Origin of the sequence: Citrobacter rodentium NBRC 105723 = DSM 16636 (assembly GCF_021278985.1) — a bacterium.
Lineage (GTDB): Bacteria > Pseudomonadota > Gammaproteobacteria > Enterobacterales > Enterobacteriaceae > Citrobacter_A > Citrobacter_A rodentium.
Genome location: NZ_CP082833.1, coordinates 3,964,612 through 4,020,200, shown reverse-complemented (window position 1 = coordinate 4,020,200; position 55,589 = coordinate 3,964,612). Strand labels below are relative to the sequence as shown.

Annotated in this window: 59 protein-coding genes and 2 pseudogenes (1 of these 61 running past the window's edge); 30 read left to right on the top strand and 31 right to left on the bottom strand. The window is 53.5% G+C overall.

The window, feature by feature from the left end; all coding sequences use genetic code 11:
* Positions 1-216: 216 nt before the first annotated feature.
* The 4 genes from dmsD to K7R23_RS19055 form a co-directional block, all read right to left on the bottom strand.
* Positions 217-831 carry a Tat proofreading chaperone DmsD gene (gene dmsD, locus K7R23_RS19070; protein ID WP_012905739.1) on the bottom strand — a complete coding sequence of 205 codons (615 nt, stop codon included), beginning with the start codon at positions 829-831 and terminating at the stop codon, positions 217-219.
* Between the two features lie 136 nt (positions 832-967).
* Positions 968-1,273 (bottom strand): DUF1161 domain-containing protein, encoded by a 306-nt coding sequence (locus K7R23_RS19065; RefSeq protein WP_024132651.1) that lies wholly within the window; start codon positions 1,271-1,273, stop codon positions 968-970.
* Between the two features lie 119 nt (positions 1,274-1,392).
* On the bottom strand, positions 1,393-1,953 hold the full coding sequence (speG, locus tag K7R23_RS19060; protein ID WP_012905741.1) for a spermidine N1-acetyltransferase: 561 nt from the start codon (positions 1,951-1,953) through the stop codon (positions 1,393-1,395).
* Positions 1,954-1,985: 32 nt separating this feature from the next.
* Positions 1,986-2,327 (bottom strand): DUF1283 family protein, encoded by a 342-nt coding sequence (locus K7R23_RS19055; RefSeq protein ID WP_012905742.1) that lies wholly within the window; start codon positions 2,325-2,327, stop codon positions 1,986-1,988.
* Between the two features lie 319 nt (positions 2,328-2,646).
* Here K7R23_RS19055 and K7R23_RS19050 point away from each other — a divergent pair.
* The 5 genes and pseudogenes from K7R23_RS19050 to K7R23_RS19030 all read left to right on the top strand — a co-directional run.
* A pseudogene (locus K7R23_RS19050) lies at positions 2,647-2,910 on the top strand (Zn-dependent oxidoreductase); the annotation flags it as partial.
* Positions 2,911-2,985: 75 nt separating this feature from the next.
* Entirely contained in the window at positions 2,986-4,359 is a 1,374-nt protein-coding gene (locus K7R23_RS19045) for an MFS transporter (RefSeq protein ID WP_042623362.1), read from the top strand.
* 182 nt (positions 4,360-4,541) lie between these two features.
* Positions 4,542-5,948 carry a glucuronate isomerase gene (uxaC, locus tag K7R23_RS19040; RefSeq protein WP_012905744.1) on the top strand — a complete coding sequence of 469 codons (1,407 nt, stop codon included), beginning with the start codon at positions 4,542-4,544 and terminating at the stop codon, positions 5,946-5,948.
* Positions 5,949-5,970: 22 nt separating this feature from the next.
* Positions 5,971-7,515, top strand: a complete 1,545-nt coding sequence (locus tag K7R23_RS19035) for an MFS transporter (protein WP_012905745.1) — start codon at positions 5,971-5,973, stop codon at positions 7,513-7,515.
* Between the two features lie 160 nt (positions 7,516-7,675).
* The gene (locus K7R23_RS19030) at positions 7,676-9,142 is read left to right on the top strand and encodes a mannitol dehydrogenase family protein (protein ID WP_012905746.1); all 1,467 of its coding nucleotides are present in this window, start codon (positions 7,676-7,678) and stop codon (positions 9,140-9,142) included.
* A 91-nt stretch (positions 9,143-9,233) separates the two neighbouring features.
* Here K7R23_RS19030 and ydfZ read toward each other — a convergent pair whose 3' ends face one another.
* The 3 genes from ydfZ to ydfG form a co-directional block, all read right to left on the bottom strand.
* Positions 9,234-9,437, bottom strand: a complete 204-nt coding sequence (gene ydfZ, locus K7R23_RS19025) for a putative selenium delivery protein YdfZ (protein ID WP_024132653.1) — start codon at positions 9,435-9,437, stop codon at positions 9,234-9,236.
* A gap of 191 nt (positions 9,438-9,628) precedes the next feature.
* Positions 9,629-10,315 carry a GntR family transcriptional regulator gene (locus tag K7R23_RS19020; RefSeq protein WP_012905748.1) on the bottom strand — a complete coding sequence of 229 codons (687 nt, stop codon included), beginning with the start codon at positions 10,313-10,315 and terminating at the stop codon, positions 9,629-9,631.
* An 87-nt stretch (positions 10,316-10,402) separates the two neighbouring features.
* The gene (gene ydfG / locus K7R23_RS19015) at positions 10,403-11,149 is read right to left on the bottom strand and encodes a bifunctional NADP-dependent 3-hydroxy acid dehydrogenase/3-hydroxypropionate dehydrogenase YdfG (RefSeq protein ID WP_012905749.1); all 747 of its coding nucleotides are present in this window, start codon (positions 11,147-11,149) and stop codon (positions 10,403-10,405) included.
* 136 nt (positions 11,150-11,285) lie between these two features.
* Between ydfG and dcp the strand changes: the two genes are divergently transcribed.
* Positions 11,286-13,331 (top strand): peptidyl-dipeptidase Dcp, encoded by a 2,046-nt coding sequence (dcp, locus tag K7R23_RS19010; RefSeq protein ID WP_012905750.1) that lies wholly within the window; start codon positions 11,286-11,288, stop codon positions 13,329-13,331.
* Positions 13,332-13,351: 20 nt separating this feature from the next.
* Here dcp and K7R23_RS19005 read toward each other — a convergent pair whose 3' ends face one another.
* The 6 genes from K7R23_RS19005 to K7R23_RS18980 form a co-directional block, all read right to left on the bottom strand.
* On the bottom strand, positions 13,352-13,465 hold the full coding sequence (locus tag K7R23_RS19005) for a phage integrase Arm DNA-binding domain-containing protein (RefSeq protein ID WP_374952014.1): 114 nt from the start codon (positions 13,463-13,465) through the stop codon (positions 13,352-13,354).
* 19 nt (positions 13,466-13,484) lie between these two features.
* Entirely contained in the window at positions 13,485-13,781 is a 297-nt protein-coding gene (locus tag K7R23_RS19000; RefSeq protein WP_012905751.1) for a hypothetical protein, read from the bottom strand.
* Positions 13,782-13,867: 86 nt separating this feature from the next.
* Positions 13,868-14,260, bottom strand: a complete 393-nt coding sequence (locus K7R23_RS18995) for a hypothetical protein (protein ID WP_012905752.1) — start codon at positions 14,258-14,260, stop codon at positions 13,868-13,870.
* A gap of 251 nt (positions 14,261-14,511) precedes the next feature.
* Positions 14,512-15,039 carry a 2-oxo-tetronate isomerase gene (locus tag K7R23_RS18990; protein WP_012905753.1) on the bottom strand — a complete coding sequence of 176 codons (528 nt, stop codon included), beginning with the start codon at positions 15,037-15,039 and terminating at the stop codon, positions 14,512-14,514.
* Positions 15,039-15,491, bottom strand: coding sequence for a DUF421 domain-containing protein (locus K7R23_RS18985; protein ID WP_012905754.1), 453 nt, complete (start codon positions 15,489-15,491; stop codon positions 15,039-15,041). The genes K7R23_RS18990 and K7R23_RS18985 overlap by 1 nt, the downstream gene beginning before the upstream one ends.
* Before the next feature lie 9 nt (positions 15,492-15,500).
* Entirely contained in the window at positions 15,501-16,010 is a 510-nt protein-coding gene (locus K7R23_RS18980) for a hypothetical protein (protein WP_012905755.1), read from the bottom strand.
* 140 nt (positions 16,011-16,150) lie between these two features.
* Between K7R23_RS18980 and K7R23_RS18975 the strand changes: the two genes are divergently transcribed.
* Positions 16,151-16,543, top strand: a complete 393-nt coding sequence (locus K7R23_RS18975) for a YdeI family stress tolerance OB fold protein (protein WP_012905756.1) — start codon at positions 16,151-16,153, stop codon at positions 16,541-16,543.
* Between the two features lie 189 nt (positions 16,544-16,732).
* The gene (locus tag K7R23_RS18970) at positions 16,733-16,906 is read left to right on the top strand and encodes a hypothetical protein (protein ID WP_158304842.1); all 174 of its coding nucleotides are present in this window, start codon (positions 16,733-16,735) and stop codon (positions 16,904-16,906) included.
* A 210-nt stretch (positions 16,907-17,116) separates the two neighbouring features.
* Here K7R23_RS18970 and mgtS read toward each other — a convergent pair whose 3' ends face one another.
* Positions 17,117-17,212, bottom strand: a complete 96-nt coding sequence (gene mgtS / locus K7R23_RS18965) for a protein MgtS (protein ID WP_024132656.1) — start codon at positions 17,210-17,212, stop codon at positions 17,117-17,119.
* A 325-nt stretch (positions 17,213-17,537) separates the two neighbouring features.
* Between mgtS and K7R23_RS18960 the strand changes: the two genes are divergently transcribed.
* Genes K7R23_RS18960 through urtE form a run of 7 tightly spaced genes read left to right on the top strand, consistent with a single transcriptional unit; the run spans position 17,538 to position 24,329 of the window.
* Positions 17,538-18,641 (top strand): cobalamin-independent methionine synthase II family protein, encoded by a 1,104-nt coding sequence (locus K7R23_RS18960; RefSeq protein ID WP_012905759.1) that lies wholly within the window; start codon positions 17,538-17,540, stop codon positions 18,639-18,641.
* An 18-nt stretch (positions 18,642-18,659) separates the two neighbouring features.
* On the top strand, positions 18,660-18,854 hold the full coding sequence (locus tag K7R23_RS18955; RefSeq protein ID WP_232796082.1) for a hypothetical protein: 195 nt from the start codon (positions 18,660-18,662) through the stop codon (positions 18,852-18,854).
* A gap of 4 nt (positions 18,855-18,858) precedes the next feature.
* The gene (gene urtA / locus K7R23_RS18950) at positions 18,859-20,130 is read left to right on the top strand and encodes an urea ABC transporter substrate-binding protein (RefSeq protein WP_012905760.1); all 1,272 of its coding nucleotides are present in this window, start codon (positions 18,859-18,861) and stop codon (positions 20,128-20,130) included.
* Positions 20,131-20,176: 46 nt separating this feature from the next.
* Positions 20,177-21,751, top strand: coding sequence for an urea ABC transporter permease subunit UrtB (gene urtB / locus K7R23_RS18945; RefSeq protein WP_012905761.1), 1,575 nt, complete (start codon positions 20,177-20,179; stop codon positions 21,749-21,751).
* Positions 21,751-22,824: an urea ABC transporter permease subunit UrtC gene (gene urtC / locus K7R23_RS18940; RefSeq protein WP_012905762.1), complete on the top strand. Its 1,074-nt coding sequence runs from the start codon at positions 21,751-21,753 to the stop codon at positions 22,822-22,824. The genes urtB and urtC overlap by 1 nt, the downstream gene beginning before the upstream one ends.
* A complete protein-coding gene (gene urtD / locus K7R23_RS18935) occupies positions 22,824-23,621 on the top strand; it encodes an urea ABC transporter ATP-binding protein UrtD (RefSeq protein ID WP_012905763.1) in 798 nt (265 codons plus the stop codon). The genes urtC and urtD overlap by 1 nt, the downstream gene beginning before the upstream one ends.
* A 9-nt stretch (positions 23,622-23,630) precedes the next feature.
* On the top strand, positions 23,631-24,329 hold the full coding sequence (urtE, locus tag K7R23_RS18930) for an urea ABC transporter ATP-binding subunit UrtE (RefSeq protein WP_012905764.1): 699 nt from the start codon (positions 23,631-23,633) through the stop codon (positions 24,327-24,329).
* A 6-nt stretch (positions 24,330-24,335) separates the two neighbouring features.
* Here urtE and ydeE read toward each other — a convergent pair whose 3' ends face one another.
* Positions 24,336-25,523: an efflux MFS transporter YdeE gene (gene ydeE, locus K7R23_RS18925; protein ID WP_012905765.1), complete on the bottom strand. Its 1,188-nt coding sequence runs from the start codon at positions 25,521-25,523 to the stop codon at positions 24,336-24,338.
* Between the two features lie 202 nt (positions 25,524-25,725).
* Between ydeE and eamA the strand changes: the two genes are divergently transcribed.
* Positions 25,726-26,625 (top strand): O-acetylserine/cysteine exporter, encoded by a 900-nt coding sequence (gene eamA / locus K7R23_RS18920; protein WP_012905766.1) that lies wholly within the window; start codon positions 25,726-25,728, stop codon positions 26,623-26,625.
* A gap of 65 nt (positions 26,626-26,690) precedes the next feature.
* Here the strand turns inward: eamA and marB are convergent, their stop codons facing one another.
* Genes marB through marR form a run of 3 tightly spaced genes read right to left on the bottom strand, consistent with a single transcriptional unit; the run spans position 26,691 to position 27,780 of the window.
* Positions 26,691-26,909, bottom strand: coding sequence for a multiple antibiotic resistance protein MarB (gene marB / locus K7R23_RS18915; protein ID WP_012905767.1), 219 nt, complete (start codon positions 26,907-26,909; stop codon positions 26,691-26,693).
* A 34-nt stretch (positions 26,910-26,943) separates the two neighbouring features.
* Positions 26,944-27,324 (bottom strand): MDR efflux pump AcrAB transcriptional activator MarA, encoded by a 381-nt coding sequence (gene marA / locus K7R23_RS18910; RefSeq protein WP_012905768.1) that lies wholly within the window; start codon positions 27,322-27,324, stop codon positions 26,944-26,946.
* Positions 27,325-27,345: 21 nt separating this feature from the next.
* Positions 27,346-27,780 carry a multiple antibiotic resistance transcriptional regulator MarR gene (marR, locus tag K7R23_RS18905; RefSeq protein WP_012905769.1) on the bottom strand — a complete coding sequence of 145 codons (435 nt, stop codon included), beginning with the start codon at positions 27,778-27,780 and terminating at the stop codon, positions 27,346-27,348.
* Between the two features lie 256 nt (positions 27,781-28,036).
* Between marR and K7R23_RS18900 the strand changes: the two genes are divergently transcribed.
* Positions 28,037-28,702: a MarC family NAAT transporter gene (locus tag K7R23_RS18900; protein WP_012905770.1), complete on the top strand. Its 666-nt coding sequence runs from the start codon at positions 28,037-28,039 to the stop codon at positions 28,700-28,702.
* Between the two features lie 51 nt (positions 28,703-28,753).
* On the opposite strand, the gene K7R23_RS18895 is transcribed toward K7R23_RS18900, so the two are convergent.
* On the bottom strand, positions 28,754-29,950 hold the full coding sequence (locus K7R23_RS18895; RefSeq protein WP_012905771.1) for a sugar transporter: 1,197 nt from the start codon (positions 29,948-29,950) through the stop codon (positions 28,754-28,756).
* A 197-nt stretch (positions 29,951-30,147) separates the two neighbouring features.
* On the opposite strand from K7R23_RS18895, the gene K7R23_RS18890 reads away from it, so the two are divergent.
* A complete protein-coding gene (locus K7R23_RS18890) occupies positions 30,148-30,936 on the top strand; it encodes a PhzF family phenazine biosynthesis protein (RefSeq protein ID WP_012905772.1) in 789 nt (262 codons plus the stop codon).
* Positions 30,937-31,005: 69 nt separating this feature from the next.
* Here K7R23_RS18890 and K7R23_RS18885 read toward each other — a convergent pair whose 3' ends face one another.
* The 6 genes from K7R23_RS18885 to ptrR form a co-directional block, all read right to left on the bottom strand.
* On the bottom strand, positions 31,006-32,286 hold the full coding sequence (locus K7R23_RS18885) for an SLC13 family permease (RefSeq protein ID WP_012905773.1): 1,281 nt from the start codon (positions 32,284-32,286) through the stop codon (positions 31,006-31,008).
* A gap of 24 nt (positions 32,287-32,310) precedes the next feature.
* Positions 32,311-33,483, bottom strand: a complete 1,173-nt coding sequence (locus tag K7R23_RS18880) for a sialidase family protein (protein WP_012905774.1) — start codon at positions 33,481-33,483, stop codon at positions 32,311-32,313.
* Between the two features lie 27 nt (positions 33,484-33,510).
* A complete protein-coding gene (locus K7R23_RS18875) occupies positions 33,511-34,272 on the bottom strand; it encodes a TerC family protein (RefSeq protein WP_012905775.1) in 762 nt (253 codons plus the stop codon).
* Between the two features lie 109 nt (positions 34,273-34,381).
* On the bottom strand, positions 34,382-35,266 hold the full coding sequence (locus K7R23_RS18870; protein WP_012905776.1) for a dihydrodipicolinate synthase family protein: 885 nt from the start codon (positions 35,264-35,266) through the stop codon (positions 34,382-34,384).
* A 19-nt stretch (positions 35,267-35,285) separates the two neighbouring features.
* The gene (locus K7R23_RS18865; protein WP_012905777.1) at positions 35,286-36,416 is read right to left on the bottom strand and encodes an iron-containing alcohol dehydrogenase; all 1,131 of its coding nucleotides are present in this window, start codon (positions 36,414-36,416) and stop codon (positions 35,286-35,288) included.
* Between the two features lie 163 nt (positions 36,417-36,579).
* Positions 36,580-37,461: a putrescine utilization regulator PtrR gene (gene ptrR, locus K7R23_RS18860; protein WP_012905778.1), complete on the bottom strand. Its 882-nt coding sequence runs from the start codon at positions 37,459-37,461 to the stop codon at positions 36,580-36,582.
* 98 nt (positions 37,462-37,559) lie between these two features.
* Between ptrR and sad the strand changes: the two genes are divergently transcribed.
* The 6 genes from sad to K7R23_RS18830 all read left to right on the top strand — a co-directional run bounded on the left by sad (position 37,560) and on the right by K7R23_RS18830 (position 44,773).
* Complete coding sequence (gene sad / locus K7R23_RS18855; RefSeq protein ID WP_012905779.1) at positions 37,560-38,948, top strand: succinate-semialdehyde dehydrogenase; 1,389 nt, start codon at positions 37,560-37,562, stop codon at positions 38,946-38,948.
* Between the two features lie 100 nt (positions 38,949-39,048).
* Positions 39,049-39,975: a glutaminase B gene (gene glsB / locus K7R23_RS18850; RefSeq protein ID WP_012905780.1), complete on the top strand. Its 927-nt coding sequence runs from the start codon at positions 39,049-39,051 to the stop codon at positions 39,973-39,975.
* Entirely contained in the window at positions 39,975-40,337 is a 363-nt protein-coding gene (locus tag K7R23_RS18845) for a DUF4186 domain-containing protein (RefSeq protein ID WP_012905781.1), read from the top strand. The genes glsB and K7R23_RS18845 overlap by 1 nt, the downstream gene beginning before the upstream one ends.
* Before the next feature lie 179 nt (positions 40,338-40,516).
* Complete coding sequence (locus K7R23_RS18840; protein ID WP_024132657.1) at positions 40,517-41,956, top strand: GGDEF domain-containing protein; 1,440 nt, start codon at positions 40,517-40,519, stop codon at positions 41,954-41,956.
* Positions 41,957-42,189: 233 nt separating this feature from the next.
* Positions 42,190-43,641: a tagaturonate reductase gene (locus K7R23_RS18835; RefSeq protein WP_012905783.1), complete on the top strand. Its 1,452-nt coding sequence runs from the start codon at positions 42,190-42,192 to the stop codon at positions 43,639-43,641.
* A 211-nt stretch (positions 43,642-43,852) separates the two neighbouring features.
* Positions 43,853-44,773 (top strand): bestrophin family protein, encoded by a 921-nt coding sequence (locus K7R23_RS18830; RefSeq protein ID WP_012905784.1) that lies wholly within the window; start codon positions 43,853-43,855, stop codon positions 44,771-44,773.
* Between the two features lie 4 nt (positions 44,774-44,777).
* On the opposite strand, the gene tam is transcribed toward K7R23_RS18830, so the two are convergent.
* Complete coding sequence (tam, locus tag K7R23_RS18825; RefSeq protein ID WP_012905785.1) at positions 44,778-45,539, bottom strand: trans-aconitate 2-methyltransferase; 762 nt, start codon at positions 45,537-45,539, stop codon at positions 44,778-44,780.
* A 148-nt stretch (positions 45,540-45,687) separates the two neighbouring features.
* The gene (locus K7R23_RS18820) at positions 45,688-46,845 is read right to left on the bottom strand and encodes a DegT/DnrJ/EryC1/StrS family aminotransferase (RefSeq protein WP_012905786.1); all 1,158 of its coding nucleotides are present in this window, start codon (positions 46,843-46,845) and stop codon (positions 45,688-45,690) included.
* Positions 46,846-46,979: 134 nt separating this feature from the next.
* On the opposite strand from K7R23_RS18820, the gene K7R23_RS18815 reads away from it, so the two are divergent.
* The 5 genes from K7R23_RS18815 (at position 46,980) to K7R23_RS18795 (ending at position 51,745) form a co-directional block, all read left to right on the top strand.
* Positions 46,980-47,222, top strand: coding sequence for a hypothetical protein (locus tag K7R23_RS18815; RefSeq protein ID WP_012905787.1), 243 nt, complete (start codon positions 46,980-46,982; stop codon positions 47,220-47,222).
* Positions 47,219-48,724 (top strand): sodium:solute symporter family protein, encoded by a 1,506-nt coding sequence (locus K7R23_RS18810; protein ID WP_024132658.1) that lies wholly within the window; start codon positions 47,219-47,221, stop codon positions 48,722-48,724. Before K7R23_RS18815 ends, K7R23_RS18810 begins: the two co-directional genes overlap by 4 nt.
* Positions 48,725-48,771: 47 nt before the next feature.
* Positions 48,772-49,728, top strand: coding sequence for a GntR family transcriptional regulator (locus tag K7R23_RS18805; RefSeq protein ID WP_012905789.1), 957 nt, complete (start codon positions 48,772-48,774; stop codon positions 49,726-49,728).
* A gap of 4 nt (positions 49,729-49,732) precedes the next feature.
* Positions 49,733-50,434: a creatininase family protein gene (locus K7R23_RS18800; RefSeq protein ID WP_012905790.1), complete on the top strand. Its 702-nt coding sequence runs from the start codon at positions 49,733-49,735 to the stop codon at positions 50,432-50,434.
* Positions 50,435-50,710: 276 nt separating this feature from the next.
* A complete protein-coding gene (locus K7R23_RS18795; protein ID WP_012905791.1) occupies positions 50,711-51,745 on the top strand; it encodes a hypothetical protein in 1,035 nt (344 codons plus the stop codon).
* A gap of 109 nt (positions 51,746-51,854) precedes the next feature.
* On the opposite strand, the pseudogene K7R23_RS18790 reads toward K7R23_RS18795, so the two are convergent.
* The 4 genes and pseudogenes from K7R23_RS18790 to K7R23_RS18770 form a co-directional block, all read right to left on the bottom strand.
* Positions 51,855-52,173: pseudogene (locus K7R23_RS18790) on the bottom strand (helix-turn-helix domain-containing protein); the annotation flags it as partial.
* 329 nt (positions 52,174-52,502) lie between these two features.
* Positions 52,503-53,807 (bottom strand): type II toxin-antitoxin system HipA family toxin YjjJ, encoded by a 1,305-nt coding sequence (gene yjjJ / locus K7R23_RS18780; RefSeq protein WP_012905793.1) that lies wholly within the window; start codon positions 53,805-53,807, stop codon positions 52,503-52,505.
* A gap of 201 nt (positions 53,808-54,008) precedes the next feature.
* On the bottom strand, positions 54,009-54,344 hold the full coding sequence (locus K7R23_RS18775) for a NirD/YgiW/YdeI family stress tolerance protein (protein ID WP_012905794.1): 336 nt from the start codon (positions 54,342-54,344) through the stop codon (positions 54,009-54,011).
* Positions 54,345-54,475: 131 nt separating this feature from the next.
* Entirely contained in the window at positions 54,476-54,784 is a 309-nt protein-coding gene (locus K7R23_RS18770) for a hypothetical protein (RefSeq protein ID WP_012905795.1), read from the bottom strand.
* 229 nt (positions 54,785-55,013) lie between these two features.
* On the opposite strand from K7R23_RS18770, the gene K7R23_RS18765 reads away from it, so the two are divergent.
* On the top strand, positions 55,014-55,589 hold the 5' end (the start) of the coding sequence (locus tag K7R23_RS18765) for a glycoside hydrolase family 10-like protein (RefSeq protein ID WP_024132659.1). Its footprint extends 795 nt past the window's final position; the window shows 576 of its 1,371 coding nt (coding positions 1-576); its start codon is at positions 55,014-55,016; its stop codon lies beyond the right edge, outside the window.

The window sequence follows — 55,589 nt, the reverse complement described above, 5'->3', positions numbered from 1 at the left end:
TGTTTTGAGCTATAGCAACAGGTGGGGAAGGATTCCAGCGAAGCCGAAATTTAGATAAGCGGGGCGTTGCTAACGGCTGCGGGGAAGGCCTTACGGCGCTAAGGCTGGTTATCAGCGTAAGGAATTATCTTAAAAACGAAGCGGGTAAGTGACGTTGTCACTTATAGTGTGACGCCAGAGAGTGAATTTTTATCCGCTCTCCAGCTTCTGAGAGAGTTAACGGTACAGCTTTTTAACCGGCACCGGAATCAGCAGTTCTGACTGCCAGCGGGCAAGCGTCCGGCGGGCCAGCTCACCCGCGGCCTGATAAAATGGATGCCCGGCATTGTCGATAAACACCGCAAGAAAACGCCCCGACCACGGAAACAGATGCCATGCCAGCAGTTCCGCGCACTGCGTGTGACGACCGTTTTCCGCCAGCCATGCGGCAAGCAGCAGCAGAGCGCCGAAGTGATCTTCGGGTTCGTTTTGCCGCATCTCAAAGTGAATGCCGTTATCGCGCAGCCACTGACGCAGCACCAGCGTGGATTCGCCAAACAGCACGTTTTCGCGATCCAGCCAGACCGAACCCCAGGGCGGTGAAGGAAGCGCCCACGGGCCGACAAACAGCCGCTGCCAGGCCTGCGCCAGCGTCTCTTCGCTTTCGCTGCGAAATAAAGGAGCCAGCGGCGCCAGTTGTTCTTGCGCCAGCGGCCACTGTGTCAGCCAGTCATCGGTCTGTAACGACGTGACTATCTGAGCGGCTTCGTTACTGTCGGGCGCAAAGTAAAATAGCGCGCCCAGCACCCGCGCCGTCATGGCAAAATCGTCACGTTGGGTAAAATCAGTCATTAACGTTATCCAGCAATGCAGTGAGTTGCACGATATGTGCGTAAGCAGGCGTGAGTTTACCCGTTCGCGCGCGGCGGGTATTAATCCAAATCAAAAGGAGGCTACCCGCCGGAGAGGGCGGGCAGCCGTAACGGGCTTACTGCGGTTCGGCGCTGGCGCCGTCCTGAGACGGCGCGGCGTAAGAGGAGGCATTGCCGCTGCTGGTGCGGGTATAGAGAATCTTATGGGTGTCATTGGCGCAGTGGCCGACAACCTGCGAATCCGGCTGATCGGCCTGATCGTTAGGCACGATGCTCAGCGAGAAACCGTCCTCGGGCACGCCGTTATTGATGATCCGCTGCTCGATATCGCTTTTCACCCGTTCGCAGGAGGTCGGGGCCGCGAACGCCAGTGGGGTGGCGATCAACAGTAAGCAAGTCACAATTCCTCGGGATAGTTTCATCATCAGCTCCTTGTATGAGATGCGCTAAATAAGCATAGCACCGTGAGTGTAAATAACTGTCTACACGCCGTGTCAGGGGAACGGCATCAGCAAAAGGGGTATAAACCGCCGCGCAGCGGCTACTGCGCGGTCGGCTTTAACAGGGAGGGGCCGGAGGTTTTATGCTCCGCCAGATACTGGTGCTGGAAGATGCACATCCGGATGGTGTTGCGGTATTCGCCGTTAATAAAAAATTCATGAATCAGCTCGCCTTCAACCATAAAACCCAGCTTACGGTAGATGTGGATCGCCTTTTCATTCTCTTTATCGACAATCAGGTACAGCTTATAGAGGTTAAGTACGGTAAAGCCGTAGTCCATCGCCAGCCTGGCCGCGCGCGAAGCAAGACCTTTTCCCTGATATTCCGGCGAGATAATAATCTGAAACTCCGCCCGGCGGTGAACGTGGTTAATTTCCACCAGCTCAACCAGACCCGCTTTTTCACCGTCACACTCCACGACAAAGCGACGTTCGCTCTGATCGTGAATATGTTTATCGTAAAGATCGGATAACTCAACGAAGGCTTCGTAAGGCTCTTCAAACCAGTAGCGCATCACGCTGGCGTTGTTATCGAGCTGATGGACGAAACGTAAATCTTCACGCTCGAGCGGTCGCAGCTTAACATTGAGGGCGCTTGCCATAGCAAATTCTTAGCGTCTGTATTTATCCACGATTAAGGGGCGATAACGCGACCGGTGCGGCGGTCGAGGCAGCGCAGGGTGTTCGGCTCCCAGTACGCATTGATATTGGCGCTTTGCTCGCAGCTGTCGCGATTATCAAAAGCCGCGTCCGCTTTATCCCACTCTTTTTCCGCGCGCTTGTTCACCTTCTGACGCAGGCTGCGCGTATCATTCCATTGTTCTTTTTGCATTTCCGCCTGCTGACGACTCAGGGCGTTGTCGCCGGATTCAATCACCAGCCTGCTGGTTTCAGCCTGAGCAGACGCGGTGTAAACGACAGCGCCAAGCAGCAGCATTGCCGTCAGGCACAGGCGTTTGCTGAATGTAATGTTCATGGCAAATTCCTTTCATGAGTGGGGTAAAAATTCATCACTTGCCGGCAAATTCTACACTATTCGCGGCGTCTGGCATACCCATCTGAAAATCAGGGATAAGCCGCATTAAGGAAGATAGACCCTGAATTAAGCAGGGTTAAATTGTGATCTCCCGATGATTTTTTGATCATCATACTTGTATGGTAGTAATGAAGTGCCTAAATTTCCTGTATCACTAATTGGATGTAAGGAAAGCGCATGGAAAGTATAGTGATTCATCAGCCAGATCGTCTGGCGATTGAGCAGCGTGAAATACCGGTTCCGGCGAAGGGAGGGCGTGGCGCGCATTGTGCTGATGGGATTCTCCAGCGAACCCTGTCAGATTACGCAGCAGGGCATTCTCGGAAAAGAACGGTCCCTTTTTTCATCACGACTGAATGCGCGCAAATTCCCGACGGTTATTGCGTGGATGGCGCAGGGATTAATCGATCCAGAGAAATTGATTACCCATCAATTTGATTACCACCGCGTTACTGACGCACTCGATATATTTGAGAAAGATCAGCGTAAGTGCTGCAAAGTGTTAATTACTTTTACTGCATAACAATAATCTAATGCGTTAAATTCCCGCTTGCCGGGTTTTTTTGCGGTACGCATCGACTCTGTAGAGATAGCTTATATGAATACAGCAAAACACGAAAGAAGTACTCAGGATCTGGTGCGCGCGGCCGTTTCCGGCTGGTTAGGCACCGCGCTTGAATTTATGGATTTCCAGTTATATTCCCTCGGCGCCGCGCTGGTGTTCCACGAGATATTTTTCCCGGAGCAGTCGGCGGCTATGGCGCTTATTCTGGCGATGGGTACCTACGGCGCGGGCTATATTGCCCGTATCGTCGGCGCGTTTATATTTGGCAAAATGGGCGACAGCATCGGGCGTAAAAAAGTGCTGTTTATTACCATTACCATGATGGGGATCTGCACTACATTAATCGGGGTGCTGCCTACCTATGCGCAGATTGGTATTTTTGCGCCGGTACTGCTGGTGACCTTGCGTATTATTCAGGGGCTGGGAGCAGGGGCCGAAATATCCGGCGCTGGCACTATGCTGGCGGAATATGCGCCAAAAGGAAAGCGCGGCATTATCTCTTCGCTGGTAGCGATGGGCACCAACTGCGGTACGCTCAGCGCAACGGCTATCTGGGCGGTGATGTTTTTCGCCCTTGACCGCGAGGAGCTGGTGGCATGGGGATGGCGCGTTCCGTTCCTGGCAAGCGTGGTGGTGATGATCTTTGCGATCTGGCTGCGTATGAACCTGAAAGAAAGCCCGGTGTTTGAGCAGGTCAACGAAAATGACGCGCCTGCCGCCGCCGCGCCGGCTGACGCTTCACTGGGGGCGATGTTCACCAGCAAATCTTTCTGGCTGGCGACCGGCTTACGTTTTGGTCAGGCGGGTAATTCAGGGCTTATCCAGACCTTCCTGGCGGGCTATCTGGTCCAGACGCTGATGTTCAATAAGTCCATCCCGACGGATGCGCTGATGATAAGCTCCGTTATCGGCTTCATTACCATCCCATTGTTAGGCTGGCTGTCGGATAAATACGGGCGTCGCTTGCCTTATATTATCCTCAATATTTCAGCGATCGTACTCGCTTACCCGATGCTGTCGATTGTGGTCGATAAAACCTACAGTCCGGGAGTCATCATGACCGCCCTGATTGTTATCCATAACTTTGCGGTGCTGGGGCTGTTCGCGCTGGAAAATATCACCATGGCGGAAATCTTTGGCTCGCGCAATCGCTTTACCCGCATGGCGATCGCCAAAGAAGCAGGTGGGCTGGTGGCTGTGGGTTTTGGCCCGGTGCTGGCAGGGATCTTCTGTAACATGACCGGCAACTGGCTGCCGATCCTGGCGATGATTATCGTTTACTCTCTGATTGGCCTGATCTCAGCGCTGCTGATGCCGGAAGTGTGCGACCGCGATCTGCGTATTGCTGAAGATGCGGCGGAAGAGAGTGGCAGTAAGCAAAATCTGGCTAACGTCAGCCGTATTTAATCCCTTTTCAATGAGGCGGTTCCGCGCTGGCGGAGCCGCCTTTTTTTTCATCATCTGCTTAAACACCTGTCGTGAGAAAGGTCATTTTTGTGATCTGAATGGAAAAACATACTGCTTATACATGTATGGTAGTATGCGCCAGGCGTAGATTCTCACTCTCACCATTAAGAGGTACGAATCACATGGGATTCATTAACGATCGTTTTATGATCGACAATGAGGCTGGCGTCCGGCTCTATCGGGAGGTCGCGAAAGATCTGCCGATCATCGATTATCACTGTCATCTTGAAGCAAAAGCTATTTTCGAAAACGACGCTTTCGAGGATATTACCCAGCTCTGGCTGGCGGGCGACCACTATAAATGGCGCGCCATGCGCGCTAACGGCATTGATGAACGCTTTATTACCGGTGACGCCAGCCCGGAAGAGAAATTCCAGGCATGGGCGCAAACCGTCGAAGCCGCGTTTGGCAACCCGCTTTATCACTGGACCCATCTTGAACTCAGTCACTATTTTGACTGCCATCAGACTCTCGACAGCCATAACTGGCGTGAAGTAATGGAGCACTGCAACCGCCTTCTTAAGCAGCCGGATTTTACACCGCGTCACTTAATGGCGCGCTCGAACGTTGAGGTTATTTGCACCACCGATGCGCCTCTCGATTCACTGGAATATCATCGTCTGCTCCAGCAGGACGAGACTTTCGCTATTAAGGTGCTGCCTACCTTCCGCCCCGATGAGGTATTCAGCGACGATCCCCGGGCGTTTGCCGGGTTCACAACGCAGCTTGCCCAGGCGACGGGCGAAGAGATGACCTCTTTCGATCGCTTTTCCGCGGCGCTGAAAAAACGCATTGCCTGGTTTCATGACGTGGGGTGCCGTATTTCCGATCACGGTCCGGTCAGCATTGAATATCTGCCTGCGACAGCCGGGCAGGTAAATGACCTGTTTTGCCGTAAAGCGTCAGGGGAAGCGCTGACCACCACTGAAGAATGTCAGCTTAACAGCGCCATTTTCGTGATGCTCGCCGGGCACTACAAAGCGTTTGGCTGGGCAATGCAAATTCACTTTGGCGCCATCCGCAACAATAACAGCCGTATGTACCAGCAGGTGGGGATCAACGCTGGCTTTGATTCAGTGAACGATCAGTCTGCTCTGGCCGCATCCCTTAACCGACTGCTGGACGCAATGGCGCAGGCAAACGCGCTGCCGAAAACCATCCTGTATAACCTCAACGCTATCTATAACGACGTAGTGGCGACCACCATCGCCAATTTCCAGAGCGCTGAGTTCGGGGTGAAATCGCCGATGCAGTTTGGTTCCGGATGGTGGTTTAACGACACCCGACGCGGTATGGAAAATCAGCTTAACAGCCTGGCCGATCAGGGGCTGCTGATGCATTTCGTCGGCATGTTGACCGATTCCCGCAGTTTTGTTTCTTACACCCGCCACGATTATTTCCGCCGGATCCTCTGCAATCTTATTGGCGGCTGGGTGGAGAAAGGTGAAGTCCCCGATAATCAGGAAATACTGACGCGAATGATTAGAAATATTTGTCACGATAACGCGAGTAATTATTTCAACTTTTAATCCGGTCTGACGAGGATAGCTCATGGCTCGTACCAACAGAAAAATAACGATTCCGGTCAGTATCGGTTATGGTCTGACGGATATTATGGGAGGAGGCGCGTTTACCGTTATCGGCGCCTGGCTGCTTTATTTCTATACTACCTTTGTCGGCCTGTCGCCGGTAGAAGCCGCCTCAATTGTGGCGATCGCAAGGATTGTCGATGCGATTGTCAGCCTGTTTATGGGCTCGTTTACGGACCATTTCTATAAAAACGCGTTGGGGAAAAAATTTGGCAGACGGCGCTTCTTTCTGCTGATTGGCGCGCCGTTAATGCTGGTCTACATTCTGCTGTGGGTGACCGGAATGAATTTCTGGTTCTACCTGGCGGTTTATCTGGCGTTTGAAATTATCGCTGCGATGGTGCTTATTCCGTGGGAAACCTTACCGTCAGAAATGACCAAAGATTTTAATTCCCGGACGAAGCTCTCTACCTGTCGCATGTTCCTTTCTGCATCCGGTACGTTCCTCGCAACGTTTATTCCGGGCCTGCTGATCGGCTATTTTGGCGAGCACGATCCAAACGCCTATTTCATTAACGGCGTGGTCTTCGCCGTTATGTTTATGCTGTGCGTGTTTATCTCCTGGAAAGTCACCTGGGAGCGCGAGCTGACGCCTGAAATGTTGCAGGAACTGGAGCGCAGCCATCAGCCGTCGACCTTTGGCGAGAAAGTGGCGAAAGTGGGGCAGCTGTTTAAAGAGTATGCCTCAACGCTGAAAGTGCGCGCCTTCCGTAAACACCTGGCGATCTACCTGTTCTCGTTTACGGCTAAGGATGTGTATAACACCGTATTCGTTTTCTTTTGCGTCTACTGCCTGAACGTGTCGTCGTCGCTGGCGGGTACGCTGCTGTCAATGAGTATTGTCGGGCTGCCGGTGACGCTGCTTGCCGGCGTCGCCATCATCAAATACGGGCCGTCACGCCTCTATGTGTTTGCCTATACCCTGATGATGCTGTGTCTGGTCGGTCTGTTTATGGTTTACCAGTTCCCGACGGACAGCAAAGTGACGCTGCTGGTGATCCTCGCCGGGCTGTATCAGGTCGGGCGCTGCGTACTGGAGTTTACGCCGTGGAACGTCTTTCCGTTCATCCCGGATATCGATGAGATGATCACCCGCCAGCGTCGGGAAGGTTTATTCGCCGCAGTGATGACCTTCTCACGCAAAACCACCGTCGCCATCGCCACCTTTATCGTCGGGCTGATGCTGCAAAGCGGGGGCTTTGTGAAAGGCAGCCAGGCCCAGCCGGAACAGGCGATTAACACCATTGCGACGCTTCTGTTTGCCGGAACCGCAGGTCTGTTACTGCTGGCGCTGTGGCAGGCGGTCACTTTCCATCTCAACAAGCGCACGCACAAAATCTTTGTTGATGAAGTGGATCGGTTAAAAGCACACGGCGCGAAGCAGGATGTGGATCCTGAAACCCGGCGGATTGTCGAAGACCTGACCGGGTACAACTATGACGCGTTATGGTGCGAAAACGCGCCGCAGACCGCGGAACCGGTTAAATCCGCGGTCACGCTGGGCTGACTGACGTGGCAGCGCTGATCCGCAGGCTAAAGGTCAGTGCTGTCACATAACTTTAAAATGATGTTATACCAATTGGCGAAAGCTTAATTCAAATCAAAACATACAACCATACAGGCGTTACTCTGAAACCGTCCTGATTTAATACAAAGTAGGTCATACAATGCAAAACACGCTCTTAACGGCAAAGGCTACTCTGCCTGGCTACGATCGCAACAAGCTGGTTCCACGTATTGTTCATCTGGGTTTTGGCGCGTTCCATCGCGCGCACCAGGGAGTCTATACCGACATTCTGGCGGCTGAACATAACAGCGACTGGGGCTACTGCGAAGTCAACCTGATCGGCGGCGAGCAGCAAATTGCCGACCTGAAACAGCAGGATAACCTCTACACCGTGGCGGAAATGTCAGCGGATGCCTGGACCGCGAGAGTGGTCGGCGTGGTTAAAAACGCGCTGCATGCTCAGGTTGATGGTCTGGAAGCGGTGCTGGCAGCCATGTGTGAGCCGCAGGTGGCTATCGTCTCGCTGACCATCACCGAGAAGGGATACTGCCATTCGCCGGCAACCGGCGAGCTGATGCTGGATCATCCGATGATCGTCGCCGATCTGCAGAATCCTCAGCAGCCGAAAACCGCGCCGGGCGTGGTGGTGGAAGCGCTGGCACGCCGTAAAGCGGCGGGTTTACCGGCCTTTACCGTAATGTCCTGCGATAATATGCCGGAAAACGGTCATGTTATGCGTAACGTGGTCACTGCCTATGCCCGCGCGGTTGATGCGGATCTGGCCGCGTGGATCGAACAGCACGTCTCGTTCCCGTCCACCATGGTTGACCGTATCGTACCGGCCGTCACCGCTGACACGCTGGATAAAATTGAACAGCTGACCGGCGTGCGCGATCCGGCTGGCGTGGCGTGCGAGCCATTCCGGCAGTGGGTCATTGAGGATAATTTCGTTGCCGGTCGTCCGGAGTGGGAAAAAGCGGGCGCTGAGCTGGTGGCCGACGTGATCCCGTTTGAAGAGATGAAGCTGCGTATGCTGAACGGCAGCCACTCCTTCCTTGCCTATCTGGGTTATCTGGCGGGCTATCAGCACATCAATGACTGCATGGGTGATGAAAACTACCGTGTTGCCGCCCGTGCGCTGATGCTTAAAGAGCAGGCGCCAACGCTGAAGGTGCAGGGCGTGGATTTAACCCGCTATGCCGATCTGCTGATTGAGCGCTATAGCAACCCGGCGCTGCGTCACCGCACCTGGCAGATTGCGATGGACGGCAGCCAGAAACTGCCTCAGCGTATGCTCGACTCTGTGCGCTGGCATCTGGCGCACAACAGCAGTTTCGACCTGCTGGCGCTGGGCGTGGCGGGCTGGATGCGCTATGTCGGCGGCGTGGATGAGCAGGGCAATGCCATTGAAGTCAACGATCCGCTGCTGCCGGTAATTCAGAAAGCGGTGGAATCCAGTGCGGAAGGCGAAAGCCGCGTTGAGGCGCTGCTGGGTATTGAGGCTATTTTCGGCAATGAGCTGCCGCGTGTCGAACTGTTCACCAGTAAAGTAAAAGCAGCCTATCAGGCTCTGCTGGCGGATGGGGCGAAAGCGACCGTGGCGAAATATGCCGCGAATCTGAAGTAACGCTTTATCTGTTGCCGGATGGCGCTTTTTTATCCGGCCTGTTCTGAACGGACAGGCCGGAGAAGGGAAACGCCATCTGGCAGTCACACCATTAGTTCATGCCGAGACGAATCAGTTCGACCGGCGCAAACTTACCTTCACAACCTTCCACTTCCACGGTTTTCTCGCGGCGGATTTGCGCGGCGTCCAGACCGTCGGTCATGATCGCGGTGATTCGCCCGGTATGCCCGGTGCCGCTAATCATGACGCGGCTGCCAGTGGTGATTGCGTTACGGTTACGATCGTATGTCATCATGGTGTCTTCTCCTTTCCAACTTACCGTCAAAGCCCGTGGGCTCTGGTCCCACGTAACGGGCGCTATATAAATACGCTCATCAGTACGGACTTTTTTTGTTTTTGATCAAGCTCACATCTTTTTTGCGGCAGATATGATGGGGGAGAGAAGATTGTTGCCTCACCCACGGCGGGGTGAGGTTGGGGAGGGAATTACTCTTCGGTAAACCAGTCGCTGTTTTCCTGACGGATCAGCTGAACCGACTCGCCAATTTCCTGCAGGTGCTGCGTCATGGCTGTCTCGACGGCATCGGCGTCATGCTTTTCCAGCGCCGAAAAAATGTCCTGATGCTGGCGCAGCAGCATCTCTGGCGGCGAGACGTGATCGAGACTCATATAGCGCACCCGGTCGATGGTGGCCTTAATATTTTCGATGGTGTCCCAGGCCAGCTGGCAGTCGGCGATAAGCGCCAGCTTCTGGTGAAAATCGTCATCCAGCTCAAAAAAATCATTCAGCTGCTTACGTTCAATGGCAATGCGCTGCTGATTAAGATTCTGCTCAAGCTGATAGCACTGGCTGTCCGTTATCATCGCCGCCGCCCGGCGCGCCACCGCGCACTCAATAGCCTGGCGCACAAAGCAGCCGTTTCGTACCTGTGATAATGAGATTTTATTGACGTAACTGCCGCGCTGGGGACGGATCTGAATTAAGCCGTTCTCCGCAAGCTTAATAAAGGCTTCCCGCACCGGCTGGCGTGACACCTCAAAGCGCACGGAGATCTCTTTTTCGGACAGGGGGGTGCCCGGCGCAATAAGGCAGTGAACGATATCACGACGAAGGATGCGATAAATCTGCTGATTTACGGGCTGTGTGGGATTGAGTTGCGTTTCGACGGTCATTCGCTCTTACTTATTAGAAAGTTAACGTCTGGATTCTACCACTTTTTTGCCGCGAGCTATACCCGGCCCGCAGGCCGGGATGAAAATTTAACCACGATGAACGCTCAGTCCGGCGAAAGATTGCGTGACGGGCATCATTTCGACGGTGTTAATGTTCACATGGGCAGGCAGCGTGGCGACCCACCAGACCGCTTCCGTAACGTCTTCCGGGGTCAGCGCGACGGTATTTTCGTAGGTTTTACCGGCTTTGGCGTCATCGCCTTTAAACCGCACGTTTGAAAATTCCGTTCCGCCCACCAGGCCGGGCTCGATATCGGTGACGCGAACGGCGGTGCCGTGCAGATCGGTACGCAGATTCAGACTGAACTGGCGGACAAAGGCCTTTGTCGCGCCATACACATTGCCGCCGGCATAAGGCCAGCTTCCGGCGGTGGAGCCGATATTGATGATATGTCCGCGGTTGCGTTCGACCATGCCGGGAAGAACGGCGCGGGTCATATACACCAGACCTTTGTTGTTGGTGTCGATCATGGTTTCCCAGTCTTCAACGCTGGCTTTATGCGCAGGTTCCAGCCCCAGCGCCAGACCGGCATTGTTTACCAGCAGATCGATCTCGCGCCAGCCGTCAGGCAACGACGCCAGCATCTCTTCAATGGCGGCGCGGTTGCGGACATCCAGCTGCGCCGTAAGCACATTGTCGCCGAGCGACGCTTTAAGCGCCTGCAGGCGGTCATGGCGACGGCCGGTGGCAATGACTTTATGCCCATTTTCAACAAAACGACGTGTAATGCATTCACCAAAACCTGCGGTTGCTCCGGTTACTAAAACGATCATCTCACTGTTCCTCAACGCTTTTTACGTTCTACTACCATAGCACGCCATTGACGCGGATCGGTAATGCTGGTTGACAGGATTGCGGTCTTTTCCGCGGAAGCCTACTCTAATGACAAATCGTTTACAGGAGTGAAAGATGTCGTCGACGAATCCGTTTTTCAGTACCAGCTCGCTACCGTACCATGCCCCGCGCTTTGATCTGCTTGAAGTCGGTCATTATCGTCCCGCGTTTGATGAAGGCGTGCGGCAGAAGCGGGCGGAGATAGACGCCATTATTCATAATGCCGATGCGCCTGATTTTGTAAATACGGTGCTGGCGCTTGAGCAGAGCGGCGAATTGCTGACGCGGGTTACCAGCGTCTTTTTCGCCATGACGTCGGCGCACACCAGTGATGAATTACAGCGGCTCGACGAGGCATTTTCCGCTGAACTTGCCGGGCTGGCTAATGATATCTGGCTCAATGGGAAGCTGTTTGCCCGCGTGGACAGCGTCTGGCGACAGCGCGAGACACTGGGGCTGGACGAGGAGTCTCTGCGTCTGCTGGAGGTGTTGCACCAGCGTTTTGTGCTTTCCGGCGCACGGCTCAGCGATGACGACAAGGCGCAGCTTCGGGCGCTTAATACCGAGGCGGCCACTCTGACCAGCCAGTTTAACCAGCGGCTCCTGGCGGCGAATAAATCCGGCGGCCTGCTGGTCAATGAGGTTAGTCAGCTTGCGGGGCTCAGCGAAGATGAGATTGCGGCGGCGCGAGAAGCGGCCCGTGAAAAAGGCCAGCAGGACGGCTGGCTTATCCCGTTACTCAACACCACGCAGCAACCGGCGCTCAGCGCGCTGCGTGACCGACAGACCCGTGAAGCATTATTTACTGCTGGCTGGCGTCGGGCTGAAAAGGGCGATGAGAACGATACCCGCACGATTATCCAGCGGCTGGTCGCGATTCGCGCCAGTCAGGCGCAATTGCTGGGCTTCCCGGATTACGCGTCGTGGAAAATCGCCGACCAGATGGCAAAAACGCCGCAAGCGGCGCTGGCCTTTATGCGCGCCATCGTGCCTGCGGCGCGTCAGCGTGCGTTGAGTGAACTGGCGGACATTCAGCGGGTAATTGACGATGAAGAGGGGGGCTTTAGCGCCGAGGCATGGGACTGGGCGTTTTATGCTGAGCAGGTGCGTCGCGAAAAATACGATCTCGATGAGTCCCGGCTTAAACCCTACTTTGCCCTTGATACGGTATTGCAGGAGGGGGTGTTCTGGACCGCCAGCCAGCTGTTCGGCATTAAGCTGGTTGAGCGATTTGATATTCCGGTCTACCACCCGGATGTCCGCGTCTGGGAGATTTTCGACCATGATGGCAGCGGGCTGGCGCTTTTTTACGGTGATTTTTTTGCCCGGGATTCGAAAAGCGGCGGCGCATGGATGGGGAATTTCATTGAGCAATCAACTCTGAATCAGAGCCGTCCGGTTATCTATAACGTCTGTAATTATCAAAAACCGGCGCCAGGACAACCAGCGCTGTTACTCTGGGATGATGTCGTGACGTTATTCCATGAGTTCGGTCATACCCTGCATGGACTGTTCGCCACCCAGCGTTACGCCACGCTTTCCGGCACCAATACCCCGCGTGATTTCGTTGAATTCCCTTCGCAGATCAATGAGCACTGGGCCAGTCATCCCGTCGTGTTTGACCGCTTTGCCCGTCATTACGCCACCGGCGAGAGAATGCCAGCGGCATTGCAGGAGAAGATGCGCAAGGCCAGCCTGTTCAACAAGGGCTACGATATGACTGAACTGCTCAGTGCGGCGCTGCTCGATATGGGCTGGCACAGCCTCAGCGTGGCGCAGGCGCAGCAGGAGGTGGAAGCGTTTGAAAAGCAGCTGCTGGCGGCGGAAAACCTCGATCTTCCGCCAGTACCGCCGCGCTACCGCAGCAGCTACTTCGCCCATATCTTCGGCGGCGGCTATGCGGCGGGCTATTATGCCTATCTCTGGACGCAGATGCTGGCCGACGATGGCTATCAGTGGTTCGTGAAGCAGGGCGGATTAACGCGTGAAAACGGGCAAACATTCCGCGAAGCGATTTTGTCGCGCGGGAACGGCACTGATTTAGCAGAACTTTATCGCCAGTGGCGCGGTCACGATCCGCAGATTGAGCCGATGCTGGAAAATCGTGGACTGAACGAGTAAGGGCTTATATGCCTGCCAAATTAACCGGGCGCGACGCCCGGTTTTTTGGTGCCAAACCCGATAAATTGACCGGTTAAAGGGGGCCGGTATTGCCAGTCGGTTTTGCTGTTGCGCTTGTCCAGCTTGCAATACATCAACACGTAGTGTCAGTGACTACTTAAAATATTTATCCAGGGGATCGTAATGCCGGTATTTTCTGTAGAAGAATAACCAGTAGAAAAACCCAAGAGCGGCTCCGAGTCCTGCAAATTTTAAGTAAAGCATTTTGCGGGAACTTAGAAGGCTTCCAAATGAATACGAATTTTTCCATATATCAATAATTGCACCGTTTATCACCAGATCGGTAAGCAGCGCGAGTAAAGGAAGGGCGACGGCGTATGCCGCCGAGAGGTAGATAAGAATTGCAATTCTGAATTTTATATGTACGTTCATACCCTGAATTTTTGACATTTATTTGGAGCATAACATATCAAAATTTAGCCTGACTTCCGTCATTTTTTTATTGGCGTCATAAAGGTCATCTTCGGGTGTCTTTTTTATTGCCATATGAATCGTGTCGTTTGTGGGTTGAAGGTAATAGTGGCTTGACTCCAGTTTTCTTTGTTAAGTATTTTCTCTATGCAGTGTGTGGCGTAAAGGTCATCTGGTGGAGTGAAAGAGGTATATTCGCTTTCGCTAGTTAATCTGAAGTCATGTATAGCTGCGATTACTGTGCGTCCGTCATTGTCAATGCTCCGGAAACAGGTAATCCTCGCTTCGTAAAACGTGTCGGGCAAGCCCTCCAGCATGCATCCAGTGGCCCATTGCAAAAGCTGTTCATTTGAATGTTCCGGCTGAGTGGTCGGTGCTTCTTGCTGCTTGCCTATGAGCTGCTTAAATGTGTTGAGAAAGGAAAACATGTCACTTCCTTGGTTTTTCAAAGTAAGCATAGTATTGCAATCAAGCTGGATAGATCCGTCTTAAGGATAATATCCCTGCCAAGGGATAACGCCATTGATATCCCCACCTGAGGATAAGCCTGTGGAGTACTAAAGCGAAAAGCAATGCAGTAGTAATGATGCTGCTGCGTGCCGCGTAATGGCGACCAGGTATAGCAGACCATTGTGAGGGTAAATGAGGTGATATTTTGCCCCGATGCTGAAGCACCGGGGGCTGGCGGAGTAAACGCCGTCGGGCGCCGTTATTTTTCGTCGCGCAGCAGAGCCAGCAGCTGCGCGACGGCAAAGCGTACGGCCTGATCGAGTACTTCCTCACATTCGCCGACAAAGTGCTGCATTACCGTATAGACCGTGTCGTGAATGGCCAGGGCAAACCAGACGGTGCCGGGCGGCGTACCGTCTTCGCCGCCTTCCGGACCGCCGTAGCCACTTACCGCGATGCTGACATCCACCCTGGCATGTTTTTGCGCGCCCACCGCCATTTCCGCGACCACCGCTTCGCTGACGGCGGTATGGATATCGAGGGTACTTTTCTGCACGCCCAGAATCAGGGATTTCGCTTCATTGGTAAAGGTGATAAAACCGACGCCGTAAAACTCTGGCGTATCGCTGCTGGCGCACAGCGCGGACGCCAGTTTGCCGCCGGTACAGGACTCGGCGGTCGTCAGGCGCAGGCCGCGTTCGGTCAGCAGCGTCCCCAGCGCGTTGGTCAGGGTATCGATAGCGGTGTTATCCTGCAAAGTAACGACTTTATGTTGCGGTATTTTCATCATGATTGTTCATTCTCTGGAATAATAGAAATTTGTCCGTTTCTTTCCAGTATGGCATATTTAATTTGTTTCAATTCCAGAAGGCCGTGATTCTGACGGGCGGCGAGCATAATATCATCGCAGGAGATGCTGACCTTTTGCAGTTTATCCTGATGAGCAACCCCATGATCCACCAGAATAACCGGCGCGCCGTCAATGACGTTTTCAGCACCGGGAATTTTCTTTTTCAGGTAGCCAAATAAAATATCCACCACCACCAGCGTAATAATGGTCAGCATTGCGCCGGTGACCGAGAAGTCTTCCCCCAGCAGGGCTTGCTGAGTCGCTTCACTGATAATCAGCAGCAGGATCAAATCGAAGCTGGTCATTTGCATTAAGGTCCGCCTGCCCGCTATTTTGATAACAATCAGTAATATCAGGTAGATAGCGACCGCTCTGAGAACCATATCCATCATCGGCTCCTAAGGATAAATCCATTGAGAAATCACCAGCGCCGGCTCGTCATTCGCCGAAATAGCGGTGTGAAAATAGCCCGGCTTCTGCGGCTTAGCTGTTATCCGGACGGTGACGTTGTCATTGTCTGACGACGGCGCGTAATACAGAATCAGCTGGTCGTTATGGCTGTACATCTTGTCGGGCTGAGGGGTGACCATCTCCGTCTGGAAGGCGGTGGTGAAGTCTTTACCCAGCCGCAGCGTCAGATCGGAGGCGGCGTTGCGAACGCTGATTTTCAGCGTGTCATCTTTCAACAGACGGCCATATTTTTCATATTCAACGTGAAAGCGCTGGCTGTCGTTTGTTGCCTGTGAGGCGCTAAAGTAGCCGTTGGAAAATAATCCGACTGACGCCGCTATAATAATCAACAGCAGAAACGTAAAGCCGATTCGTCTGAATTTATCTTCAAAATTAAGCGCTCTGCGGCTTTCTTCTATGAAAGGAATAGCGTGTTTCGCTTCGTCAGACCCTGGCATCTTCTACCTGCCTGTTTATGATGGTTAACGGTACCTGCTTGATTTTATTTAAGTAGACGCGCCAGCAGGTGGTTAATTTGTAAAATTTAAAAATAGCAACCAGACTTAATAAGTCAAACCGAACGCCAGAAGGGGAAAGAATGAAACTTAACATAATTGCTTTAGCGGGTATTCTTATCATGCCTTACGCGTTAGCGGCCGATGAAGGTGGATTAAAAAAAGATGCTGCTCCGCCGCCGCCGCATGCGATTGAGGATGGCTATCGCGGCGCTGAAGATGCGAAAAAAATGACCGTTGAATTTGCTAAAACTATGCATGACGGGGCAACGGTATCCCTGCGCGGCAACCTGATTGATCACAAAGGCGACGATAAATATGTATTCCGCGATAAGTCGGGAAAAATCGATATGATTATTCCGGCGTCCGTGTTTGACGGGCGTGAGGTGCAACCGGATCAGATGCTCAGTATTACTGGCAGCCTTGATAAAAAATCAACGCCACCGGTGGTGCGGGTTACTCACCTGCAAAAATAAGACTTAACGCAAACAGCGGCGGCCATTGTCTGTTTTACGCAATATAACAGATGAGCAAAGGTGTAAAGTGTGCAGTATATCTTGTCTCTTTACAAAACAGGCCGTTGCCTGACATAACTCTGCAATCGTTATGCTAGATTTTTATTAACCGATTGATTAATGGATTAAACACTTAAGTCTGGAGGATATATGCAGCGATTTTTACACAAAAAATTAACGGGCAAACGCTGGAATTTGCGACCCGAAACGCAGGATCTACAACATGCGCGTTCCGCTGAGCAGTGGTCTGGCCGAACGGCATGTTGCGACAGTAAAAAAGAGTGGAAGCGCGTCTCTCAGGATGCGCAGCGTTCCGTTGTTTAACTTCCATTGACACAAGGCGTGGTAAGTTGTTTTCCGATTCGTTGTCGCGCACGAAGTGCATTGGCTGCGAAAAGAGTAAAACAAATCTATCCATGCAAGCATTTTACCGTCGGTTCTCCGGCGGTTTTTTTTATTTCTTACGTATAAAAAAGGCCCCTTGTGCAAAATCTGCGACAAGGGGCCTGGTCGGTGAGGAGTTATCTCCGTTCATTAATCATCCCATTTATGACTGAAATAGGCGGCCAGAAATCCGGAGAATAAGATTACTCCCAATACTGCCATAAATACGTTGATATTTCCGAGCATGTTTGCCTCCATTTAATTAATTGTCAGTTTCCTCGCTTACCTTAATTTCTTCAGGTGAGTGAAATAATAGCAGCTGTAATCTAAATATAAGCTGAATTAAGTGATTATTTGGTTAAAAGAGTAAATTTTTTACGATATCGCGATGGCGACCCCTTTGCCGCAAAGACGAACGGAAGATGAATTTATTTCAACTGCCATGAATTTATCTCGTTTGCCTGCACGGGCATAGCATGACAATCTGGACGCATAGCCATCCAGAAGTCTGAGTATTCAAATAAGAAACTATCACGTCCGGAAATCAGTACCGGACGGCAAAGGAGAACGCATGCAAAGACAACAGCCCCCGTATCGCGCAGAAGTGGTTGGCAGCTTTTTACGCCCCGATGTTATTAAGCAGGCCCGCCAGCAGTTTTCCCGCGGCGAACTGAGCGCGCAGCAGTTGCGTGCCGTGGAAGATGAGGCTATTCGCCGCGTGGTGGAGCAGCAGTGCGCCTGCGGCCTGCACGTCGTCACCGACGGGGAATTTCGCCGGGCGTGGTGGCATTTTGACTTTTTTGACGGTTTACAGGGTGTTGAGCGCTACGATGCGGAGCAGGGTATCCAGTTCAACGGCGTGCAGACCAAAGCCCACGGGGTACGCGTGACAGGAAAACTCGCGTTTGGCGATCATCCGATGCTGGAGGATTTTCGCTATCTGAAAAGCATCAGCGGCGACGCGCAGCCGAAAATGACCATTCCCAGCCCCAGCGTGCTGCATTTTCGCGGCGGACGTAAGGACATCGATGTCACGGTATATCCGCAGCTGGACGCCTATTTTGACGATCTGGCGACCACCTGGCGCGACGCCATCCATGCCTTTTACGCCGCTGGCTGCCGCTATCTGCAACTGGATGACACGGTATGGGCCTATCTGTGTTCAGACGCCCAGCGTCAGCAAATTCGCCAACGCGGCGACGATCCGGACGAACTGGCGCGGATTTACGCCAGCGTCATCAACCGTGCGCTGGCCGATAAACCTGCCGATCTGACGGTGGGCCTGCACGTCTGTCGCGGCAACTTCCGCTCCACCTGGATTTCGGAAGGCGGCTATGAACCGGTAGCGGAAGTGCTGTTTGGCGGCGTCAACGTCGATGCGTTTTTCCTTGAGTATGACAACGATCGTTCCGGCGATTTCGCGCCGCTGCGCTTTATCCGTCCGGGGCATCAGCAGGTTGTGCTGGGCCTGATCACCACCAAAAATGGCGAACTGGAAAACCCGCAGGGCGTCAAGGCGCGCCTGCAGGAAGCCACACAGTATGTCGACAAAGCGCAAATTTGCCTCAGCCCGCAGTGCGGTTTTGCCTCAACGGAAGAGGGAAATACCCTCACCGAGGCCCAACAGTGGAGCAAAATTAAGCTGATCACCGAAATAGCCCAACAGGTCTGGTAATTTGCCTCATTAGTGCCCATGGCGCTGCACGCCAATCGCGCAGCGCTGTTTCATTTTGGTTCATCGCCCCTTTCTGGCGCCTTATTCCGCGCGTTAACTTCTTCTGTGCCGTTCTGGCATTCTTTTTGCCTTATTCCTTCTGAACATAATGTTTGCGCCGTTTTGTTTGTCGGCGCGCAGCGGAACTCACAGCAATTTTGTTTTCAGGAGTGAAATTATGCAGCGTCGTACATTACTTAAAGCCTTCGCTCTTTCCGCCTCGGTGGCGGCGATGGGATTCAGTTTCAGCGTTCAGGCCGCCGACACCATTAAGGTCGGCATTATGCATTCGCTTTCCGGCACGATGGCCATCTCCGAGACGCCGCTGAAAGACGTGGCGCTGATGACCATTGATGAAATTAATGCCAAAGGCGGCGTACTGGGCAAAAAGCTGGAGCCGGTTGTGGTGGACCCGGCCTCGAACTGGCCGCTGTTTGCCGAAAAAGCGCGACAGCTTCTGAGCCAGGATAAAGTGGCGGTGGTGCTTGGCTGCTGGACCTCGGTGTCGCGGAAATCGGTATTGCCGGTGTTTGAAGAGCTGAACGGTCTGCTGTTTTATCCGGTGCAGTATGAAGGGGAAGAGATGTCGCCAAACGTCTTTTATACCGGGGCGGCGCCGAACCAGCAGGCGATTCCGGCGGTTGAGTATCTGCTGAGTGAGGATGGCGGCAGCGCTAAACGATTCTTCCTTCTCGGTACGGACTACGTTTATCCGCGCACCACCAATAAGATCCTGCGCGCGTTCCTGCATTCGAAAGGCGTGGCGGATAAGGATATCGAAGAGGTCTACACCCCGTTTGGCCACAGCGATTATCAGACCATTGTCGCCAGCATCAAAAAATTCTCGGCGGGGGGAAAAACGGCGGTGGTTTCCACCATCAACGGCGACTCCAACGTCCCATTTTATAAGGAACTGGCGAATCAGGGGCTGAAAGCGACCGACGTGCCGGTGGTGGCGTTCTCCGTCGGGGAAGAAGAACTTCGCGGTATCGATGCCAGACCGCTGGTCGGTAACCTGGCTGCCTGGAACTATTTTGAATCGGTCGATAACGCCGCTAACCAGAAATTTGTCGCTGACTACCGCGCTTATGCCAAAGCGCATAAATTGCCGAACGCCGATACCGTGGTGACTAACGATCCGATGGAGGCCACCTATGTCGGGCTGCATATGTGGGCGCAGGCGGTTGAGAAGGCGGGCTCTACCGATGTCGATAAAGTGCGTGCGGCTATGGCCGGGCAAACCTTCCAGGCGCCGTCGGGCTTTACCCTGACGATGGACGCCAGCAACCACCACTTACATAAGCCCGTGATGATTGGCGAGATTGAAAGTAACGGTCAGTTCAACGTGGTCTGGCAGACGGAGGAGCCGGTGCGCGCGCAGCCGTGGAGTCCGTTTATCGCCGGTAATGATAAGAAATCGGAACAGCCGGTAAAAATGGCCAGCAACTGATACGGCGCGGCCCTTCTTCGGGAGGGCTGTCTTCGGGGGAGATGGGATGAACGTTATTCGATTTATTCTTGCGGCGCTACTGGCGCTGGGGCTGATGCCGTGGATAGCGCAGGCCAGCGACGCCGATACGTTTGTCGCCGCCAGCCGTACCCAACAGGCGCAGCTGCTGGAGCGGTGGGCGGCGGCACCCGAACCGCAGCGTCTGCCGCTGCTGACGGCGCTGAGCAAGGAAAATGTCTTTACCGACGGCGCGAAGCGGCCGTTCAGCCAGTTCGGTGGGCGGAATATCGCGCTGGGAGCGGCGCAGACGCCAGCCGGGGCGCTGAAGAAGCTGCGTCTGACCAACCGACTGCGTTCGCTGGTTGCCGGAGCGCTGGCGGCGCATCAATTATTAAGTGACAGTGTCACTGAGAGGCGTATGGCCGCCAGCGCGCTTCAGCGCAATGCGCAGCCTGCGATGCTGCCCTATATCCGGGAGCGGCTGGCGCAGGAAACCGACAGCCGGACGCAATCTCTTCTTGGCGGTGTACTGGCGAATCTGCAACTGACCAACCCTGTCGCCGAGGTGCGTCGTCAGGCAATTGTCCTGCTGGGCGACTCCAGCGATCCGGAGATGGAGGCGCGTTTACTACCGTTTACCGATGCCGGACATGAGCCAGACGCCCGGGTTCGCGAAGCGGCGGCGGAGAGCGTGAAGCGCATCCAGCAGCGGATGGCGGTGGCCGATCTGCTCGGTCAGGCATTTATGGGGCTGTCGCTGGGATCGGTATTGCTGCTGGCGGCGCTGGGTCTGGCGATCACCTATGGTCTGCTTGGCGTGATCAATATGGCGCATGGCGAAATGCTGATGCTCGGCGCGTACTGTACGTGGATGGTGCAACAGACGATGGCGCAGCTTGCGCCGCAATGGCTGGCGTTTTATCCGCTGTTTGCGTTGCCGGTGGCGTTTCTCTTTACCGCGGTTGTCGGAATGATTCTGGAGCGCGGGGTGATTCGTCATCTCTACGGACGCCCGCTGGAAACGCTGCTGGCGACGTGGGGGATCAGCCTGATGCTGATCCAGCTGGTGCGCATGACCTTTGGCGCGCAAAACCTGGAGGTGGCGAATCCGCCGTGGCTTTCCGGCGGTGTGCAGGTTTATGCCGGTCTGGTGCTGCCGTGGAACCGTATCGTGGTGCTTGGTTTTACGCTGCTGGTGCTATTTTTCACCTGGCTGGTGCTTAACAAAACGCGGCTTGGTCTGCGGGTGCGGGCGGTGACGCAGAACCGCAGTATGGCGGCCTGCTGCGGAGTGCCGACCGGGCGGGTGGATATGCTGGCCTTTGGCCTCGGTTCGGGAATTGCCGGACTGGGGGGCGTGGCGCTGTCGCAGTTGGGCAACGTCGGGCCGGAACTGGGACAGGGATACATCATCGACTCGTTTCTGGTGGTGGTGCTCGGCGGCGTCGGCCAGCTTGCCGGCAGCGTGGCGGCGGCCTTCGGCCTGGGCGTGTTCAACAAGATCCTTGAACCGCAAATGGGGGCGGTACTCGGCAAGATCGTCATTCTGCTGTTAATCATTCTGTTTATTCAGAAGCGTCCGCAGGGCCTGTTTGCCTTAAAAGGGAGGGTTGCAGACTAATGACTATGCCAATGACCTTAACGATTGCGCGCAAAGCGCCGCGTATCAGCCTGCTGGTCGGCGCGCTGGTCCTGCTGGCGCTGATTATCCTGCCGTTTCTGGCGCTGTTGCCCGCCGAGCATCCGCTGGCGATCTCCGTCTGGACGCTGACGCTGACCGGAAAAATTCTTTGTTATGCGGTGGTGGCCGTGGCGCTGGATCTGGTCTGGGGCTATGCCGGGATGCTGTCGCTGGGGCACGGTATCTTCTTTGCCCTCGGCGGCTATGCCATGGGGATGTACCTGATGCGACAGGCGGCGGGCGAGGGTTTACCGGCGTTTATGTCCTTTCTTTCCTGGACGGAACTGCCGTGGTTCTGGTGGGGAACGCAGCATTTCGCCTGGGCGATGGCGCTGGTAATTCTGCTGCCGGGCTTGCTGGCGCTCATCTTTGGCTGGTTTGCTTTCCGCTCAAAAATTAAAGGCGTCTATTTTTCGATTATGACCCAGGCGCTGACATATGCCGGGATGCTGCTGTTCTTCCGTAACGAAACGGGGTTTGGCGGCAACAACGGTTTTACCGGCTTTACCACTCTGCTGGGCCTGCCGATCACCGCGACCAGCACCCGGGTGGGCCTGTTCCTCGCCAGCGTACTGCTGCTGGTGCTGGCGCTCTGGCTGGGGTTCGCGCTGGCGCGCAGTAAGTTTGGCCGTATCCTCACCGCGGTGCGCGATGCCGAAAACCGGCTGATGTTCTGCGGCTACGATCCAAAAGGCTTCAGGCTGCTGGTCTGGACGCTCTCCGCCATGCTCTGCGGCCTGGCCGGGGCGCTGTATGTGCCGCAGGTCGGGATCATTAACCCCGGCGAGATGTCGCCAACCAATTCGATTGAGGCGGCAATCTGGGTTGCGCTCGGCGGTCGCGGTTCGCTGATTGGGCCGGTCATCGGCGCGGTGATGGTCAACGGGGCGAAAAGCCTGTTTACCGTCATTATGCCGGAGTACTGGCAGCTGTTCCTGGGGCTGATATTCATTGTCGTGACGCTGTTTTTACCGCGCGGCGTGATTGGTCTGTTTCGCAAAGGAGAAAAATAATGCAGCCAGACGAAGGACTTTTTACCCGCCAGATGCCCGGCGATCGCTATCGTCAGCAGACTGACCCGGTGCTGCAACTGGAAAACATCAACGTCAGCTTTGATGGTTTTCAGGCGTTAACCGATCTCACGCTGAATATTGGCGTCGGGGAACTGCGCTGCATTATTGGCCCGAACGGCGCCGGGAAAACCACCCTGATGGACGTCATCACCGGCAAAACCCGTCCGCAAAGCGGTAAAGCGCTGTATGACCAGTCCATCGATCTGACCGCGCTGGATCCAATCGCTATCGCCCGTCAGGGGATTGGCCGCAAGTTCCAGAAGCCCACGGTTTTTGAGGCGCTGACGGTAGAGGAGAATCTCGAACTGGCGATGAAAACCGATAAATCCGTCCGGGCGTCGCTGCGCGCCAGGCTGAGCGACGAACAGCGCGACCGTATCGACGAAATGCTGGGCCTGCTGCGCCTGCGGACAGAAAGGACGCGTCGCGCCGGGCTGCTTTCCCACGGGCAAAAACAGTTTCTTGAGATCGGTATGCTGCTGATGCAGGAGCCGCATCTGCTGCTGCTGGATGAACCCGCGGCGGGTATGACCGATGCGGAAACGGAATACACCGCCGAGCTGTTCCGGACGCTGGCGGGGAAACACTCTTTAATGGTGGTGGAGCACGATATGGGCTTTGTCGAAACCATTGCCGATCGTGTGACTGTGCTCCATCAGGGACGCGTTCTGGCGGAAGGCAGCCTGCGCGATGTGCAGGCTAACGAGCAGGTCATAGAGGTGTATCTCGGGCGCTAAGGAGCGAAGATGCTACAGGTGAATGAACTGAATCAATATTACGGCGGTAGCCATATCCTGCGCGGTGTGACCTTCAGGGCGAACGTTGGCGAGGTGACCTGCCTGCTGGGGCGCAACGGGGTGGGGAAAACCACGCTGCTGAAGTGCCTGATGGGACTGATTCCGGCGCGCAGCGGAACGATTACCTGGCAGGAGAACGATATCACCCGCCGCAGGCCGCATCAGCGGGTGCAGGCTGGCGTGGCGTATGTGCCGCAGGGACGCGAAATTTTCCCCCGCCTGACGGTGGAGGAGAATCTGCTGCTGGGGCTGTCCCGCTTTCCGTCGCGTGAGGCAAAAACTGTACCGGATGAGATATATGCGCTTTTCCCGGTCCTGCGGGAGATGAAGCATCGTCGCGGCGGCGATCTCTCCGGCGGCCAGCAGCAACAGCTTGCCATTGGCCGCGCGCTGGCGAGCCGCCCACAGCTACTGATCCTTGATGAGCCTACGGAGGGTATTCAGCCTTCGGTGATAAAAGAGATTGGCGTGGTCATCAGCCAGCTTGCCCGACGCGGGGATATGGCGATCCTGCTGGTCGAGCAGTTCTACGATTTTGCCGCCGGTCTGGCGGATCAGTATCTGCTGATGTCACGCGGCAGCATTATCCAGCGTGGGCGCGGGGAGAATATGGAAGCAGAGGGCGTGCGCGGCCTGGTGGCTATATGAAATAGCTCAGCACAGCGCAGCCTGTCCCCACGGACGGGCGCGCATCCCTTTGAGCATCAGTATCCAGGCGGCGACAATCGCCGCTATCAGCACTGCAAACAGCGTCCATGCCGGAAAGGCGGTTAAAATTACGCCGCTGGCCAGCGGGTTAACCGCCGCTCCGAGCCAGCCCAGCGACTGGGCGGAAAAATAGCTCGCTTTCATTCCCGCAGGCGCGATGTTATCAATCAGCATATATTCGCCAGGCGCGTAAATGACTTCGCCCAGCGTGAAGATTGCGGCGGCGAGCCCCCACAACAGCAGACTGTTGCCGGAAATCATAAAACCGACAAGGCCAATAACAAAACAGACGGTGCCGAAGGACATCAGCGGACGAATATTGTCCGCCGTCAGCCTGCGACCGACGGCGTACTGCAGGCTGACAACCACCGTTGCGTTAACGGGCAGCACCACCGCCACCACCTTTTCCGCAAAATCGCTGTCAGCCACGACCATCACGTACTGGGAGATACAGGTGGCAAAGGCGCCGCTGACAAATGAGGCGAGAAATGCCGACAGCGTGAACCAGAGCAGCGCTTTATCCTTTAGCAGCACGGACGGTGACCAGGCTACGCTGTTTTCCTCCGTGATCGGCGCTGCCGCGCGCGTAACCAGCAGCTGAATAAACACCAGCGGGAAGGCGGAGCAGAGGGCCGCCAGCCAGAAGGGCAAATTAATGCTCTGCATCACCAGCAGCGTGCCGAGCGGCGGGCCTACGGTCCAGCCGATATTAAGTACCGTATAGTTGAGCGAGAAGATTTTCCCCTTCGCCGTGGGCGACAGATTATCGGCAAACCAGGCCTTCAGCACGGTAGCGAATACGGAATAAGCACAGTTAATCAGGGCAAACAGCAGCACCACCAGCGTGACGCTATGCACCAGCGGAATAGCGATAAAGCCAAAGGCAAATGCCGAGATCGCCAGCAGCATATAGCGCTTTTTATCGAATTTGTCCGCCAGAATGCCGAAACCGAGGCTGAAGACGACGCCGATCGTTAAGGCAATCGTCAGGGCGTAGCCGATCAGATCCACGCTCAACTGGTACTGACGATTAAGATAAATGGTCATAAACGGCAGCGTTGCGCCGCGACCGATAGTCAGTAGCAGGGAGGAAGCGAGTAAAGCAAGGGTGGACCGTCTCAGCGTGTTGTTCATTTATCTGTCCGACATCTGCGCGTGTTGTTATGTTTTATGATCTGTGTCGGTTAAAGGAATATCACGGCAAAAATGTGATGTATAGTGGATAAATTGTTCGCTTGTCTCCTGCGGTCCCTGGCGGAATAAAAGATCTGTCGCTGGCGTTTGTTTTCCGTTACTTTAACTTGTTTACAAAAATTTAATATTTCGGGGCGGCGGTATGACGCGAAAAGACGGGCTGTTGGCGTTACTGGTGGTGGTAGTCTGGGGGTTGAACTTCGTCGTTATCAAGATGGGGTTGCATAATATGCCGCCGCTGATGCTGGCCGGGCTTCGCTTTCTGCTGGTGGCCTTTCCGGCGATCTTTTTCGTTGCGCGGCCCAAAATTCCGCTTTCGCTGCTGCTGGGATATGGCCTGACCATTAGCTTCGGACAGTTTGCGTTTCTGTTTTGCGCCATTAACGTCGGTATGCCGGCAGGCCTGGCGTCGCTGGTGCTCCAGGCGCAGGCCTTTTTCACCATTACGCTCGGCGCCTTTGCCTTTGGTGAGCGCCTGCAGGGGAAGCAAATTGCCGGTATTGCGCTGGCCGTGTTCGGCGTTCTGGTGCTGATTGAATCCAGTCTTAATGGTCAGCACATCGCCTTGCCCGGCTTTCTGCTGACGCTGGCGGCGGCCTTCAGCTGGGCGTGCGGCAATATCTTTAATAAGAAGATTATGCAGCACTCATCGCGTCCGGCGGTGATGTCGCTGGTGGTGTGGAGCGCGCTGATCCCGATTATCCCTTTCTTTGCCGCATCGTTGATGCTTGATGGCGCGGCGAAAATAGCCCACAGCCTGATTGAGATTGATCTCACCACCATTCTGTCGCTGGTTTATCTGGCGTTTGTCGCCACGATTGTCGGCTATGGCATCTGGGGAACGCTGCTCGGCCGCTATGAAACCTGGCGGGTCGCGCCGCTTTCCCTGCTGGTGCCGGTGGTGGGGCTGGCGAGCGCGGCGCTGCTGCTTGGCGAGACGCTGAGCGGGTTGCAGCTCCTCGGTGCGCTGCTGATTATGGCAGGGTTGTACATCAACGTTTTTGGCCTTCGCTGGCGCAAAACGGCACAGGCGCGCGGCTGATAAAAACAACAAAGCCGCATGTGGCCATGCGGCTTATAAGCAGGCTGAATTCGCGCCCGCATGCCTTACAGACGGTGGCGGTTATAATAGGGCACGCCCAGCTCGTCTGACTTGTCGCTTCCGGCGCTCATCGGGGTGAGATCGAACGGCGAGTGTGCCTGCGCGGTCGGAATAACGATCGCGTCGCGATTATCTGACGCCACGGGCCGCGCGGATTGCTCCGCAACGCTCTGGCCTGAGACAGCAAGCAGCAGGGCGAGCATTGCAGAAGACAACAGTTTCATGATTTCCTCGGTTACGTCATTTACAGGCGATGTTTTAGTTACAGTGATTCAACGGATGCAGGTAACGCGATTCGCCATGCATATTGGTAATACGGTATTTATGCGGCGGCACGTCGAAATAGTTTTTAAAGGTCCGGGTCAGCGTCTGCTGCGACTCAAAACCGTAGCGCTCGGCCAGATATAAAATCGGCTCGTTACTTTCTTTTAATTTCTGCGCTATTTCGGTCATTTTACGGCTGCGGATGTACTGGCCTAATGAATGACCGGTCTCTTTTTTGAACATCCGTTGCAGGTGCCATTTGGAGTAACCTGAACGCTCAGACACTTTTTCCAGTGAGAGCGGCGATTCCAGGTTATCTTCGATCCAGTCCAAAATGCTGTGAATGGTGATAGCGTCAGTATTGCGTCTGGACATCGTCATACCTCATTTTTGTTTTTACGGCAGAACTTTCTTAAGTAAATACTCAAGCGTTGCCACTTCGTCGGCCGTTAAGTTTTTTGTTAATTCCTGGTGCAGGTCTTGCCCTACTAATTGATGACATTGCTCACATATTGCCGCGCCGTGTTCGGTGAGTTTCACCAGCACGCCGCGTTTGTCATTCGGGTTAGGGTGTCGGTCAATCCAGCCTTTGCAGACCAGACGGTCGAGCATGCGCGTTAACGCGCCCAGATCGACGGACAGTACTTTTTTCAGTTCAACCGGGGTAATACAGCCCGCGCAGCGGATAGAACAGAGCACCTTAAATTGCGATGCGGTGATATCCAGCGGCGAGAGATAGTCGTTGAGAAGACGATCTTTTTGCTGATTAACCATGTAGATCAGGCGACCCAGCGGGATGATATCGTTGAATAAATCACTGGTGCTATTCACAATGGTTGCCCTGGCAAGTAATTAGTTACGGCAGATAATATTGCCCAGGCAACTATAAGTCAAACGAATGGATTGGCCGATCACACGTTTTGTTAAAAGCGATAAAGCGTGTTTCAGATCACATTTTATTAAATTAATGATAATTAAAGATTATGTTTCCCGACGCTAACGAATCCTTACAGCAGCGCAATGGCTAAGGCTGTGGTTTAGCACGTATACTTGCCGCTAAACGAGCGAAACAGGAATTCAGGCCATTATGATGGAATTGTTTAAAGCGATAGGGCTGGGGCTGGTGGTGATTCTGCCGCTGGCGAACCCGTTAACCACCGTGGCGCTGTTTCTGGGTCTTGCCGGGAACATGAACAGCGCGCAGCGCAACCATCAGTCGCTGATGGCTTCAGTGTACGTATTCGCCATCATGATGGTGGCGTATTATGCCGGTCAGTTGGTCATGAACACCTTCGGGATCTCGATTCCTGGCTTACGTATTGCGGGCGGCCTGATTGTGGCATTTATCGGGTTTCGGATGCTTTTTCCCCAGCAGAAAGCGCATGAATCGCTGGAGGCGAAGAGCAAATCGGAAGAGCTTGAGGACGAACCTGACACCAATATCGCCTTCGTGCCGCTGGCAATGCCGAGCACCGCAGGTCCGGGCACCATTGCGATGATCATCAGTTCGGCGTCCACGGTGCGTAATGGCGCGAATTTCCCTGACTGGGTGATCACCGTCGCGCCGCCGATTATCTTTGCCGCGGTGGCGGTGATCCTGTGGGGGTGCCTGCGTAGCTCCGGGGCGATCATGCGGCTGGTGGGCAAGGGCGGTATTGAAGCGATTTCCCGCCTGATGGGATTCTTACTGGTCTGTATGGGCGTGCAGTTTATTATTAACGGCGTGCTGGAGATTATTCAGACTCTGCATTAACAGACGGGCCGGAGAGGGCGTTCGCTATTCTCCGGCACAGGTTAACGTGCGTCAGCCATGCTGCGGTTGCTCTTCCAGCGACACCGGCCATTTACGAAAGATAATCACTGACCAGATCAGCGCGGCCAGCGCCGGGACGGCGCCGACATAGCCGATAGCCGACATCGACCAGTGTAAACTCACCTGATTGCCCACCAGCGCGCCCGCGCCAATGCCAATGTTAAAAATGCCGGAGAACAGCGCCATCGCCACGTCCGTGGCGTCGGGGGCGATAGCCAGCACTTTTACCTGCATCCCCAGGCCAATCATCATAATGGCAATTCCCCAGAAGAGGCTAAGAACGGCGAGATGCGTTTCGCTGTTGGCGGCTGGCATCAGCAATACCAGACAGGCCGTCAGCAGCATAATGGCGATGCAGATCAGCGCCGAGGCGTGCTGATTGCCAAGCTTACCAAAGACGATGCTACCGAGGATGCCCGCGCCTCCCAGCACCAGCAGCAGAACGGTGGCGAAACTGGCGCTCAGCCCGGCGACCGTCTGCACAAACGGCTCAATATAGCTGTAGGCGGTGTAGTGCGCGGTGACCACGATGACCGTCAGTAAATAGATGCTCATCAGCGCCGGGCGGCGGAACAATAGCGGCAGGCTTTTCAGCGAACCAGAGTGTTCGCTCGGCAGCTTTGGCAGCAGTTTGATCAGGCAGACCAGGGTAATCAACGCGCCCATACCGATAGCGAAGAAGGTGGTGCGCCAGCCGAAATACTGTCCGACAAGGCGGCCAATCGGCAGACCAAGCACCATCGCCAGCGCCGTACCGGTAGCAATCAGACTCAGCGCCTGCGCGCGCTTTCCGGCAGGGGCCAGGCGGATTGCCAGCGAGGCGGTGATCGACCAGAAAACCGCATGGGCGAAAGCAATGCCGATGCGGCTGATCACCAGCACGGTAAAGTTCCATGCGAGGAAAGAGAGCACATGGCTGGCGATAAACAGGACGAACAGGCCGATCAGCAGCTTGCGCCTTTCAACCTGACTGGTCAGCAGCATAAACGGCAGCGACATCAGCGCCACCACCCAGGCATAAATCGTCAGCATGATCCCGACCTGCGCGGTCTGCATATTAAAGCTCTGCGCGATATCAGACAGCAGGCCGACCGGGACAAATTCCGTGGTATTGAAAATAAACGCCGCGATCGCAAGCGTAACTACCCGTAGCCACGCGATTTTGCGGGAAACAGTGTTTGTTGTCATAAAAAGGATTCGGGTCTGTTGCGAAAAGGTGAGGAGACGATGTTAAAACGTTTGCTGGCGAAAAGACAACCGTTTTGTGATTCAGATCTCATTTTTATCGCAAATTGTGACAACGTCACACCTCATTGCGTAAAAGCTTGTTGCCGCCTGAGATTTGTGTCAACGTGCTGAGAAAGATAACCAGACGGGGCACGGGCATGAAAGAGATTGATTTTTATATGGTTGATGCGTTCAGCGATCGCGCATTCGGCGGTAACGCGGCGGCAGTGTGTCTGCTTGACGCGTGGTTACCGGACGAGACGTTGCAAAAGATGGCGCAGCAGCATAATCAGTCGGAAACTGCTTTCGTTGTCCGCCAGCCAGGGGGATTTGCGCTGCGCTGGTTTACCACCCGTAATGAGGTGAATTTATGCGGCCATGCCACGCTGGCCAGCGCGCACGTCATCTTTCACCATCTCGGCTATCCTGATGAACGCATTCATTTCGACACGCTCTCCGGGACGTTGAGCGTTTCGCGTCACGATGACTGGCTGACGCTGGACTTTCCTGCCTGCGCCACCGATGCGCAAACGCCGCCGCAGGAGATGCTCAGCGCGCTGGGTATCGATCGCTGGCTCAGCGCCCGTAAAGGCCGTGCCTGGGTGATTGAACTGGCGACGCGCGAGCAGGTTGAAGCGCTCGCGCCGGATATCAATGCCATGATCCCCGGCGAACATAAGGTATCGGTGACCGCTGCGGGCGACGGAGAGTACGACTTTGTCAGCCGCTTTTTCTCGCCCGGCGAGGCGGTGTGGGAAGATCCGGTTACCGGCTCGGCGCACACTATGCTGATCCCGTTCTGGGGCGCGAAGCTGAATAAAACCCGGATGCTTGCCCGCCAGGTCTCCGCCCGCGGCGGCGATGTGCGCTGCGAATGGCGGGGCGAACGGGTGCTGATGAGCGGGATGGCGAGAACCTATTTACAGGGCAAGGTGCTGCTGGATTAACCCGGCCACGCCTGGCCGGGCCCGTGAACAATGATTGCCCTGGTTTGCGGTCGTGATGTGCCAGGTGCGTCACATCGGAAAGATCGTTATCGCCGCGAAGCATAACGCCAGAATACGGATGAAGTACATTGGCACCGAGAAAATCCAGAATTCGGCAAGTTTGTATTTGCCCATTCCGAGGATCATCGCGGGCATTCCGTCAATCGGCATATAGCCGCCGTTCCAGCCGGAGACGACGACGGCGATGGCTGCCGCAGTCGGATTCAACCCAAGGCTGGTGCAGGCGGCAATCGCAATCGGCGCGAAAATATAGACTGAGCCCATATTCGAACCGGTAAATGTCGCACAGGTGCTGGTTAACAGCGCAAAGGCGATGATAAACCAAAGCGGTGATACGCTTGCGCCCAGGACGCCCGCCACGGCGTCGCCGACCATCGCGGTAAATCCACTGTCTGCCAGCGCATCGGCAACGCCAATTACCCCGGCCATCATTAAGATCACCGGCGCGCCCATATGATCGCGAACTTCCTTAAAGTCGAGTACGCCAATACCAAGGATAAACGCTGCGGCAAGACCCGGCACGACGTAGGCAATATCGCCAAGCTGATTCATCATCATCATGCCGATAACGCTGATGGCGAAAGCGCCGAGGGTGCAATACTCTTTCCAGAGCGGCATACTGACTTTTACTGTCTCCCTGGCTGCCAGTGCGTCGTCTGAAGCGTCGGCAATGGGGTGATCGGGTAACAGGCGCCAGGCGAGCAGACACCAGGTAAGAAACGCCAGCGACATCGCCAGATTCACCAGTGCGAATTTGACCATCGAAATTTGCGTATTGATACCGGCTGCTTCCAGTACCGTGGCGGTTACGCCAAACAGCAATGCGACATTAACCGGGATCAGCGGATGATTTGTCGCAAAACCTAACGGCATCATCAGTCTGGAAGCTGGCAACTTTTTGCTGTAGGGGATGGTTGAAACCAGAGACAAAATCAGCACGTAATAGCCCGTAGAGCCAGTACCGGCGAGACTTGCCCCCACCATGACGATCACCAACAGCAGCGTATAGCTTTTGTAGCTGCCTTTATTGACCAGCGCGATCATCGACTCCTTCACATTGCCGATTAGTCGGGTTTTTTGCAGCGCCGCCATGACGACCATAAACCCGGCGATCATCACAACGCTTGAATTAACGAAACCAGCAAATGCCTGTTGAACGGAAGACAACCCCGTCACCACCAGCAGTAGACAGGCCAGCAAGGGTGGCGCGCCAAACGCCAGCTTATCCGACATAATGAGCGCAATCATCAGCACCAGAATGCCCAGCGCCGTTAGCATTTCCATTGTCATAGGTTGATCTCCCTTAGCCAGTGGTCACGATCTGGCTTTCTTCACCCAGTCGGGGGAAACCCGGACATACTTAATCGCCTGGCGAAACCAGGTATAAGCAATATGCAGGGTTCCATCCGGAGTCTGGTTGATGCTTGGGTAAGAAAATTCGCGGTTACGCTTGTCCTGCGAATTATTGGTCATACAGTAGCCGTCGCCTTCATCAAGATTTCGCCTCCAGGGCCAGCTTTTACCTCCGTCAGCGGAGATCGCCACGGTCATGGGCGCCCGTGGCGCGCCCCAGAACGCACTTTTTCCGTTGGTTGCCTCAGGCTCTGTCCGGCTACTGTCGCCACCGTCGATTTCGTCATACAGCGAAGCACGTCTTTCCTGCGCGCCCTCTGCGCTCATGTGGTTGTAGACCAGCGCCAGTTCGCCGCTGCTGAGCGTTGTCACCTGAATGGATGAGTTGTTGTTGGGAAGCGCTGTCGGTGTGGGGGCTGTCCAGCTTTCGCCGTTGTCGTCTGACTGGCTGTAATAGATGCTGTCGGCCCAGCGACTGCGAAACAGCGCCGCCAGCCTGCCGTCCGGCAGCGTCGTGATATTCATATGTACGCAACCCAGGCTCTGCGGCACGATCGCGTCTCGCCAGCTCTGACCGCCATCTGAGGATATTTTCACCGCGCTGATGTCGCTGTTGCCGACCCATTTTTCGCCAGGTTTTGTCCGGCAGTAAAACACCGGCAGCAGCCAGTTGCCGTTAGCCAGCACCGTAATCGGCTGGCGGATAAAGGTCCCTGGCGTGTCCAGCAGGACAGCGGTATCGCTCCAGCTGTAACCCAGATCGGTTGACCGGCGGTAACGAACGATCGCCGTATCCTGATTACCGGCGATCTGCGCGGTCCAGAGCAGCCACAGCACGTTATCCGGCGCAAGGAACAGCACCGGGTTTTGTTCCGACCGGGTGGGGTCATGCGAAAGCCGGACCGCTTCGCTCCATTGATGGCTGCCGGGCGACAGGCGTGAACCCCATATCGAAATATCGGCAACGCCTTCCTGTGTTCCGCCAAACCAGACGCACATCAGCGAACCGTCCGGCAGAGGCAATAAATTTGCAGCATGGTTTTGTGGGCAGGCTGAAGGTAGCATTGCCGTTTCGACTAATGCGCCCTTGCTGTCCGGGCGGATGACTCCGTCGCGATCCACATTTACAGACATATTCATGCTCCTTAATTTTATTCGGGGTTAATCGTTCATTTCCGCTAGCGGAATATTCTTGTGTGACGGTGAGGTGTGAGCCGATCGCTTGCTGCGCAGGAGGTTGATAGTTTCGGTGGTTAGCGAGAAGAAAATGGCGAAATAGAGATAGCCTTTCGCAATATGAATATTGAGACTATCGGCGACTAACAGCACGCCGACAAAAAATAAAAATGCTAACGCAACGATTTTTATTGATGGCGTGTTATTAACAAAATCGCCAATCGCTTTAGCAGCAAACATCATAACTCCGACGGCAATCACCACCGCGGCAATCATGATAAAAATATGCTGCGACAGGCCTACCGCCGTGATCACTGAATCCAGACTAAATACCAGATCCAGGATAATGATTTGTATGATGGCGCTGGAAAAAGAGAGCTGGTTTTTCAGCGTATCATGACTACTTTCCGCCTGTTTTATTTCATTGTTGATTTCAGTTACCGATTTATAAATCAGGAAAATACCGCCAACGGCTAAAATAATCGTCCTGAAGGAAACGGGAAATTCTGCAAGCGTAAATAAAGGCGTAGTGATATGGGCAAGCCATGCTATTGATATCAGTAACAATATCCGCATAAGCATCGCGCCGCAGAGGCCCAGTCGGCGCGCTATATTCTGTTGCTCTGCCGGAAGTTTAGCCACCACCAGTGAGAGAAAAATGATGTTATCAATCCCAAGAATAATTTCCAGAAAAGTAAGGGTGATTAACGTTAATCCTGTTTCGGGATTAAAAAATTCAATAATCATCAATAATTCCTTTTATCATAAAAAGCGGAGAGGAACCGGAAATCACTTCCGGTCGCGCCTTAATAAATATGTATTCCCTTAATAATTAATGATGCGCTGACGGTGTCCGTTACCGGAGGTATTTTTGACAAAGCATTTTGATTTGCTGAATCTGCGTTTGCGTAAACTGAATAGCGTAACGACTTTCGCCGACATCATGCCCCAGCAGCTGTAGCGCTTTTTTGACCACCGCCGGCGAGAACGCGACGGCATACAGTTCCTGACGGAGCTGAGCGACGTTCTCCTGCGCCAGTCGGGAACCTTCAGTATCGCCTGCCTGAAAGCGGGACCAGATAGTATTAATTTCACTTGCTGCCACATTCGCCAGCCCGGAAATACTGGCTGAACAGCCTTCGGCGAAGCCCTGGTATATGAGCGAGTCCGGGCCGTTTATGACGCTGAAGTGAGGTATATCGCGCACGGCCTCAAGAAATGCCTTCAGGCTTTCATAGCTACCCGCGCTGTCTTTAATGCCGTAAATATTCGGATGCCGCGCCAGCTGGCGTACGGTTTGCGGCGTAATGGCGTTGCCTGTGCGCGCCGGGATGTTATAGAGATAGAGCGGGACCGGCATCGCATTGGCGATAGCAGTGAAGTGGCCGATCAGTTCCTGCTGTTTTAACGGCACGAACCACGGGGTGATTGCCGAGACGGCATCCACGCCAGTGCTGGCGATACGCCGTCCCAGGCGAATGGTTTCCCTGGTCGATATCTCGCCGATATGGGCTATTAGCGGCGCCCGGCCGGCGATTTCTTCCACGCATGCGGCGGCAACGGCGATTTTTTCTGCCTCATTCAACACGAAAAATTCACCATTGGTGCCTGCGCAAAATATCCCGTTACCGGCCTTAATCTGGCGGTTAACCTGACGCTTAAGTTCCGGAATATTCACCACGCCGTCTTTACTGAAGGGGGTGACGATCGCGGTTAATACGCCAGTGACAGGTTGATTCATGATGCTCTCCTTGTCGACATCAACTTACGGGAAACAGCGTCTGGTAAATGCGCTGTACGTCGGTTCTGTTCACCCTGCAAGGCACGTTTTTTATTAAGCGCTGAACGCTGAGGGCGGCGTCGCTTAGCGTATTAATGCTCTCTTTCGGCACTCCCAGCGTCGCCAGGTTATCGGTTAATTGCAGGCGTTTAACCAGCCCGGCAAGCCATTCCACCAACGCATGGGATTTCGAGGTCGGGTCCAGAGACGTATCCACTCCGGGAATTAAGTCCCAGATACAGGCGAATTTATCGATCGCGTCCGGCCGGATATGAGCCATGCAGGGGACAAGCAAAATGGCATTAGCCAGTCCATGTGGAATATGCCAGGCGCCGCCGAGCGGGTAGGAAAGCGCGTGAACCAGGTGCGTGCCGGCGTGGTTAATGGCAACGCCGCCATAGTAAGACGCCCAGAGCATTTCAAGCCTGGCCATCAGGTTATCCGGCTGGCTGACGGACGCTTCAATATTTGGCAATAGTTTTCCTAAACCGATAAGCGCGGCATTATCACTGAGCGGATTAGCTGCCGTGGAGGTGAAGCACTCCAGCAAGTGGCACAGCGCGTCGATGCCTGTTGTGGCGGCGATATGTGGCGGCATACTGGTTGTTAACTCAGGTATCAGCGCTACATAGTCCGGCAGCAAAAGAGATGAAATGATACCAACTTTGGTGTGCTGTTCCGGAATCGCCAGAATAGCGTTCGGCGTGGCTTCCGAACCTGTTCCTGCAGTGGAGGGGATCAGCAGGGTGCTGATTTTTCTGACTGGCGTCGCGCCTTTCAGCAGGGCGGAAAGGGATGGCGCCTGCGGAGGTAAAAGCACCGAAAGCAACTTAGCGACGTCCAGTACGTTGCCGCCGCCGACGCCAATGATCATCTCCGGCCGCCAGTCTCCAATGGCGTGCAGAATGTTCATCACATCATGCTGGCTGGGCTCGGCAGGCACCGTATCAATAAGGCGTGCGACGCTGGCCACGCGTATTTTTTCTGTTGTCGGCAGTTTTCCAACCTGTCCGTCCGTTACCAGCAGAAGTTTCTTTTTTCCCGTAAACAGTGGCGTCAGAGCGGTAAAGGCGCTGGCGCCAGCGATCAGGGTACTGTGTATTGTCGCCACTATGCTCTCCTTATGATGATTGAATTCAATCAATAAGTGGTGTTTTGCATCGTTATGGCGAAATTTTATAATTTATTACGTGATTATTTACCTTGAAATTGATCACATTTAATCAATTGCGATTGTATATAATCACTCTATATTTTCAGGGAAGTAGAGACGATCATGACAGAGCGCCGATACGGGCCGCCGGTTCTTCAAGCAGCGCGATAAACGCTTCCAGCTGGCGGGTCATCGCGCCGCGCCGCCAGATAAGCCACGTGGTCAGCCAGCGGCGATTTTCCGCCAGCGGCCAGGCTTCGACCTGGTGATGACCGGGCATACTTTCCAGCATTGAGCGGGGAATGAGCGCAATCCCGGCGCCGGCAATCACGCACGCCAGCATACCGTGATAGGACTCCATTTCATGAATGGTACCCGGCATCGCCCGATCGTCATGGAACCAGCTTTCAAAATGCCTGCGGTAGGAGCAGTTGGCGCGAAAGGCGAAAAGGCTGCTGCCATTGACGTCGCTGGCGCGGGTCACCGGCGGGTGGCCGTGCGGGGCAACCACCATCATCTCCTCTTTGTAAACCGGGATCCCCTCCAGCGCCGGGTGGGTAACCGACCCGTCAACAAAGGCGGCATGGAGCTGACCCTCCAGCACGCCGTCGAGCATTTTTCCCGAGGGGCCGGTTGCCAGCGAGAACTGAATTTTCGGGTAGCGCTGGTTATAGTCAGCAAGCGTGGCGGGAATGCGTACCGCGGCCGTGCTCTCCAGCGAACCGAGTGAGAACAGCCCCTGCGGTTCATCGCCTGCCACCACCATTCTCGCCTCGTCGACCAGCGCGAGAATGCGCTGGCTGTAGCGCAGAAAATTGTGTCCGGCCGGAGAGAGGCGCAGGCGCTGGCTCTCACGGATAAACAGCTCAACGCCAAGATCGGCCTCCAGCTGGCGGATCCGGGTGGTAAGGTTAGACGGGACGCGGTGCACCTTCGCCGCCGCCTGGGTGATGCTCCCCGTTTCAGCGACCGCGTTAAACATCTCCAGCTGTGTCAGATCCATGATTTTCTCTTTTAGTGAATAACTCAGTTAATAATATTCATTTCTGTGAAAGAGTAAATGCGTCCATGATGGTGACATAACGAACAATGGAGAAACCTATGATGCTTTCACCTGCAACTCATGCTATTTCTATCAATCCGGCCAACGCTGAACCCCTGTCAACGCTGCCGTGGGCCAGCGACAGCGACATCGGGCAGGCGTTACAGCGGGCAGACCTGGGCTTCAGAGAGTGGAGTCGCACCTCGGTGGCGTTTCGGGCGCAGAAGCTGCGTGCTGTCGGCCAGGCGCTACGCGATCGTGGCGAGGAGATGGCGCAGTGCATCACCCGCGAGATGGGCAAACCGATCGGCCAGGCGCGGGCGGAGGTGGCGAAATCCGCGGCGCTCTGCGACTGGTATGCAGAGCACGGCCCGGCGATGCTGGCAACGGAGCCGACGCTGGTTGAAAACCAGCAGGCGGTGATTGAGTATCGTCCGTCAGGCGTCATTCTGGCGGTAATGCCGTGGAACTTCCCTCTCTGGCAGGTGCTGCGTGGCGCGGTTCCCATTTTACTGGCCGGTAACGCTTATCTGTTAAAACCGGCGCCCAACGTAACCGGATGCGCGCAGATTATCCGTCAGGTGTTCGCCGATGCCGATCTGCCGGCGGGAGTCTATGAGTGGCTGAATGCCGATAATGCCGGGGTTAGTGCAATGATCAACGATCCGCGGATTACCGGCGTAACGGTAACCGGCAGCGTGCGCGCCGGGGCGGCGATTGGCGCTCAGGCGGGAGCGGCGCTGAAAAAATGCGTTCTTGAGCTGGGCGGTTCCGATCCGTTTATTGTGCTTAACGACGCCGATCTGGATCTGGCGGTGAAAGCGGCGGTCGCCGGACGCTATCAGAATACCGGACAGGTCTGCGCGGCGGCGAAGCGTTTCATTATTGAAGAGGGCATCGCTGAGCGTTTTACCGAACGCTTTGTGGCTGCCGCTTCCGCGCTGAAAATGGGCGACCCGTTCGATGAGCAGAACTATCTTGGCCCGATGGCGCGGTTCGATCTGCGCGACGAGCTGCATCAGCAGGTACAGGCTACCCTCAAAGAAGGCGCCCGCCTGTTACTGGGAGGCGAAAAAGTTGCCGGTAAGGGCAATTACTACCCGGCGACGGTGCTGGCTGGCGTTACGCCGGAGATGACCGCATTTCGTGAGGAGCTTTTCGGGCCGGTCGCGGCGATTACGGTGGCGAAAGATGCCGGACATGCCCTTGAGCTGGCCAATGCCAGCGACTTCGGCCTGTCGGCGACCGTCTTTACGGCAGATGAAAGCCGTGCGCTGGAGATGGCCTCGCGCCTGGAGTGCGGCGGCGTCTTTATTAATGGCTTCAGCGCCAGCGACGCCCGCGTGGCCTTCGGCGGGGTGAAAAAGAGCGGCTTTGGTCGCGAGCTTTCGCATTTTGGCCTTCATGAGTTCTGTAACGTCCAGACCGTGTGGAAAAATCGTCTGTGATCCCTCTGCCGGGCAGCGCTGCGCCTGCCCGGCCTGACGCCATCCCTTTCACTCTGTTATACTTGCAGGCCTTTTCAGACTGGCAGGCAAGGAGCAGGTGGTGGCTATCGCCCTGGACAACGCAATTTTAGAAACCATTCTGGCTGAGGTTCGTCCGCTGACGGGTCAGGGGAAAGTGGCGGATTATATTCCGGCGCTTGCCTCGGTCGACGGTTCCAGACTGGGTATTGCCATCTGTACGGTAGACGGACAGTGCTGGCAGGCAGGTGATGCGACCGAGCGCTTTTCTGTCCAGTCGATCTCCAAGGTGCTCAGTCTGGTGGTGGCGATGCACCATTATACTGAAGACGAGATCTGGCAGCGGGTAGGTAAAGATCCCTCCGGTTCGCCGTTTAATTCCCTGGTTCAGCTGGAAATGGAGCAAGGGATCCCACGCAATCCGTTTATCAACGCCGGTGCGCTGGTGGTCTGCGATATGTTGCAGGGACGGCTGAGCGCGCCGCGCCAGCGTATGCTGGAAATTGTCCGTACGCTAAGCGGCGTCCCGGATATCGCTTATGATGCGGTCGTGGCCCGCTCGGAGTTTGAACATTCCGCGCGAAATGCCGCCATTGCCTGGCTTATGAAGTCGTTCGGCAATTTTCATCATGACGTAACGACGGTATTGCAGAACTACTTCCATTATTGCGCGTTAAAAATGAGCTGCGTCGAACTGGCCCGCACGTTTGTCTTTCTCGCCGCTCAGGGGAAGGCGCTGCATCTGGCGCAGCCGGTCCTCACCCCTATGCAGACGCGACAGATAAACGCGCTGATGGCGACCAGCGGGATGTATCAGAACGCCGGGGAATTTGCCTGGCGGGTGGGGCTGCCGGCAAAATCGGGCGTCGGCGGCGGGATCGTAGCGATTGTGCCCCATGAGATGGCGATTGCCGTCTGGAGTCCGGAGCTTGACCCGGCCGGTAATTCGCTGGCGGGCATTGCCGCGCTGGAGCAACTGACGCAACGATTAGGACGTTCGGTTTACTGATGAATACATTCGATCCGCTTTTTGCCCGCCTGTCGCGTTCAACGTTTCGCTCCCGCTTTCGTCTTGGCTTCAAAGAAAAGCAGTATTGCCAGGATAAAGGGGCGGAAACGATCGATCGCCATGCTGCGGATTTCGTGGCAAAACGTCTCGCCCCGGCCATACCGAACAACGATGGCAAACAGACGCCGATGCGCGGCCATCCGGTGTTTATCGCGCAACATGCGACAGCGACCTGCTGTCGGGGATGTCTGGCGAAATGGCATCATATTCCGCAGGGGCAGCCGCTGAGTGAAGAACAGCAACGTTATATTGTAGCTGTTATTCATCACTGGTTAGTTATCCAGATGAATAAAACGTCATAATTCAACGCGTAACAAAAAGCCATATAATATCCATGGTTAACGACTTTCCGCGCGGGAAAAATAATAGGGTAACGCAGCGGCTGATAGCTATCTTTGAGAATAATTCATGCTATTCTCTAAAATAATATAATCATCGCGCTGAGATAATTGCCACTGGCAATTATATGGATAGATATTTCATGTACTCATACTCCATCCCTGCCTTCCGGTTGTTTCAGGAAGGTCGTCCAGTGCGTAATGCCACCGCTGTTTTTGCGTTTACGACGCTGTTCTACTTTATTGGCGCTGAACTGCGCCTCGTTCATGAACTGTCGCTGTTCTGGCCGCTTAACGGCGTGCTGGCGGGGATTTTTGCCCGCTACGCCTGGCTGAACCGGCTGTATTACTACGCGATAAGCTACGTCGCCATGCTTGGCTATGACGCGGTAACTACCGAGTGGGGCTGGGTGTCGCTGGTGATTAATCTGTCTAACATGGTCTTTATTGTGATCGTCGCCCAACTGGTGATACGCGATAAACGGACAGGTAAAAATAAATATGAACCAGTTGGCGCATTACGTTTATTTAATTACTGTCTGATCGCCTCGCTGCTTTGCGCCTTAATAGGGACGATGGGGTCTGTGGAGATTGACCGGCTTTCATTCTGGCCGCTGTTTGCTGACTGGTTCAGCGAACAATTTTCGACGGGGGTGCTGATTGTACCCTGCATGCTAACGCTCGGCATTCCCGGCTCTGTAAAACGCTTCAGACCGGAGCAGATGATGCCGGTTATCGCGCTGATTGTCTCGGTGCTGGCCTCGGTGGTTATCGGCGGGGCGGGCAGTCTGGCTTTCCCGCTGCCTGCGCTGATCTGGTGCGCGGTACGCTATACCCCGCAGGTCACCTGTCTGCTCACCTTCCTGACCGGCGCGGTGGAAATCGTGCTGGTGGCGAACTCAGTCATCAACATTGCTGTCGCGTCGCCGCTATCCGCTCCGCAAATGTTTTCCGCCCGCCTGGGCATTGTCACAATGGCCATTTGTCCCATTATGGTGGCGTTCAGCGTTGCGGCCATTAACTCGCTGATGAAGCAGATCTCTTTGCGCGCCGACTTTGATTTTCTGACTCAGGTTTATTCCCGCTCCGGTCTTTACGAAGCGCTGAAGCGTCAGGCGTATCCGGCTTCGCAGAATATGACCGTGATGCTGCTGGATATTGATTATTTTAAAAGCATTAACGACAACTACGGACATGAATGCGGGGATCGGGTGCTCTGCGTCTTTGCGCGCCATATCCAGAGGATTGTCGGCGACAGGGGACTGGTGGCGCGTATGGGCGGCGAAGAGTTTGCTGTCGTTCTGCCGACATCACATCCTGAAGAGGGGATGCAACTGGCCGAAACGATCCGCAAGGCGGTCGCGCTACAGCCTTTTGACTGGCAGCAGCAGAGTATTTACCTGACGGTCAGTATTGGAGTGGGTAACGGTAAAATCGCCGCTCAGACTGTCACCGATATATTTAATAAGTTGATGGTTGAAGCCGATGAGTGTCTGTATCGCTCGAAAAATGAAGGGCGGAACCGCACCAGCGCGCGCATGGACAGGGGCAATATAGCGGGAAGCGATTTGGCTGAAGGATAAATCATGCAGTGATGACGAGTTGTTCTACCACTCCTGAAAGTGGTGGTAAGTTGACGTCATCCTCATTGCTGACCTGAAGGCTGATGGAACCCTGATCGGACGCACACTTTTCCATAAAGCGCTTTACTATGTTGCCATCAATTGATCAAAACGGGGTTTTACTTTCACGAACTTTTGTTAACCTAGCATACCAATTTAATCAGGTTGTATGACTAATCGAAAGGGAACCCATTGTGAAAACTCTAAACCGTAGCGATTTTCCCGGTGCCCACTATCCTGAACGTATTATTCAGTTTGGTGAAGGTAACTTCCTGCGCGCTTTTGTTGACTGGCAAGTTGATCTCCTGAATGAACATACCGATCTGAACGCCGGCGTGGTCATTGTCCGACCTATCGAAAGCACCTTCCCGCCATCGCTCAGCACCCAGGACGGCCTCTACACGACGATTATTCGCGGGCTGAATGAGAAGGGTGAAGCCGTGAGCGACGCCCGCCTGATTCGTTCAGTGAACCGGGAAATCAGCGTTTACGGCGAGTATGATGAGTTCCTCAGGCTGGCGCATAATCCTGAGATGCGCTTTGTCTTCTCCAACACCACCGAAGCGGGCATTAGCTATCACGCGGGCGATAAGTTCGACGATGCGCCAGCGGTGAGCTACCCGGCGAAGTTGACGCGTCTGCTCTTTGAACGCTACAGCCATTTCAACGGCGCAGAGGATAAGGGCTGGATTATCATTCCTTGCGAACTGATTGATTACAACGGCGACGCGCTGCGTGAACTGGTGGTGCGCTACGCTCAGGAGTGGAACCTGCCAGCGGAATTTATGACCTGGCTGGATATGGCAAACGTCTTCTGCTCCACGCTGGTGGACCGTATCGTCACCGGCTACCCGCGTGATGAAGTGGCGCAACTGGAAGCTGAACTGGGCTATAACGACGGCTTCCTGGATACGGCTGAGCATTTCTATCTGTTTGTGATCCAGGGGCCGAAATCGCTGGCGACGGAACTGCGTCTCGACAAATATCCGCTGAACGTGCTGATTGTTGACGATATCAAGCCTTACAAAGAACGTAAGGTCGCGATCCTCAACGGCGCGCACACCGCCCTGGTGCCGGTAGCGTTTCAGGCCGGACTGGATACAGTAGGCGAGGCGATGAATGACACTGAGATCTGCGCCTTCGTTGAGAAAGCGATCCACGAAGAAATTATTCCGGTACTTGATTTGCCGCGTGATGAGCTGGAGTCCTTTGCCAGCGCAGTGACCGGGCGTTTCCGCAACCCTTATATTAAGCATCAGCTGTTGTCGATTGCCCTGAACGGTATGACCAAATTCCGTACCCGCATTCTTCCGCAACTGCTGGCAGGGCAGAAGCTGCGCGGTAAGCTGCCGTCCCGTCTGACGTTTGCGTTAGCTGCGCTGATCGCTTTCTACCGCGCGGAGCGCAATGGCGAAGCGTATCCGGTGCAGGATGACGCGCACTGGATTACCCGCTTCCAGCAGCTGTGGAGTCAGCATGGCGATCGCCAGATTTCCACTCGTGAGCTGGTCACGGCCGTTTTGGCTGTGAAAGATCACTGGGAGCAGGATCTGACACAAGTTTCTGGTCTGGTTGAGCAGGTAACTGCCGATCTTGATACCATTCTGTCCAATGGTATGCGTGAAGCGGTAAAACCGCTCTGCTAAACCGGAATGTGTAACCCGGCGTAGGCCGGGTTTTTTATAAGCGCATCTTAGTTACAACATACTATAAAGTTTTATATTAACAGCCTGCTGCAACCACGGTAGTCAAACTTGCTGAGTAGCACTGAAAGTGACAAGGTCACTTTTGATGGGCTTGAAAAGTTGATCTGGATCACGTCTAATGACGTGATTCCTGTCTCTGCTGAAAATAAACATGATAGTTCGTCCGAAACAGCACTGGCTACGCCTTATTTTTGTCTGGCACGGCTCCGTTTTAGCAAAAATTTCTTCCCGTCTGCTGCTCAATTTCCTGCTTTCCATCGCCGTTATCATTATGCTGCCGTGGTATACGATGCTGGGTATTAAATTTACCCTCGCGCCGTTTAGCATCCTTGGCGTGGCTATCGCGATCTTCCTGGGCTTTCGCAATAATGCCTGCTATTCGCGCTATGTCGAAGCGCGTCAGCTATGGGGGCAACTGATGATTGCTTCCCGCTCGCTGCTGCGCGAAGTCAAAACCACGCTGCCTGACGATGCCGAACTGGGGCAGTTTGTACGTCTGCAAATCGCCTTTGCGCATTGCCTGCGCATGACGCTACGGCGAAAACCACAGGCGGAGCCGCTGGCGAAATACCTGAGCGCAGAGGAGGTAAAGCAGGTCTTTGCGTCTCACTCTCCAGCCAACCGTATTTTGCTTCTGATGGGCGAGTGGCTGGCACAACGCCGACGCAGTGGTCAGCTGTCAGATATTTTATTTCATAGTTTAAACAATCGGTTAAATGATATGTCCGCAGTTCTGGCCGGCTGCGAGAGAATCGCCAATACGCCGGTGCCGTTCGCCTATACGCTGATCCTTCATCGGACGGTCTATCTGTTCTGTATTATGCTGCCATTCGCCCTGGTGGTGGATCTGCATTACATGACACCGTTTATCTCGGTTTTAATTTCTTATACCTTCATCTCTCTCGACGCGCTGGCGGAAGAGCTGGAAGATCCGTTTGGTACAGAAAATAACGATTTGCCGCTTGATGCTATCTGCAACGCTATCGAGATTGATTTACTGCAAATGAATGGTGAAGCAGAAGCGACCATTCCGCCGAAGCTTCTGCCGGATAAACACTATCAACTGACGTAACGTTTTACGCCAGACGTCGGGCGACGATAAACAGTCGCGGAAATGCCAGCAGTATCTGTCCATCTTCCTGTAGCGGATACTGCTCCTGTAAAAGCTGAAGATAGCGGGCAAGAAACCGTTTCTGCTCGTGCTCATTCAGATCCTGCAACCAGGGCCGCAACGCCGTCGCGCTAACCCAGTCGATAATTGCCTGATGGGATTGCATCTTGTGATAATAGGTGGTGCGCCAGATATCCACCACTTCGCAACCGGCTTCGCTCAGAATGTCATAGTAGGCATGAACGCCGGGCAGGGTGTCACGCCCGCGATGGGCTTGGTTCAGTTCGTAAGCCACTTCGCGCATCAGCACGTGCGACGGCTCCAGCGTATTATCCGGCATCTGCACTGCCAGTATGCCACGCTGGTTAAGCAGGGAGACGAGGCGCGGAAACAGCGTGTAGTGATCAGGTAGCCACTGTAGAGATGCGTTGGCGTAAATCACATCAGGCGACGTGACGGGATGAAAAACACCAATATCGGCTTCGATAAAATCACAACTCGGTAAGCTTTTTCGCGCTTCATCCAGCATCGCAGGCGAGGTATCCACGCCGGTGATTGTCGCATCAGGCCAGCGCTGATGCAGCAAGGCTGTGCTGTTGCCTGGGCCGCAGCCCAAATCAACGGCAGCGATAACTCGCTCATGTTGCACGCGGGCCAGTAGTTCAGCCGCAGGTCTTGAACGTTCGGCGCTATACTGCATATAAAGCGAAGGATTCCAGTCAGACATCGGCAACGCTCTCATCATCAGGACGGTTTAAAGGTGAGCTATAAGTTTAACATCACCGCTCAGCTTTGATATTTTACGGTTTCGCCATGTGTGATTCGGGCCGTTAGTATACGGCCCTGAGCTGGATAACCGGCGGTACTGAAGAACCTCAGAGCCATGTCGGAAGGTTAATACAGTATTTCGATGCTTTCATGCCTTCCGGGCATTCCGGTAGTTCACATGGCTGGGGGTGAATCGGCGTGGTAAACCAGACGCCGGTTTCCACGTTCAGCAGTCTCTCCAGCTCTCCTCTCATTGCCGCTTTCGGCTTCGTCAGCAGTAGCGGGAAACGTAGCCAGGTATTTTGAGCATCCTCCCGAACCACCGGTTGCCTGAAACCATATTCCCGCGCCCACTGCTGCCAGAAAGCAGCGCCCTGGCGGCGGCGATGCAAAATATGCTCAAGCTTTGCCAGCTGCAGGCCAAGAAGCTCAGCAACGGGCTCCGCCATCCGCCAGTTATATTGCGCAGTAAACATCCCTGCTAATTCCGCCTGCTGCATTTGGGGCACAGGATCGCATTCAACTGGCAAACACACCTTCTGTTGACCCGCACAGGCATGGCGCAAGGTCAGTAACAGACGGCGAATATAGTCCGGATCGGCATCCGGGGTTTGTTGATATACCGCCTGTAGCCGTTCGCCAAGCAATGGACTGGCAGTAATAACCCAACCGCCGTGCAGCGTGTTGACGATTTTCGAGCGTTCGCTGCTAAAAAAAGCAATATCGCCCAGGGTGCCCAGCAGCTTGTCCCGCCATTTTCCCCCGGTTGCATGCGCGCAATCTTCAATTATCCAGAGTCCGTACTGGTGAGCAATCGACAGCAGATCATCGATATCCCGGCATACCAGACCAAACGTGTACTGGATAAGAATGGCTTTCGTGCGCCGCGTTAGCTTCTTTTTTAGCGCCTGCGCCGACATGCCGTAAGTATCCGTCTCAATATCAACAAATTGAATTTCAACGCCATTGTAGCTAATCGCATTAGCAACGCACTGGCAGGTGAACGCGGGTACCAGGATCTGCTCACCGGGCTTCAGTCCCAGCGTACGAATAATGGCGAAGAGGGCGGCCCGGCCGCCCATAAAGCTGGCAACCCACGGCGTCTGCCAGCTTTGGGCAATCTGTTGATGTACGCGCTGGATATTATCCTTACCCGTCCACTTTGTGTCGTTCTTCGCTAACCAATTCGCCGCACACTCATCTTCTTCCTGAGACAGACTCATATTCAACAAAGGGACGCGATGGCGAAACGGCAACATTTCCATAGTTTATATTCCCTGTAATCAGTAATGATATTGATGCTTTTTAAAACACCTGTTATAAACAGGTATAACACAACAAAAACAATTCACAACAGCAATGATGACACAGTCACTATGTTACAGGGGAGTTAGCGCTAATGATAAGTGATTATTTTGAAAGAAAATGGCTGGCAATATTTATGGTTATGTATCTTCTTGTGATGCTGCCATTGCCATTTTTCTTTAATACAGAGTATGTTCCCGGATGGTTTGGAGTGCCGGTTTTTGTGTATGGATGGCTGGCACATGGTATAACGGTTATGGCGCTCATTGTTATTTATGCCCATCAGTGTCTGAAACGCCCGGAATACCAGGATAGCGTGCTGGAGGAACTGGAATGAGCAATCTTTCAGAAATGCTGCACCCGGAGCCGATCCCGTTTTACACCACGCTGATCCTGTTCTTATTACTGCTTGGCTTTATTGGCTGGCAGGCCGCTCGTTCGACAAAATTCCTGAGCGATTTTCTGGTAATGAGCGGTAAAGCGGGAGCTGTTGTCGGCGGCTTCGCTTACTTCGCCAGCCAGTACAGTATGAGCACCTTTATGGGCGTTCCAGCCATGACTTACAGTACCGGGTTCGCCGGAATGAGTGTCTCGGTGCCGGGACTCGCTTTTTCAATGATTATTCCGGTTCTGTTTGTCGGTCGTAAATTGATGCTGCTGGGACGCCGCTATAACATGCTGACCATGAGCGACTATCTTTCCGATCGCTACGAATCTCAGGCTATTCGCGGTCTTCATGCGGTGATGTCGATTATCTTCCTGCTGGCGATGATGGGTGCGCAAACCGTCGGTGCTGGCGTTATTTTACATACCTTCACCGGTTTGCCTGAGTGGATTGGCGTTGTCGCAATGGGCGTTATCGTTGTGCTCTACTGCATGACGGGCGGCATGACCGGCGCCATGATGACCGATGTTTTGCAGGGCGCATTGATGGTAGCCACTGCGGTTGTTACTTTTGTTGTCTCGGTCCAGGCGGGCGGCGGTATGGAGGCCATCACTGCCAAAATGGCGCAAACAATGCCAACGCACCTGACGCATCCGGGCACAAATAATGATTTTCCGTGGCAGACCTACGTCTCGATGATCGTCATGTGGAGCTTTTTTACTATCGGTCAGCCTACGTTATTTACTAAATTCTTCACAATGAACAGCTATCGTACGATGTTTAAGGCCGTCATTCTTGGAACGCTCGGTATGCTGTTTTCCGCCACGATGATTGAATGGTCCGGCGTCAATGCTTCAACGTTTATTCACGGCCTGACAAAGAAAGACGCGGATTTCATTGTGCCACTCATTCTTGAACAAAATGTCTCACCGTGGATTTCCGCGCTGCTGATAACCGGTATCGTTTCTGCGGGAATGTCCACCATTTCCGCGTTACTGGTGGTTTGTACCGGTGGGATCACGCGCGATATCTACCAGAATATGTTTAATCCTGCGGCCACACAGCAGCAGATCCTAAAACTCTCCCGCTGGTTTACGATTATTGTCGGTGTCGCAGCCGTGATCATCGGTATTATGAAGCCCGCCGGTATTTTCTCTTTGATCCGCTTTGCCTTTGGCGGCCTGGGAATTTGGGTTGCACCGGTCATCCTTGGGATGTACTGGAAAAGAGCCACGCGCGCAGGCGCAATTTGTTCGGTCATTATCGGCGAAGTTGTTTATGTGGCGATGAAACTGTGGTGGCCTGGGCTTGCTTTTGGCTTCGATCCGCTTATCGTCTGCTGGGCGTTTACAATGGTGGTGATGATCGCCATCAGCATGATGACCACACCGGCAACAGTGGCTACGCTGGAGAGGCATTTTAGTCTCTTCAGAAATACAACGCCCGGGGTGTAAAACAGTCGTGTCAGCGAGCAAGCCCGTTAATTATCATTGAGGAATAGATGAAAATATCAATCGACAAGACATTGCCTGTTTCGCTGCAGGCACAAATCGTCGGTGCTATTGAATATGGCATTATGGCTGGCACTTTCCATCAGGATGCGGCGCTGCCATCGGTACGGGCGTTAAGCAAAACGCTGGGCGTCGCGCAGCTCACCGTCAGCCACGCCTATAATGCATTGAAAACGATGGGGTTGATTGAAACTATTCCCGGTAAAGGAACTTATGTGGTTCACGAGCGCCAGGTGCAGATTCTTGATAATCAGGTTACAGAGCTGCGCCAGCGCTTTCAGCAACTGCTCGCGGACGGGGAGGGGTTAGGCCTCTCTCCGTCGTTTTTTATCGGGCTACTGAATCAGGATCCTTCTGCGACACTAACACTACCGTTTAAGGTTGCCTTTGTCGGCAACTCAAACCGTATTAATCAGTGCTATCTTGAGACTATTCAGCAGACGCTCAATCTCGGTCTGCAGGCTGACAGTTTTACCTTCCATGAGTTTGATGAATTACAGGACACAGCGCTGGAAAGCTATGCACTGTATATCACGATCCCGCACTGCATTCCGCGCCTGCGCCAGCGACTGGCCGACAAGATTCCAGTCTTTGCCCCTTATCTTCTGCCGTCGGAAAATACGCGTATGCAACTGGCCGCGCTGCCCGCAGATAGTCAGGTACTGCTGGTTTCTCGCTTCGAGAATTTTATCCCGGCGATGCTGGAGGGTGTAAAAAGCTTCGCGCCACATTTGGGAGAAATCAGCGTTATCACTCTGGACGATGACGATTTACCACAGGCGCTGAAAACCAGGCAGATAGTGATTTACAGTACGGGCTGCCATAGCTATCTCCAACAATTTCCGGCTGCGGAAGTGATGTTCGAATATCGCCACACGCCTGAACCCCGTTATCTGCGAGAGAGCCTCTTGCCAGCTTTACACCAATATGCTCAGAAAAAAGGATAAAGAAATGCAAATTCAACTTATGAATTGGTTCCAGGTTGAGGAAAAAGTAAAGCAGGACAACCGGGTCATTCTTCCCCTTGGCAGTACCGAGCAGCATGCATATCTTAGCCTGTGTACCGACCATATTCTGGCTTCACGACTGGCAACAGAGGTAGGCGAGCAGCTTGATATCCCGGTTTACCCTGGGCTGCCGTTTGGCATGGCGCCTTATTTCACTGCCTTCCCGGGAACCATCAATCTACAGCCAGCAACCTATAACGCTTTAATTAACGATCTGCTGGAGAGCCTGTATCAGAGCGGCTTTCGCCGTATTTTTCTGTTAAATGGCCACGGCGGTAATAGCCCGGTTCAGCCACAAATTCACAACTGGCTTAATCAGCATCCTGACGCCCGCGTACAGTTACATAACTGGTGGGCAGCCCCCGAAACCATGAAGCAGGTAAAGCAGTTTGCGAGCAACGCCAGCCATGCTTCCTGGATGGAGAATTTCCCATGGACGCGACTGGCAGGTGTTGTGTTACCTAATGAAGAGAAAGAAGCGTTGCATATTCCCCGTCTGGCCCAGCTTCCTGACTGCGAGGTCAGAAAATATATTGGCGATGGCAACTACGGTGGAGATTATCAGCGCAGCGATGAAGAGATGCAGCAAATCTGGGAAATCGCAAAACGTGAAACCATTGCGCTGTTGGAAAACGGTTGGATGTAATCTCCGGATAATCCAGCGAGCGGCTGCGGGCCGCTCTGTTTTCCGGTGTTTTCAGAAAATGGAAAATAAAACTGTCCAAAAAATGATGGCTAGCTTTTATTCTAGCAAAAGCATCACTGACCAGACTTCTTGGAGAGGTGCTCATCTGGGAGGAGGGTAGCTAGGTCAAGGTAAGTGCTGTGCTCTGCATTGAAATCCTGAACATAAGGTGATAAAAGTTACTTTTCTACACAGTAGCATCACACCTAAAAAACGTTCTTCATTAAAGGATACAAAATGCACTCACAGGAAAGAATCGAGCTTTATAATGCTGAAAAGATACTCATAACGTCTTTATGCAAAGGACAGTCAGACCTGAAACTTAAGACTGAATACTTTCGAGCTTTAAAGAATACAAATGAAGAGGTTAATCTTAAGTTAGGAAATTCTGTTAACCAGTTCATAAAAGTTATCGAAAATGTAAATCTGCCATATAAACTCCTAAAACTATGGCAACAACTAGATGTATCCGCTTTAAATAATAATATAACCGAAACTGAGTTTCAATTTTCGCGTAAATATGTCGAAGAATTGTTAGACATAAAGCTTGACAAGATCCAATGGCATCATTTGGATAATTCCTTGGTTGAGCACTCAGAGGGATCTTGCTGGGCATGTGGTGATGAGAATCATCACATTTTCACTTATCATGACTCGAATGGGGTTATTTCGACTGACCTCTTAATTCATGAAGTAGGGCACGCTGCTGATTATTCAATTTCACGCTCATTAAATGACGATAATTTATTACTTGGCCATGCGACTTTTAGAGAAGCAATTGCTTATTACTGCCAATTTAAATATTTGTCTGAATACGGCTCCCCTTCCTTACGAATCGGTTCATGCGGGGCATTTGTCTTTACTTATTTAGCAATACTTATATTGCATTATTGTTTAGAACATAACATTGAACTTGCTGAACTAGATTCCAATGAAATTATTAAATCGGCAAGCTTGAAAGAACTTATCAATTCCTATGATATATTTGATTCTACAGGGAATTATGGGAGAAGTTTCGTTGCAAATAAGATTGAGGAAATCAAAACTAGATTCTCTGACTTGGGTAATTTGGTTTTTCATGAAATACAGCCTAAGTTTGGCATTGTGATTGGGCTGTTGTTGCTTGATAAAGATAAAGAATTTATTAAAACCTTAATTTCGAAAAACACTATCGATAATAGCATTCGAGAAATAATTGAATCGTTCTTCCCTGATTACGATGTAGAGGTCGATCAGTTACAAATGAAAATGCTTGATTATTTTTCGCTTTAACATTTTAATAACGGCAAGATACGCAGAATAGGGAAAAGTATTCCGGTTGGCCATAGCTTGATGGCCAACCTGATACTTTAATGCGATTAAATTGGCACACGTTGTTTGCGGGGGTCCAGAGACCGGCTTTGACCATGAGTGAACGGACCGTCTCTTTGGACAGGTGAACATCATGCAGTTCTGCGAGTTTCTCACACGCCAGCGTCGGCCCAAAGTCGGTATAGCGATCGGATAATATTGAGTGTGTACTGTGCAAGGCCATTAGGCAGCTGGTTATTGCTGGGTTTTCCTCGACGGCGGTTAACCATACCAAGCGGGCCAGATTCACGGTAACGCGACAGAAGGCGTCGGCACTGGCGATCGGAAATACCCAGACGCTGCGCGGCCATCAGTGTGGTCAGACGCCGGACGACAACGTCCTGAATTATTTTGAGTCGGGGATGGTGAGTCTACGTGACGGACATTTTAACTTAGCCCAGAGCGGACATTACAACTTTGCCATAATAATATTGGTGCGCATAATGTATATTATGTTAAATTGAATTTGAGATTAACAGTCCGGGATTCCTGTGAGTTAGTAACCACCCTACCAGCCCTGTTTCATGGATTAAGTACGAATAACTTCAGTATGTGTTCCTGCATTGGCAAACACATACTGAAGAGAACCAGCTAATGCATTTGGCGGATTAAACCCCCCACAGGCAACCTTACGTAATTTTAGACATTAGAAACTAAACCAAATAGTGTCGTCCGATTTTTACCCCAGGCGAGCTATACGCGACCTGGCCTCGTCAAGATGACTACGCAACGCTGCAAGACATTGGCCAAAATTGTCCGAGAAGCGACTGGACTCACTGGCCAAAGCAAAAAAGTTTTCAGCCAGCATCAGTGCTTCCTGCCAGATCTCCCCGCTGATTGCATCAAGCAATGTTGCCGGTCGAAGCGTATTCACTATTTCGCCACCTGTTTTCGGGGCAAAACCCATTGGCAGCATGTCGTAGGCTGGCGCAAGTTGGTATGGACGACCGTGACAGCTGATAAATGACAGATTACCGTGGTGCATGTCGGTATTGCCAATCAACATGCCAAACGCCCAAAGCCGCGCTGTGGCAATGGCGGCATCAGGATGAACATGCTCCTGCTTTACCAGCTCATTAACCAGAATGGGCCAGGGTTCTCTCGCCCGACCGACAAACTCTGCCTCCAGCGCTCGTAAAGAAAAGAGACCGATACGGCCCAGCGGGCCTACGCGGTCGAAGCGCGGAATCTCAAGAAAGCGCCGCCCTCCAAAATCAAACACCTCGGTTTCCACGCCAAGCACTTTCAGCGCAAGATGTTCAGCCTGTAGCAGATCGCGCCAGCGCTCGCTTATGGGGTTATCGTCTGCAGCCGTGAATTTCACCAGTACGTGGCCACGTTCTGTATAAGTGCAAAATTTTGGTTGCTCGCCGCCGGCAGATGAACCGGGAGCTTCACCGGAGCTGACAGCCAGCGCCAGCGTGGGATAGGTTGTCGCGCGATCAACCGGATCGGGCAACGGCATTTCCAGAAACTGATTCCTTGCCTGTTCTCCTATTAACAGATTTCCCACGGCATCGTGACCATGAGCCAGCAAGGCTCTGATAACATCAGTGTCTGTCCAGTCCTCTGGATCAGGCGTCAGGCCAAGCTCGGCTGACCAGGTTAATGCATAGGCCCGCCCAAGATATCCCTGCGGTCGCATGTCAAACAGCCACCACGGTAGCCCGTCGCTATAGAGACAGACTTTGTCTGCCTGCGCCATGACAAATCCGCCAGGATGAACCGGAATAAGGTTGCCCAATGGTTTTACCTGCCCCTCTTCCGTTATCCGATAAATAGGGGCGGAACGAAACCCGCGGAAAGCATCGCGTGAGGCATACTGAATAGATGGTCCAGAGCCAATGCGAACAACATCATCGCCAAGTGCTTTTAACTCACGGGACACAGTAGGCTGACTAATTCCCATAATATCAGCAAGTTGCCTTGCGGTTGTGGGTCCCTGCCGTAACCACTGGCGTATCGTATCAGATCGATTTGTCATGGCGATGAATCACTTAATGAATAGATAGGTGAATAGCTAATTTATCAGTTGTTTTAATGCATGTCATCTTCGCAGGATACTGATACGGGTTCAAATGAACGGCTGGGCTCCCTTCCCTGTTTTTTTCCGGTTGAAGAAACGAAAAAAAAACCGGCCAACACTATCCGGCCGGTTCGTTCAGTTCGTGGTGCAGTGTATCTGCTAGTTAAGTATCTTCAGATAATCAACGTCAATTTCAGTATGGCGATCGTCGCGATCTACGTCGCCCGTAATACGGACAGATTTTCCGCTCAGCCGACCATAATCATCTTCATCGTCGATATTGATACGAATGCGTCCGGTACGATCGGCAAACCAGAATTCATCATCATCGTCACCTGCCCGACCGGTAATCCTGCCTTCCAGCGTAACCCTGGTATCATCAGGCATTTTTTTGACTTGAGCGACCGTTGTCGAAACGGAATGTTCATTCGCCATTACGCCTGAACAGAATGTACTGATAGCCAAAAGCAGGATGGTTTTTTTTAACACGTTCATTGGTATAACTCCATTTCCCCCAAAGAAGTCATCGGAATGTACTCTATAAAATGGGAGGAAATAAGGAGAAATCAGGTAATTCAGACATTTGCCCAATAAAAAGTCTGCATCTTCTGACCGCTACTGAATAATTAAGGCTGGTTCATCCCGACCATAAACTGTGAACAGTTCGACGACTCAGAGGCAGATTTAATTTGTTCATCACTAAGGCTGAATGCTCTTGCAGACTGTGAATCGCCCAGCTTTTCTTTTGTCAGTCTGCCCAGTTCAACAACCTGCTCCGGTTTTACAATATGATTGTCTACTACGACGTTAATCAGAGTACAGGTAGTATTAATCGTGTTGTACTTCGATACGGTCATGCTGTTAACGGTATATCCGATCGCGCCCCCCAGGAGCAAAGCAATAACGATCAGTAACGCACTTTTCTTTTTATTCATATATCCTCTTATCTGGCTGATAAACGACCCTGCTCTTTATTGTAGCAGTTTGAGAAGTCGCTTCCTCTCCTGAGTGGAAACCATGATGCGACGAACGAGCTGGTGCGGTTAGCCAGCCACCTTGTACAACAATTGCCACACCCTCGCATTTACCTGGCGGCCTTCCTTGACTTAGTCCGGAATCGGACCACAATATTTTCACTCCGAGCTAACCGGTAACCTGATGTATATGGATATCTCTTCTCGTCACTTTTTCGTTTCGACTCACGTTAATAAAATCAGCGCGCTGATTGCCGCCACGCTATTGTTGGCAAGTTGTACTGCAAAACCCCCTGCTTCGCTGGTAACGCCGCCATCCGCGACGCCGGTTTCGCCGGTAAAGCAGCAAAAACTGAATGAACCTGTTCGCGGCGTCTGGCTGGCGACGGTTTCCCGGCTCGACTGGCCGCCGATAGCGTCGATTAATGTCGACAGCGCAAGCGCCCGCGCTGCGATGCAGAAAAAAGCGTTGACCGATAAGCTCGATAACTTACAGTCACTGGGCATTAACACCGTTTTTTTCCAGGTAAAACCTGACGGCACCGCCCTTTGGCCTTCCACTATTTTACCGTGGTCGGATATGCTCACCGGCAATATCGGTGAAAATCCCGGCTACGATCCGCTACGGTTTATGCTCGACGAAGCGCATAAACGGGGTATGCGCGTTCACGCCTGGTTTAACCCTTACCGCGTTTCGGTGAATACCCGCTCTTCCACCGTGGCGGAACTGAACCGCACGGTTTCGCTTCAGCCCGCAAGCGTTTTT

Coding starts and splice junctions, on each gene's coding strand:
- sad (WP_012905779.1), top strand. CDS start 37,560: ATGATGCTTTCACCTGCAACTCATGCTATTTCTATCAATCCGGCCAAC.
- K7R23_RS19045 (WP_042623362.1), top strand. CDS start 2,986: ATGAATACAGCAAAACACGAAAGAAGTACTCAGGATCTGGTGCGCGCG.
- ydfZ (WP_024132653.1), bottom strand. CDS start 9,437: ATGATGACATACGATCGTAACCGTAACGCAATCACCACTGGCAGCCGC.
- K7R23_RS19005 (WP_374952014.1), bottom strand. CDS start 13,465: ATGTATTGCAAGCTGGACAAGCGCAACAGCAAAACCGACTGGCAATAC.
- K7R23_RS18885 (WP_012905773.1), bottom strand. CDS start 32,286: ATGACAATGGAAATGCTAACGGCGCTGGGCATTCTGGTGCTGATGATT.
- speG (WP_012905741.1), bottom strand. CDS start 1,953: ATGGCAAGCGCCCTCAATGTTAAGCTGCGACCGCTCGAGCGTGAAGAT.
- ptrR (WP_012905778.1), bottom strand. CDS start 37,461: ATGGATCTGACACAGCTGGAGATGTTTAACGCGGTCGCTGAAACGGGG.
- K7R23_RS19035 (WP_012905745.1), top strand. CDS start 5,971: ATGGCTCGTACCAACAGAAAAATAACGATTCCGGTCAGTATCGGTTAT.
- K7R23_RS18875 (WP_012905775.1), bottom strand. CDS start 34,272: ATGATTATTGAATTTTTTAATCCCGAAACAGGATTAACGTTAATCACC.
- K7R23_RS18900 (WP_012905770.1), top strand. CDS start 28,037: ATGATGGAATTGTTTAAAGCGATAGGGCTGGGGCTGGTGGTGATTCTG.
- K7R23_RS18845 (WP_012905781.1), top strand. CDS start 39,975: ATGAATACATTCGATCCGCTTTTTGCCCGCCTGTCGCGTTCAACGTTT.
- K7R23_RS18985 (WP_012905754.1), bottom strand. CDS start 15,491: ATGGATATGGTTCTCAGAGCGGTCGCTATCTACCTGATATTACTGATT.
- K7R23_RS18980 (WP_012905755.1), bottom strand. CDS start 16,010: ATGCCAGGGTCTGACGAAGCGAAACACGCTATTCCTTTCATAGAAGAA.
- K7R23_RS18805 (WP_012905789.1), top strand. CDS start 48,772: ATGAAAATATCAATCGACAAGACATTGCCTGTTTCGCTGCAGGCACAA.
- K7R23_RS18820 (WP_012905786.1), bottom strand. CDS start 46,845: ATGGAAATGTTGCCGTTTCGCCATCGCGTCCCTTTGTTGAATATGAGT.
- urtC (WP_012905762.1), top strand. CDS start 21,751: ATGACTATGCCAATGACCTTAACGATTGCGCGCAAAGCGCCGCGTATC.
- urtA (WP_012905760.1), top strand. CDS start 18,859: ATGCAGCGTCGTACATTACTTAAAGCCTTCGCTCTTTCCGCCTCGGTG.
- K7R23_RS19030 (WP_012905746.1), top strand. CDS start 7,676: ATGCAAAACACGCTCTTAACGGCAAAGGCTACTCTGCCTGGCTACGAT.
- tam (WP_012905785.1), bottom strand. CDS start 45,539: ATGTCTGACTGGAATCCTTCGCTTTATATGCAGTATAGCGCCGAACGT.
- K7R23_RS18775 (WP_012905794.1), bottom strand. CDS start 54,344: ATGAACGTGTTAAAAAAAACCATCCTGCTTTTGGCTATCAGTACATTC.
- K7R23_RS18870 (WP_012905776.1), bottom strand. CDS start 35,266: ATGAATCAACCTGTCACTGGCGTATTAACCGCGATCGTCACCCCCTTC.
- urtE (WP_012905764.1), top strand. CDS start 23,631: ATGCTACAGGTGAATGAACTGAATCAATATTACGGCGGTAGCCATATC.
- K7R23_RS18770 (WP_012905795.1), bottom strand. CDS start 54,784: ATGAATAAAAAGAAAAGTGCGTTACTGATCGTTATTGCTTTGCTCCTG.
- K7R23_RS18810 (WP_024132658.1), top strand. CDS start 47,219: ATGAGCAATCTTTCAGAAATGCTGCACCCGGAGCCGATCCCGTTTTAC.
- K7R23_RS18970 (WP_158304842.1), top strand. CDS start 16,733: ATGCAGCGATTTTTACACAAAAAATTAACGGGCAAACGCTGGAATTTG.
- K7R23_RS18800 (WP_012905790.1), top strand. CDS start 49,733: ATGCAAATTCAACTTATGAATTGGTTCCAGGTTGAGGAAAAAGTAAAG.
- yjjJ (WP_012905793.1), bottom strand. CDS start 53,807: ATGACAAATCGATCTGATACGATACGCCAGTGGTTACGGCAGGGACCC.
- K7R23_RS18955 (WP_232796082.1), top strand. CDS start 18,660: ATGGCGCTGCACGCCAATCGCGCAGCGCTGTTTCATTTTGGTTCATCG.
- K7R23_RS19065 (WP_024132651.1), bottom strand. CDS start 1,273: ATGAAACTATCCCGAGGAATTGTGACTTGCTTACTGTTGATCGCCACC.
- dmsD (WP_012905739.1), bottom strand. CDS start 831: ATGACTGATTTTACCCAACGTGACGATTTTGCCATGACGGCGCGGGTG.
- ydfG (WP_012905749.1), bottom strand. CDS start 11,149: ATGATCGTTTTAGTAACCGGAGCAACCGCAGGTTTTGGTGAATGCATT.
- marB (WP_012905767.1), bottom strand. CDS start 26,909: ATGAAACTGTTGTCTTCTGCAATGCTCGCCCTGCTGCTTGCTGTCTCA.
- K7R23_RS18830 (WP_012905784.1), top strand. CDS start 43,853: ATGATAGTTCGTCCGAAACAGCACTGGCTACGCCTTATTTTTGTCTGG.
- marA (WP_012905768.1), bottom strand. CDS start 27,324: ATGTCCAGACGCAATACTGACGCTATCACCATTCACAGCATTTTGGAC.
- uxaC (WP_012905744.1), top strand. CDS start 4,542: ATGGGATTCATTAACGATCGTTTTATGATCGACAATGAGGCTGGCGTC.
- K7R23_RS18995 (WP_012905752.1), bottom strand. CDS start 14,260: ATGCTTACTTTGAAAAACCAAGGAAGTGACATGTTTTCCTTTCTCAAC.
- K7R23_RS18975 (WP_012905756.1), top strand. CDS start 16,151: ATGAAACTTAACATAATTGCTTTAGCGGGTATTCTTATCATGCCTTAC.
- K7R23_RS18840 (WP_024132657.1), top strand. CDS start 40,517: ATGTACTCATACTCCATCCCTGCCTTCCGGTTGTTTCAGGAAGGTCGT.
- urtB (WP_012905761.1), top strand. CDS start 20,177: ATGAACGTTATTCGATTTATTCTTGCGGCGCTACTGGCGCTGGGGCTG.
- K7R23_RS18990 (WP_012905753.1), bottom strand. CDS start 15,039: ATGAAAATACCGCAACATAAAGTCGTTACTTTGCAGGATAACACCGCT.
- mgtS (WP_024132656.1), bottom strand. CDS start 17,212: ATGCTCGGAAATATCAACGTATTTATGGCAGTATTGGGAGTAATCTTA.
- K7R23_RS18815 (WP_012905787.1), top strand. CDS start 46,980: ATGATAAGTGATTATTTTGAAAGAAAATGGCTGGCAATATTTATGGTT.
- K7R23_RS19000 (WP_012905751.1), bottom strand. CDS start 13,781: ATGTCAAAAATTCAGGGTATGAACGTACATATAAAATTCAGAATTGCA.
- urtD (WP_012905763.1), top strand. CDS start 22,824: ATGCAGCCAGACGAAGGACTTTTTACCCGCCAGATGCCCGGCGATCGC.
- K7R23_RS19020 (WP_012905748.1), bottom strand. CDS start 10,315: ATGACCGTCGAAACGCAACTCAATCCCACACAGCCCGTAAATCAGCAG.
- ydeE (WP_012905765.1), bottom strand. CDS start 25,523: ATGAACAACACGCTGAGACGGTCCACCCTTGCTTTACTCGCTTCCTCC.
- eamA (WP_012905766.1), top strand. CDS start 25,726: ATGACGCGAAAAGACGGGCTGTTGGCGTTACTGGTGGTGGTAGTCTGG.
- K7R23_RS18880 (WP_012905774.1), bottom strand. CDS start 33,483: ATGTCTGTAAATGTGGATCGCGACGGAGTCATCCGCCCGGACAGCAAG.
- dcp (WP_012905750.1), top strand. CDS start 11,286: ATGTCGTCGACGAATCCGTTTTTCAGTACCAGCTCGCTACCGTACCAT.
- K7R23_RS18890 (WP_012905772.1), top strand. CDS start 30,148: ATGAAAGAGATTGATTTTTATATGGTTGATGCGTTCAGCGATCGCGCA.
- K7R23_RS18795 (WP_012905791.1), top strand. CDS start 50,711: ATGCACTCACAGGAAAGAATCGAGCTTTATAATGCTGAAAAGATACTC.
- K7R23_RS18895 (WP_012905771.1), bottom strand. CDS start 29,950: ATGACAACAAACACTGTTTCCCGCAAAATCGCGTGGCTACGGGTAGTT.
- K7R23_RS19055 (WP_012905742.1), bottom strand. CDS start 2,327: ATGAACATTACATTCAGCAAACGCCTGTGCCTGACGGCAATGCTGCTG.
- K7R23_RS18960 (WP_012905759.1), top strand. CDS start 17,538: ATGCAAAGACAACAGCCCCCGTATCGCGCAGAAGTGGTTGGCAGCTTT.